We start from the raw sequence: 56,321 nt of genomic DNA, 5'->3' as shown, positions 1-56,321 counted from the left end.
CGGATTCGACGTTGAAACAGAGAATGCCGGCCGAGAGCGCAGAATCCATTTCGCGCGCGGTCTTGCCGACGCCCGAAAACAGGATCTTGCTTGCCGGGATGCCGGCCGCCAAAGCGCGGCGCAATTCGCCCTCCGAGACCACGTCGGCGCCGGCGCCGAGCCTTGCCAGCACCCTCAGCACGGCCTGGTTGGAATTCGCCTTCATGGCATAGCAGACGAGAGCATCGAGCCCGGCAAAGGCCTCGGTGAAGACGCGAAAATGCCTGGTCAGCGTCGCCGTCGAATAACAGTAGAACGGCGTGCCGACGCTGGCGGCGATGTCTGATATCGCCACGTCCTCGGCATGCAGCGCGCCGTCGCGGTAGTCGAAATGGTTCACGAGATTGGTCCGAAATCAGAGCAGCGGGTCGAGGATGAATTTCTTGTCCTCGACAGGTTTTTCCGGCTCCGGCGGCAAGGGTTGCTTGGCCTTCTCGGCGTCCTTGCGGGCCTGCACGGCTGCCGCGTACGGCGTGTCGAGCGCAGCCTTCCTGCCGCAGGCCGCAACGGTGGCCATTGCCGCCAGCAGCGTCAGCGTCACCAAAATCCTGCTTCCGGTCATCGTGCCATCCGTCCGAAACTGTTGCCCGCAGCCGCTTCTAGCCGAGTTTTGCGGCCATTGCACCCCGCGTCTTACGCCTTGGCGAGCCGCTTTTTCCAGTAGCGGATCTGCTTGCGCACCTCGGACGGCGCGGTGCCGCCGAAGCTCGTGCGGCTCTTTACAGAATTCTGCACGGCAAGAACCGAAAACACGTCGGCGCTGATACCGGGGTGAATGGACTGCAGATCCTCCAGCGAAAGCCTGTCGAGCCCGATCTTCCTGTCCTCGGCCAGCCCCACCGCCCTGCCAGTGATGTGGTGCGCCTCGCGGAACGGCAGGCCGAGCGTGCGCACCAGCCAGTCGGCGAGGTCGGTCGCAGTCGAATAGCCGGCGCCGGCCGCCTTTTTCATCGCAGCAGTGTTCACCGTCATATCGCGCACCATGCCGGTCATTGCCGCCAGCATCAGGTCGAGTGTCTCGGCCGCGTCGAAGACGGATTCCTTATCTTCCTGCATGTCCTTGCCATAGGTCAGCGGCATGCCCTTCATTACCGTCAGCAGGCCGACGAGATGGCCGGTGACGCGGCCGGTCTTGCCGCGCACCAGTTCGGCAGCGTCCGGGTTCTTCTTCTGCGGCATGATCGACGAACCCGTCGAGAAACTATCCGACAGCCTGATGAAGCCGAATTGCGGCGTCGACCAGATGATGATCTCTTCGGCCAGCCGCGACAGATGCGTCGCGCAGATCGCCGCAAAGCCCAGGAACTCGAGCGCGAAATCGCGGTCCGAAACACTGTCGAGCGAATTGCGCATCGGCTCGCGGAAGCCAAGCGCCTTCGCCGTCTGGTGCCGGTCGATGGAAAAGCTGGTGCCGGCAAGGGCGGCGGCGCCGAGCGGGCTTTCATCCATCCGCTCGATGGCGTCGCGGACACGCGACAGGTCGCGCGCAAACATCTCGACATAGGCCATGCAGTGGTGGCCGAAGGTCACCGGCTGCGCCGCCTGCATGTGGGTGAAGCCCGGCATCACCGTTGCCGCATGCTCCTCGGCCCGATCCAGGAACGCCGTGATCAGGCCCTTCAGCGCCTCGGCGACACGAAAGCATTCGTCCTTGACCCACAGCCTGAGGTCGACCGCCACCTGGTCGTTGCGCGAGCGGGCGGTATGCAGGCGGCCGGCGGCGGGGCCGATCAAATCGGCCAGACGGGCCTCGACATTCATGTGGATGTCTTCCAGCCTGGTCGAGAACTCGAATGTGCCGGCCTCGATCTCTGCGAGGATCGTGTTCAGCCCGTGAGCGATTTTTTCTTGATCGGCCGCCGAAATAATGCCCGTTTGCGCCAGCATCTGGCTATGGGCGATCGAGCCGCGAATATCCTGCGCATAGAGTTTGCGGTCGAACGAGATCGATGCGTTGATCGCTTCCATGATTGCGGCCGGACCCGAGGCAAAACGTCCGCCCCACATCTGGTTGCTGGCCTTCTTGTCGTTCATCGCTATAACCCGTGCTCCGGAGCAGTTTTTCAAAAATGGCAGACGGCAATAGATTTTTCCCGGCTTTGCGTCTCATCCTCGCCGCTTTGGTTGCGGGCGTGCTGGCCGGCGCGGTCACGGTATATGTCAGGGAAAGCAGTTCTGGCAACAAGGCGCCCGCGCAAGTGGCCGCCGGCGGCGGCAAGGACGACGTCGCCTGCGCCGCCAAGACCGACCGTGCCAAGAAGATCGCCGCCGCTGCCACCGGCCAGGTTGCCGCGCTTTTGCCGGCGGATCCGCCGCAATCGCTGAAAAGCCTTGCCTTCAACGGCCCCGACGGCAAGCCGACGACGATCGCCGATCATGCCGGCAAGACGGTGCTGCTCAATCTGTGGGCGACATGGTGCGCACCTTGCCGCGCCGAAATGCCGGCGCTCGATGCGCTGCAGAAGGAGATGGGCAGCGATGTGTTTCAGGTTGTTGCCGTCAACGTCGATGCCGGCGACGATGCCAAACCGAAGAAGTTCCTGGAGGACACCGGCGTCAAGTCGCTCGGCTACTATCGCGATGCCACGATGGCGCTGTTCAACGACGTCAAGACGCGCGGCCTGGCGCTCGGTCTGCCGGTCACCATGCTGATCGATGGGCAAGGCTGCCTGATCGCCCATATGAATGGCCCGGCCGAATGGTCGGGGCCGGATGCCAAGCGTCTGGTCGAGGCGGCGCTTCAGCCGGGATAGGCTCAGACCGTGCGCAGGCGCGGCTTGAGCACGGCAATGCTTGCGCCGCGTCGGCTGGCGGTGCGGATTGCCGGAGCGGCCACGCCCGTCAGTTCCCCGAATGTCTCGATCGGAGCCGGTTTGCCGAGGTAGTAGCCTTGCCCGATCTCGCAAGCCTCGGCGTCCAGGAACTGCAATTCACCCGGCGTCTCGATGCCTTCTGCCAGAACCGGTAAGCCGAGACCGCGTCCAAGCCCCAGCACGGCGCGAACGATCGCCGCGAACTGGGCGTTCTTGTCGACCGATTTGATGAACGACCCGTCGATCTTGATCTTGTCGAAGGGAAAGGCGCTGAGGTTGGACAGCGAAGAATAGCCGGTGCCAAAATCGTCCATCGCCACATGCACGCCAAGCGCCTTGACCTGCCTCAAGGTTGCCAGCGCGCGCGGCATGTCCTTCACCAGGGCCGTTTCGGTGATCTCCAGTTCGAGCCTGCCGGGGGCCAGGCCGGATCTCGTCAATGCGTCGTGCACCTTGCGGCTGAAGTTCGGATTGTGAAGTTGCACGGCGGAGACGTTGACGGCGACCATCAGCGGGTTTGTCCAGCGAACAGCATCGTTACAAGCCGTCGTCAGCACCCAGTCGCCGATCTGCGCGATAGCGCCACTGTCCTCGGCCACGGGGATGAAAACGGTCGGAGAAATGTCACCCCGCTCAGGGTGCTGCCAACGGACCAGGGCTTCGAAGCCGATCATCCTGCCGCCGCGGATCTCCTTCTGCGGCTGATAGACGAGGTGGAACTCCTTGCGGGCGATCGCCTGGCGCAATTCATGCTCCATCACGCGCTTGTCGCGGGCCGCGGTGCCCATGGCTATCTCGAAAAACCGATAAGTGTCCCTGCCTTCGGTTTTGGCGCGATGGAGTGCCGTGTCGGCATGGCTGATCAGGCCGGCCTGGTCTTCGGCATCCAGCGGAAAGAAGGCGATGCCGATGCTGGCCGAGACGAGGCCGGAGCCGACCGAAACCCTGTTTTCCTCCCGGATCGCCGCCAGCAAGTCCTCGGCTATCCGGCCTGCGGCCAGGGGGTCGGGGAGGTTCGGAGCTATGATGGCAAATTCATCGCCGCCGAGACGCGCGAGCATCTGTCCGTGGCGCGGGATGCCGGAAATGCAGTGCGCCAGCTTCTGCAGCATAGCATCGCCGGCCCCGTGGCCATAGAGGTCGTTGACTTGCTTGAACCGGTCAAGGTCAAGCAGCAGGAGCGCCAGATGTCCATCCTTGCCGCCACGATCCATCGAGGCGAATTCTGCTTCCAGCCGGGAAGAAAAGCTCCGCCGATTGGCAAGCCCGGTAAGCGGATCGAAATGCGCGAGGCGGAGGATCTCTTGTTCTGCCTTCTTGCGCTCACGGATGTCGCGAACGGCAAGCACCGTATGGGGCCTGCCGCAGTAGGTGATTTTCCTGGCGATCAGCTCGACAGGAATTCTCGCCCCGTCGCTGCCCCTTAGCTTCGCTTCCTGCGCCTGTTCGCCGAAGCCGGACATATCGGCTGCGCTCTGTCCGTCGAAAAGCTCGCCGAATTGCATCGTGTTCAGGGTGGCTGTCGCTGTTCCGGTCAGCTTCGCCATACTGTCATTGGCGCTGACAATGCGGGTGCCATCGCAAACGATCAGACCTTCCACCGCCGCATTGGCGAGATCGTGCATGCGATCGGCCTCGAGCTTCTGGCGGCGAAAGCGCAGGTCGATCCACAGCGCGGCACCCGATAGCACAAGGATTATCAGGCTGGCGACCGCTGCGGCAAAGGGCTGGGAAATGGGCTCGATGGAATGTTCGGATATTTCAATCGAGGAATCCGGAATGATCGACACCGCGGCCATCGCGATGAAATGCAAGCTGCAAATCGCCAGCGTCAAAAGCGCGGCGCCGCCGAAAGTCGCGAGCGCTGACGGACGGCGCAAGACGACAAGGAGCGCCAGTGCCGCGAGGGTCACGCCGGCCAGAAGCGATATCGCGACAAGGAGCAGGTTCCATACGACCCGGCCTTCGACCTCGAAAGCTGCCATGCCGATGTAGTGCATCGTCGCGATGGCGCCGCCCAGAATGGCGCCACCGACGAGGAAATGGTCGATGCCGCGGCGCAAGGTGGCGACCCACATCCCAAGCGCGGTCATGATAATGGCGGCGGCAAGCGAAAAGGCGGATAATCCCGGATTGTATGCGTTCGGTATTCCCGGCGTAAACGCGGTCATGGCGATGAAATGCGTCGCCCATATGCCGAACCCGGTCGAGGCCGCGGCGATCATCAGCCAGACAAGCCGGTTTCGCTCGGTCGATCGGCCGACATGCTTAAGGAGATTAACCGCTGAGAAGCAAGAAATTCCACAGATGAGTGCGGCAAGCGCAACCAGTCTCGGATCGTGCTGACTTACAATACAATTATAGACCGTCAGCATCCTGGTTCACTCGGTCTGCCAAAATTAACAGGGGAGGTGTGACTGATTAGCTCTTGGAGATTTTAACGAATGGTTAACCCGTGGGCCATGAGGCGGGTCTTTTCGGGGGAAAACCGACGCCGCTGCGCCGAAAAGACGGTGATGTGATTTCTGGCGCCCGGTTTCAGTAGCGAGTGCACTTTAGGAAGGAATGATGTTCATTGATCCGCAATAAAACCGTTGTCCGATTGTCATCAGCGCCACATATTGGCTTTGCGGAAGTGCCCCTTTCGCCAATGACAAACGGGAGATGAAACATGAAGTTCTTCGGCTTTGCGGCCGGTATCGCCGCCACCGTGACCCTGCTTTCCACCACCTCCGCCTTCGCCGTCACGCAGATCAGCTGGTGGCACGCCATGACCGGCGCCAACGCCGAGGTCGTCGCCAAGATCTCCAAGGATTTCAACGCCAGCCAGAGCGACTATGAGCTCGTTCCGGTGTTCAAGGGCACCTATCCGGAGACGCTGAATGCCGGCATCGCTGCCTTTCGTGCCGGGCAAGCGCCCGATATCCTCCAGGTGTTCGACGTCGGCACCGGCGTGATGATGGCGGCCGAGGGTGCGATAAAGCCGGTGGCCGATGTGATGACCGGCGCCGGGATGACTTTCGACAAGAGCCAGTATCTGCCCGGCATCGTCGGCTATTATTCGAAGCCGGACGGCACCATGCTATCGTTCCCCTACAACTCTTCCTCGCCGATCCTCTATTACAACAAGGACATCTTCCAGAAGGCAGGCCTCGACGTGAACAATCCGCCCAAGACGTGGAACGAGGTGTGGGAAGCTGCCAAGAAGATCAAGACGAGCGGCGCCGCCCCTTGCGGCTATACCTCGACCTGGCTGACCTGGATCCACCTGGAGAATTTCGCGGCGTGGAATGACGTGCCTTGGGCCACCCAGCAGAATGGCCTGGCTGGAGGTGATGTCGAACTCAAGATCAATGCGCCGATTTTCGTCAACCACTTCCAGGCGCTCGCTGGCCTGGCCAAGGACGGCACGTTCAAATATGGCGGACGCACCTCCGAAGCCAAGCAGATATTCCTCGCCGGCGAATGCGGCATCTTCACCGAATCGTCGGGCGGCCTCGGCGATATCGTCAAGTCCGGCATGAACTATGGCATCGGCCAGCTTCCGTATGATACCGACGCCAAGGGCGCACCACAGAACACGACGCCGGGTGGTGCCAGCCTGTGGGTGTTCGGCAACAAGTCGGACGAGGAATACAAGGGTGTCGCCGCCTTCTTTGCCTATCTGTCCAAGACCGATGTGCAGGAATATCTGCACCAGAAGTCGGGATACCTGCCTGTGACGCTCGCCGCGTATGAGGCGACGAAGAAATCAGGCTTCTATGACAAAAACCCCGGCCGCGAGACACCCATCCTGCAGATGACGGGCAAGGCGCCGACCGACAACTCGAAGGGCGTGCGCCTGCCGAATCTGCCGCAGGTGCGCGATATCCAGAACGAGGAGCTGGAGAAGATGCTGGCCGGCCAGCAAACCGCCCAGCAGGCACTCGACAATGCGGTTGCGCGCGGCAACGTCGCGATCAAGGAAGCGCTGGAGAACTGACGGGATTATCTCGGTTAGTCGGTTGGAATATCGCCCACGCGGGCTCGCGTGGGCGACACCTGGATAGCGAGGGAAATCAGCCTGTCTCCACGCGTCGTATTTCCCAACAAGATCCTGCCCTACCTGCTGGTGGCGCCACAGCTCGCCATCACCCTGGTTTTCTTCTACTGGCCGGCCGGTCAGGCGCTTTACCAGTCGATGCTCAGGCAAGACCCGTTCGGGCTGAAGAGCAGGTTCGTCTGGTTTGCCAATTTCCGGAAGGTGCTGGCCGATCCGGCCTACCTCAACTCGATCAAGGTCACCGTAGTGTTCTCTCTTGCGACCGCGATCGTTGCCATGGTTGTGGCCCTGCTGCTCGCGGTCATGGCCGAGAAGGCCGTGCGCGGCAAAGGCCTCTACCGCACACTGTTGATATGGCCTTACGCCGTGGCGCCGGCGATTGCCGGCATGCTTTGGCTTTTCCTGTTCAATCCCTCGATCGGCTCGTTGGCCTATTTGCTGAGAAGCCTCGGCGTCGTATGGTAGCCGCTGCTCAACGGCACCCACGCCATGATCCTGCTGGTGTCGGCTGCTGCCTGGAAGCAGATCAGCTACAACTTCCTGTTCTTCGTCGCCGGCCTGCAGGCGGTGCCGAAAACGCTGATCGAAGCGGCGGCCATGGACGGCGCCGGCGAAACCAAGCGCTTCTGGACCATCGTCTTCCCGCTGCTTGCGCCGACAACCTTTTTCCTGCTGGTCGTCAACACCGTCTATGCCCTGTTCGACACGTTCGGCATCGTTCATGCCGTCACCGGCGGCGGGCCGGGCAAGACGACAGAGACGCTGGTCTACAAGGTCTACAATGACGGCTTCGTCAATCTGATCCTGGGCGACTCGGCGGCGCAGTCGGTCATCCTGATGGCCATCGTCATCGCGCTCACAGCAATCCAGTTCCGCTATGTGGAACGCAAAGTCCACTACGGCTGAGGGCAGCGATGATCGGCCAGTCCCCGCTCCGCACCTTCATCGCCCATGCCGTGCTCATCCTCGGCATATTGATCGTGGCTTTTCCGATCTACTACACCTTCGTTGCCTCGACGCACACGCTGCAAACGATCCTCAGGCCGCCCCTGCCGCTCTTGCCCGGCGGCCAGCTATGGAACAATTACAGCGAGGCGCTGTTCGGCGGCATCGGTCGTATCGGCGGGGTCAGCGTCGGCAGGCTGCTCCTCAACACCACGATCATGGCGCTCGGCGTTGCGGTGGGAAAGATCTTCATCTCGATCCTGTCGGCCTACGCGATCGTGTTCTTTCGCTTTCCGTTGCGCATGACCTTCTTCTGGCTGATCTTCATCACCTTGATGCTTCCAGTCGAGGTGCGCATCCTGCCGACCTACAAGGTGATGGTCGATCTCGGCATGATCGACACCTATGCCGGCCTGATCGTCCCGCTGATCGCCTCGGCCACCGCAACGCTGCTGTTTCGCCAGTTCTTCATGACCATACCGGGCGAATTGGTCGAGGCGGCGCGTGTCGACGGTGCCGGGCCATGGCGCTTCTTTTTCGATATTCTGGTGCCGCTGTCGCGGACAAACATCGCCGCGCTGTTCGTGATCCTCTTCATTTATGGCTGGACGCAGTATCTTTGGCCGCTGCTCGTCACCAACAGCAACGACATGAACACCATCGTCATCGCGCTGAGAAAGATGGTTTCCTTCGCCGATGCCGACACCCAATGGCACCTCGTGATGGTCACGGCAATGCTGGCCATCGTGCCGCCGATCCTGGTGGTCGTGCTGATGCAACGCTGGTTCGTGCGCGGTCTGGTCGAATCCGAAAAGTGAGAAGCCGATGGCGACCGTGGATCTGAAGGATGTCAGGAAAATCTATCCCAGCGGCGTTGAGGCCGTGAAGGGCGTTTCCATCGCCATTCCCGACAAGGAGCTTTGCGTGCTGGTCGGCCCCTCCGGCTGCGGCAAGTCTACGCTGCTGAGGATGATCGCCGGACTGGAGACGATTTCTGCCGGTACAGTCGCCATCGACGGCAAGGTGGTCAACGCCATTGGCCCGACCGAGCGCGACATCGCCATGGTGTTCCAGAACTACGCGCTCTACCCACATATGAAGGTCTATGACAACATGGCCTATGGCCTGCGCAACCGCGGCACGCCGAATGACGAGATCGACAGCAGGGTACGCTCGACTGCCAAGGTGCTGGAGCTTTCGGCGCTGCTCGACCGGCGCCCGCGCGAGCTTTCCGGCGGTCAGCGCCAGCGCGTCGCCATGGGTCGCGCCATCGTGCGCAACCCGAAGGTCTTCCTGTTCGACGAACCGCTGTCCAACCTCGATGCGAAATTGCGCGGGCAGATGCGCATCGAGATCAAGAATCTGCAGCGCTCGCTTGGCGTCACCTCGGTTTATGTCACGCACGACCAGCTTGAGGCGATGACGCTGGCCGACATCCTCGTCGTCATGAACGCCGGCCTGGTCGAGCAGACCGGCGCGCCGCTTGATGTGTACGAGAAACCGGCCTCGACCTTCGTCGCTTCGTTCATAGGCGCACCGCCGATGAATCTGCTGGCGCTCACAGAGGCCTCCCCAAGCTCGGTATTGGCGGACGGTACTGTGATTGGCTTGGCGCCTCGACAGGGCAAGGCAGTGACGCTAGGCTTTCGTCCGGAGGACGCCGACATCACCTTCGCGGCAGAGGCGCCGGCCGGCGCGCTCGCGCTGCCGGCAACAGTGGAAGCGGTCGAACCGGTCGGTGCCGAAAGCTTTCTCCATTGCGTGGCAGCCGGCAGCCGCATCGTCGTGCGCGTCTCAGGCCGCGCCAGCGCCAAGCCAGGCGACCAATTGCGCGTCGTGGCCAGGTCCGAAAAGCTGCATTGGTTCGATCAGGCGGGCAAACGGGTCGATTGAAGTCGGCCTTGCGCAAAACCGTTCAGGCAAACACATGCGCCTTGCCCGACACGGTCAGCCGGACGATCTCGCCGATCGCCGGCGCGTCCATGCCCGGCTTGCGCAGGATCAACGGCGTATTGCCGATAGCGGCGGCGTCGGGCGGATCGGGGCTGTTCAACAGACGCACCGCGATGGTGCACATCGAGCCGGCGAACTCCGATTCTGTCACCTCGCCGAACAGCATGTCCGGCGTGCCGGACATGCCTTCACGCGATGTGCGCTTAAGCAACACCTGCTCCGGCCGCAGCATGATGCGGGCGACGTCGCGCCGCTCCGAGCTGTCGACAGCGATGCGGCCGAGCGGCGAGATGGCGAAGCCATCGGCGATCCTTGCCGGCAGGACGATGGCGTCGCCAAGGAACTCGGCGACCATCCTGTCCTTCGGCTTGAAATAGAGCTCGCGCGGCGTGCCGACCTGCGAGAATTTGCCGTCGCGCATCACCGCGACCTGGCTGGCGAATGACAGCGCCTCGGCCTGGTCGTGGGTGACCAGGATGGTGGTGATGCCGGCGGTTTCAAGGAGCTCGGCCACGGCCTTGCGCATCGAGGCGCGCAGGCCGGTGTCGAGCGCCGAGAACGGCTCGTCGAGCAGCATCAGCCGCGGCTTCATGGCCATGGCGCGGGCGAGCGCGACGCGCTGCTGCTGGCCACCGGAGAGTTCGTGCGGACGGCGCTTCAGGATACCTTTGTCCAGCCCGACGACATAGGCGAGCTCGGCGATGCGCTCACTGCGCTTTTCCTCGTGACGCCCCATGCCGAAGCCGATATTGGCGGCGATGCTCAGATGCGGGAATAGAGCGCCGTCCTGCGCCACCAGCCCGATGCCGCGGCGATGCGCCGGCACGGCCGTGTCGCCATCGGCCAGCACCTCGTCATCAAGCACGATGCGGCCCTGGTCCGGCGCCTCGAAGCCGGCGATCAGCCGCAGCAAGGTGGTCTTGCCGCAACCGGACGGCCCGACGATTGCCGTACGGCTGCCGCTGGCCACGCTGAGGTCGACGCCGGCAAGTGCTGCCACGGGCCCGTAGTGCTTGTGGATGCCGCTCAGCTCGAGAAAGCTCATCGCCCGGCCATCCGCTTCGACTGGACGTAGAGCAACCAGGTCAAAGGCAGCGACATCGCCACCATGATCAGGGCATAAGGCGCCGCCGACGCATAGTCGATCTCGCCGCTATAGGACCAAAACGCCATGGCCAGCGTGCGGGTGCCGTTGGGCGCCAGCATCTGGGTTGCGGTCAATTCGTTCATGATACCCAGCGCGACCAACGCCATGCCGGCTGCGGCGCCCGGCGCCGACAGGCGGATGGTCGTCGACCACAGCGCCTTGAGCGGCGACCGGCCGAGGCTGGAGGCGGCGCGTTCGAGCTCGACCGGCGCCTGTGCGATCGACGCCCTGAGGCTAATCAGAGCGCGCGGCAGGAACATCAGCGCATAGGCGACCAGGATGGTGAACAGGGTCTGGTAGAGCGGCATGGCGATACGCACGGCGATGGTGACCAGCGCCAGGGCGATGACAACGCCGGGCAACGCGCCGACGATATAGTTGCAGCCCTCCAGGACGCGTTGCAGCCGCCCCGGCGCGCGGATCGAAATCCACGCCATCGGCATTGCCGCGACGGTGGCGAGCAGCGCGCCGGCAATTGCTAGGAACAGCGTTTGGCCAAGCGCCAGGCCGATCTCGTCGAGCCGCCAGACATCGGCGCCGCCGGCCATGAGCCAGCGGCCGATAGTGGCGAACGGCACGCCGAGCGCCAGCAGCGTGGTAATGGCAGGCAGCAGCAGGCAAGGAATGGTGGCGCGCCCAAGGCCCGTGCGCTGCTGCTGGCGCGCAGCACCCGAACCGACGCGGGCATAGCGCTCCTCGCCGCGCACCAGCACCTCCAGCCCGAGCAGCACAAGGCAGCAGGTCACCAGCACGCCGGCCAGCATGTTGGCGGCGGGACCGTTGAAGGTCGACTGGAACTGGTCGACGATCGCGGTGGTGAAGGTGTCGAAGCGGATGAAGACATAGAGCCCGTATTCGGCCAGGAGATGCAGGCCGACCAGCAGGGAGCCGCCGCAAATAGCGAGCCGGAGCTGCGGCAGCACGACACGCCTGAACACACGCCACGGGCCGAGACCAAGGGCTGCCGCTGCATCCTCGAGAGCGGGATCGAGCCGGCGCAATGCCGCCGCCACCGGCAGATAAAGGAAGGGGAAATAGGCGATGACCGACACAAGCACGCCGGCCCACAGGCCGTGCAGTCTGGGCACCATGGTGACCCAGGCGTAACTGTGGACGAAGGCCGGAATGGCGAGCGGCGCCACCGACAGCCAGGCCCATAGGCGGGCACCCGGCAGATCGCTGCGCTCGGTCAGCCAGGCCAGCGTGACCGACAGCACGATCGAGATCGGCACCGCCAGCACCACCAGCAGGCTGGTGTTGACCAGAAGCTCGCCGACGCGCGGCCTGAACACCAGCGCCGCCACCGTTTCCCAGCCGGTCTGCACCGCCACCCAGACGATGAAGGCAAGCGGCAGCAGCGCGAAAAGCGAGACAAAGACGGCAGCCAACGCAATCCATGAGACCGACCAACGACGTGCCCGCACGGCCGTGGCGTCGGCCGGCAAGCCTGGGCGTGCGAGATCGATCGCGGATTGCATCAGATCAGACGTTGCGCCAGCTCCGCCCGGAGGCGGAAACGATCGGCGGCGGATAATCTCGCGGGTAGCTTGTGGTCATAGGCAAATGCCATCTTGAAAACAGAGCGCTCCTGTGGAAAGCGAATTCCCACAGGAGCGCAGTCGGTTGCCCTTTTAGGACGAACGCCGGCTAAAGCAAGCCGGCCGCCGTCATCAGGTCGGTCACCTTTTTCGAGTTCAGCGTCGTCGGGTCGACTTTCGGCGCCTGCAGATCGGCCAGCGGCACCAGCTTCGGATTGGACTCGGCGCCCTTGCCGACTGCGTATTCGAACGAATCGCCTGTTTTCAGCACGTCCTGGCCGCCATTGCCGGTGACCCATTTCAGGAAAGCCTGCGCTTCCTTCGGGTGCTTGCTCGAGGCCAGCACACCACCGCCGGAAACCGAGACGAAAGCGCCGGGGTCCTGGTGCTTGAAATAGTGCAACTCGACATTCTTGCTGTTCTCGCCGGTCTTGGCCTGATCGCCGTAGTAGTAATAGTGGTAGATCACGCCGCCTTCGACCTCGCCGGCATTGACCGCCTTCATCACCGTGCTGTTGCCCTTATAGGCGGTAAAATTCTCCTTCATCGCCTTCAGCCATTCGGCCGTCGCTGCCTCGCCCTTGAGCTGCAGAAGCGCGCTGACGATCGCCTGGAAATCGGCGCCGGAGGGCGAAGCGGCCCAGCGGCCCTTCCAGCTCGGATCGGCGAGATCGAGCAGCGATTTGGGCAGCTGGTCGGCGCTCAGCTTGGTCTTGTTGTAGGCAAAGACGGTGCTGCGCGCGGCAACGCCGACCCATTTGCCGCTTGCCGGCTGGTACTCCTGCGGAACCTGGGCCAGCGTCTCGGTGTCGACCGGTGCGAACAGGCCGGCCGCCTCGACCAATGCCATGGCCGGCGAATTCTCCGTCAGGAATACATCGGCGGGCGAAGCGGTGCCTTCGGCAACAATCTGGTTGGAAAAATCGCTGTCGCCGCCATTGCGGACGGTAACCTTGATGCCGGTTTCCTTGGTGAATCCCTCCGCCCAAGCCTTGGTCAGGTTTTCGTGCTGGGCGTTGTAGACGACGATGCCCTCGTCCTCTGCCATTGCCGGGCCGGCGATCAGGCTGATTGCAAGTGCTGTCGCACCGGCAAGGGCGGAAAGAGCATATTTCATGGCGTCGTCCTCGATTTCGATTGGCTTTGGCTTGGCACGCTGCACCTATCAATACATGACTAGCGCAGTCAACATTGCTGGCCCACTCAATCGCTCAAAAGGAGCAAACTTTCGTGATGCTCAGCTAATTTGCCTTGGACATTATTTCGCCGGCCACGTAACAAATCAGCGCCGAGACGCGAATATCGGGGAGTGAACTCTTGTGAGCGGCAAGGACGAAGCCGAGCTTTCACGGCTGCTGCGGGCCGCGATCGCCGGAGACGAAAGAGCCTATGCCGACTTTCTGCACCGGATCGCCGCGCTCGTTCGTGGCTTTGCCCGGCGCAAGATCGTGCAGGGCGGGGTGGATCCCGAGGATGTAGTGCAGGAAACCTTGCTGGCCATTCATGTGAAACGACACACCTGGCGCCATGATGCGCCGGTGCTGCCTTGGGTCTATGCAATAGCCCGCTTCAAGCTGATCGATGCGTTCCGGCGGCGCGGTCGGCGGATCGAGATCGAGATCGACGAAATCGCCGAGACCTTTGCCGAGCCGGAATCGGAGACGGTGAGCGAGCGCGACGTCAACCGGGCGCTCGACAGCCTGTCGCCGGCACAGCGTTCCGTCGTCTCGGCCGTATCGGTCGAAGGCCGGTCAATCGGTGAGACCGCGGCCAAATTCGGCATCAGCGAGACGGCTGTGCGGGTGTCACTGCACCGCGGGCTTGCCGCCATTGCCAAACGGTTCAGGGCGGGGCGGGAATAAGAATAACATGAGGACCGAAGATTTCATCAGGGCGCTTGACGCCGATGCCCGCAGCAAGGCGCTGCCGCTAGGCACCGCCTGGTGGCTTGCCGCCGGCGTGGCCATCGTGATCGCGGCCGCGGTTTTCTGGCTGACGATCGGCCCGCGCCCCGACATTGCGATCGCCATGCACACGATGCGGTTCCTGTCCAAATTCGTCTTCACGATTGCTCTTGCCGTCAGCGCCTTTGTCCTGGTGCGTGGGCTGTCGACGCCCGGTGCATCGACCGGCCGGGCGGTGAGCTGGATGATCGCCGCGCCGCTGCTGGTGATTGTGGCTGTGATTTTCGAACTCTTCGCCGTGCCTGCGTCCGACTGGGGCACGCGCCTGGTCGGCACGAACAGGGTCATCTGCCTGACCTTCATTCCGTTGATCGGGATCGGCCCGCTTGCCGTCTTTCTCGCGGTGCTGCGCCATGGCGCGCCGACAAGGCCGGTGCTTGCCGGTGCGGCCGCGGGCCTGCTTGCCGGCGGGCTGGCGGCGACCTTCTATGCGGCGCATTGCTTCGACGATTCGCCGCTTTTCGTCGGCACCTGGTATACGATCGCGGTCGCCATCCTTGCCGTGCTCGGGGCGCTCGGCGGACGACTTTTTGTGCGCTGGTAGCGAGGCGATCAGCGTGTCGGAACGGGATGCTCGCCGCGATAGTCGTAGAAGCCGCGCCCGGTCTTGCGGCCGAGCCAGCCGGCCTCGACATATTTGACCAGCAGCGGGCAGGGGCGGTATTTCGAATCCGACAGCCCGTCATGCAGCACCTGCATGATCGATAGGCAGGTATCGAGCCCGATGAAGTCGGCAAGCTGCAGCGGCCCCATCGGATGGTTGGCGCCGAGCTTCATGGCGGTATCGATGGCGTCGACCGAGCCGACACCTTCATAGAGCGTGTAGATCGCCTCGTTGATCATCGGCAGCAGGATGCGGTTGACGATGAAGGCCGGGAAATCCTCCGAGACGGTGATCGTCTTGTCGAGCTGCTTCACATAGGTTTTTGCCGCCTCGAAGGTCTGGTCCTCGGTGGCGATGCCGCGCACCAGTTCGACCAGTTTCATCACCGGAACCGGATTCATGAAATGTATGCCGATGAAGCGTTCCGGCCGGTCGGTCTGCGAAGCCAGCCGTGTGATCGAGATCGATGACGTGTTCGTCGCCAGGATGGCCTCGGGGTTGAGCTGCGGGCAGAGCTGGGCGTAGATCTTGCGCTTGACCGTCTCGTCCTCCGTCGCTGCTTCGATCACCAGATCGGCGCCCGCAAGGTCGGCCATGGCCGGTGCCGCCGAAATGCGCGCCATAGCCTCATTGCGCAGCTTTTCCTCGAGTTTGCCTGAGCCGACCTGACGGGCCATGTTGCCGCTGATCGTAGCGATGCCCTTTTCGATGCGGTCGGGCGAAATATCGTAAACCAGCACCTTATAGCCCGCCAGCGCCGACACATGGGCGATGCCGCCACCCATCTGGCCCGCGCCGATGATGCCGATCGTTTCGATCTTGCTCATTACCCGATCCCGTCGAGGCCTTTGCGGCCCGTTTTTTGTGCAGTGCAAACTAAAAGGGCGGGGCGACTTCGTCTACCCCACCCCTCAGAATTTAATACGCTTTGGCAGAAGGCGTCAAAGCGCCTTTTGCAGTTCCGGCAGAATGACGAAGAGATCGCCGACGAGACCGTAGTCGGCGACCTGGAAGATCGGCGCTTCCTCGTCCTTGTTGATGGCAACGATCACCTTCGAATCCTTCATGCCGGCAAGGTGCTGGATGGCACCGGAGATGCCGACGGCAATATAAAGGTCGGGCGCTACCACCTTGCCGGTCTGGCCGACCTGCCAGTCGTTCGGCGCATAGCCGGCATCGACGGCGGCGCGAGATGCGCCAACCGCCGCACCGAGCTTGTCGGCGACCGGCAGGATGACCTCCTGGAACTTCTCGGAGGAGCCCAGCGCACGGCCGCCCGAGATGATGATCTTGGCCGAGGTCAGCTCTGGACGGTCGGTCTCGGAGAGCTTGTTCTCGACAAAGCTCGACAGGCCGGGATTGGCCGCCGCCTGGACCGTCTCGACCGGCGCGGAACCGCCCTCGGGCGCTGCCTGGAAGGAAGCGGTACGCACCGTGATGACCTTCTTGGCGTCACTGGACTGCACCGTCTGGATGGCGTTGCCGGCATAGATCGGCCGCTTGAAGGTGTCGGGCGACACGACTTCGATGATTTCAGATATCTGGGCGACATCGAGCAGCGCCGCCACGCGGGGCGCAACGTTCTTGCCCGACGAGGTCGCCGGCGCGATGATCGTCTCGTATGGCTCTGCAAGCGAAACGACGAGTGCCGCCAGCGGTTCGGCGAGACGCTCGGTCAGTTCGTCGGCGTCGGCGAGCAGTACCTTGGTGACGCCCTTGAGCTTGGCGGCGGCGTCCGCTGCCGGCTTGGCGCCTTTGCCGGCAACCAGCACATGCACGTCCGAACCGATCTGGAGCGCCGCCGAAAGCGCCTTGGCGGTCTGGTCGGAAAGCGCAGCGTTGTCGTGTTCGGCAATCAGAAGAATAGCCATGATGTTTTCCTGACTTTCGTCTTCGAGGCTCCTGAAATCCGGTCAGGCCGAGTCGAAAACGGTTGGTTTCGAGAACCGGAGCGGAGCGTACTTCAGTACGTGAGCACCGGAAGCGGAGAACCGGCCGTTTGCAGGCCGGCCTCATCGGATTTCCTTAGAGCACGCCGGCTTCGTTCTTCAGCTTGTCTACCAGTTCGGCGACGCTCTTGACCTTGACGCCCGCCTTGCGGCCGCCCGGCTCCTCGGTCTTGATCACTTTAAGCCGCGGCTTGACGTCGGCGCCGTAATCGGCAGGGCTCTTCTCGTCGAGCGGCTTCTTCTTGGCCTTCATGATATTGGGCAGAGAAGCGTAGCGTGGCTGGTTCAGCCGCAAATCGGCCGTGACGATCGCCGGCATCTTCAGTTCCAGCGTCTGCAGGCCGCCATCGACCTCGCGCGTCACCGTGGCCTTGTCACCGTCGAGCACGATCTTGGAGGCGAAGGTGCCCTGCGCCCAGCCGAGAAGTGCGGCCAGCATCTGGCCGGTCTGGTTGGAATCGTCGTCGATCGCCTGCTTGCCGAGAATGACAAGGCCGGGCTGTTCTGCCTCGACGACGCCCTTCAGCACCTTGGCGACGCCCAGCGGCTCAGTCTGCTCGTCGGTCTTGACCAGGATGGCGCGGTCAGCGCCCATGGCGAGCGCCGTGCGCAAGGTCTCCTGTGCCTGCTGCGGCCCGATCGACACGACGATGATCTCTTCGGCCTTGCCAGCTTCCTTCAGCCGGATCGCCTCTTCGACCGCGATCTCGTCGAACGGGTTCATCGCCATCTTGACGTTGGCGAGTTCCACCGCCGAACCGTCCGCCTTCACCCGGACCTTGACGTTCGCATCCACAACCCGCTTCACGGGCACAAGGATCTTCATTTGCCTGCCACCTCTTTCACGATAGTCTTTTCACGCTCGTCGGGCGCGCTATAGCAGCGTGCACCTCTTCATAGTTGTCGAAAGCCGACATTCCGGACGGAATTCTGGTCTTCGCCACGCCAGTAGGGTGGCGCTTCCGTAGTTGCGGCGACCCCGCGCGTCAATATCCGAGGCGCACTCGGATCCTCGGCGAAGCACTCAAATCGGTTCAGTCCGGACCGGAAACGCTTCCCCGGCCCCAGCGCGGCGCCGGCTGCGCAGGTTGTGGGTCGCTTGGCGCCGGCTCCCCGGCTACGGGCGCCGGACCGGCGACCACGGCCGGCTCCTCGTCTGCGCCGGCGAGTAGCGGTACGCCGCGGCTGCGCAAGACAAGCACCAGCACGGCTCCAGCGATGATGCCGCCGATATGGCAGGCCCAGGAAACCTGATCCTCGCCCCCCTGGGAGAACATGAAGATCTGGAACAGGATCCACAGGATCAGCGGGATGAAGGCCGGGATGCGCAACGGGATGCGCGCGAAGACCAGCACCCATACCTTCACCCGCGGATAAAGGATCAGATAGGCGGCGACCACACCGGCGATGGCGCCCGACGCGCCAATCAGCGGCACCCGCGAATCCCAGGCAACCAGACCCTGGAAGAAAGCGCCGGCAATGGCGCAAAGCAGATAGAAGACGAGGTAGCGGATGTGGCCGAGTGCATCCTCGACATTGTCGCCGAACACCCACAGGAACAGCATGTTGCCGCCGAGGTGGAAGATATCCGCGTGCAGGAAGGAATAGGTCAGATAGCTCAGGCTCTCCGGAATGACGACAAATTGCGGAGCGAGGTCGACGCTGTCATGCACAACCGACGGGATGAAACCGAGGCCCATCACCGTGGCGTTGGCGAAATCCTCGCCGCCTAATGTGGTGACAAAGTAGATCAGCACGTTGAGCGCGATCAGGCTGATCGTCACATATTGCAGCTTGATGTGCCGCAGCCTGTTGGTGTCGTAAAGCGGGATGAACATCAGGTCCCCAGCTCGGCAGATTTCAGCGGTTCTTGCCGGGAACCCATAGCACGTCGGCATTTCCGTTGTCATTGACCGCGCGTGCGGCGACGAACAGAAAGTCCGAGACACGGTTGATGTATCTTATCGCCTCGCGGTTGACGTGCTCGTCCGGGTCTTGCGACAGCGCCACCATGATGCGCTCGGCGCGGCGGGCCACCGTGCGGGCGAGGTGAAGGGCAGCCGCCGCCGGCGTACCGCCGTTGAGCACGAAGGATTTGAGCGGCTCAAGGTCCTTGTTGAGGAGATCGATATCCTGTTCGATGCGGTCGGTCTGCGAGGCGATGATGCGCAACGGCTCGTAGTCGAGCGGCTTGCCATTATCGGGGACCGCCAGATCGGCGCCGAGATCGAAAAGGTCGTTCTGGATGCGGCCGAGCATCGCATCGATCGCCGGATTTACTGCCGCGGTATGAATGCGGGCCATGCCGATGCAGGCATTGGCCTCGTCGACCGTGCCGTAGGCGTCGATGCGAAGGTCGGATTTCAGCCGCCGCTCGCCGGAGCCGAGACCGGTGGTGCCATCGTCGCCAGTGCGGGTGTAGATCTTGTTGAGCTTGACCACGGGGTACCTCCCGGCTGGTGCTGCGTCACTTACGGGTGAAATACACCGCCAGCATGATCAGCACCAAGGCCACGAACTGCAAGAGCACGCGCGTCTGCATCAGCTTGTTGGAGGTCATGCTGGAGCCGCCGCGCATCATGTTGATGAGGCCGCGGATCAGCACGATCACCACTGCGACCATGACAAGAACGGCGAGGATGTTGAAGACGGTTGCCATGGTGTGTTCCAGTTGAATTGCGTTCAGGCGCGATTGGCGAGCAGACGGTAGAGTGCAGAAGCCGGCAGGATGCGTTTAAGGATCACACCGATCCTGGCCGGCACTGTTACCACATAATGCGGGCGCGGGCGCCGCGACAGAAGCGCATGGTGCAAGGCGGCATAAACCACCTCCGCCCCGGGCTTCAGCCGCGATGTGCTGCCGCCGGCCCGCAGCCGTTTGAGTTGCGCCGCATAGGCGAGGCGATGAACGGAATTCTCGTGATCGATATTCGCCAGGAACCATGCGAGGCTGTTGCTGGCGATCTTCGATTTCACCGGCCCCGGCTCGATCAGCGAAACATGGATGCCGCTGCCGAGGAGTTCTTGATAGAGGGACAGCATCAGCCCTTCGATAGCGTGCTTCGATGCCGAGTAGGCGCCGCGAAAAGGCACCGGCGCGAGGCCGAGGATCGATGAGCAATGAACGAGACGACCATGGCCCTGACGGCGCATCACCGGTACGACGCGGCGAGTGAGATCATGCCAGCCAAAGACATTGGCCTCGAACTGCTGCCGTAAAGCCTCGACCGGCAGGTCCTCGACGGCGCCGGGTTGTCCGTAGGCGCCATTGTTGAAGAGCGCACCGAGCCGGCCGCCGGTCCGTTCCAGCACCGACGCCACCAGCGCCTCGATCGATCCGGGCTCGGTGTAGTCCAGATAAAAGGCCTCGATGCCGTCGGCCTCGAGCGCGGCGATATCTTCGGGCTTTCGGGCCGTTGCGAACACCCGCCAGCCTTCCCTCTTAAGAGCATAGGCGCAATAGGCGCCTATGCCGGAAGAGGCACCTGTGACAATGATGGTGCGCAACTCTTCTCCGGGAGGAATGGTGGTTTGACCTAGGGTTGTCATTTACCGCAAACCCTTCCCATATTCGCGGCGTCGGGACAATCGAAGGGAACGCGGTTCTTGTTGCGGAAGATCGTAGCCCTCAAACGCGTCCTCTACGACGCGCTCGGCCATTTCAACACCGACGACGGCTGGGCAATGGCCAGCCATCTGGCGATCACCGCGCTGATGGCGCTTTTTCCTTTCCTGATCTTCGCTACGACGCTGGCGAGTTTTTTCGGCGCGCAGGCTTTCGCCGACACCGCCGTGCACCTTGTGTTCGACACATGGCCCGAGCAGATCGCCAAACCGATCGCGCGCGAGGTGCTCAACGTGCTTACCGTCCGGCGCAGTGACCTGTTGACCTACGGTATCGTGCTTGCCGGATATTTCGCCTCGAACGGCATCGAGGCGCTGCGCACCTCGCTCAACCGGGCCTATCGTGTCTCGGAAACGCGCGGCATCATCTACCGGCGGGTGCAGAGCATCATCTTCGTGCTGATCGCGACGGCCGGGTTTTTGGCCATCAGCGTGCTGCTGGTCTTCGCGCCGTTGCTGGCACGGCTGGCCGAGTCGCATTTCGAATGGATAAAGCCCTACATGGGCACGATCACGCTGTGGCGTTACGTCATCGCCTCGGTCGTCATCATCGGCGGCCTGTTCGCCGTGCATTTCTGGTTGCCGGCCGGCAAGCGCCGCTTCGTTTCGATCGTGCCTGGCATCATCTTCACGCTGGTCGGCTGGCTCATCGGGTCGACCATCTTCGCCGCCTATCTCGATCATTTCTCGTCCTATGTGACGACCTATGCCGGCCTCGCCTCGATCATGATCGCCGTCGTCTTCCTCTACATCGTATCAGCGATCTTCATCCTCGGTGGCGAGCTCAACGCCGCGATCAGCCGCTATTTAGAGGCGCGTGCCCGCGTCGGCGGCTGAGCCGTCGCCAGCCCGACGCCGAGCGTCGCGATCGCCATGCCGGCGATCTGGAGCGGGCTCAAGTGCTCACCGAACAATGCCCAGGCGATGACCGCGGTGACGGCCGGCACGAGGTAAAACAGCGAGGCGACCTTCGACATTTCGCCGTCGCGGATCATCACCATCAACAGGAAGATGGCGCCGATCGACAGCACAAGCACGAGCCAGGCCATGGCGAAGATCAGTTCGCCATTGACGATGACCGTTCGCGTCTCGAAGGCTAGCGAGGCCAAGGCCATTACAGATGCGCCGCCGACATATTGCCAGAACGTGGCAGCCACCAGATCGCCGCCGGAAGCAAAGCGCTTCTGCCAGATCGTGCCGGCGCTCATGCCGAGCACCGAGACAAGTGAGGCGCCCAGTGTTTCGGCCGTCACCCCGCCGCCGAGCGCGCCGAGCTTCGGCCAGAGCACGATCACCACACCGATCAGCCCGAGGCCGAGACCGGCCCAGTGGCGCGGCAGGATGGCCTCGCCGAGAAGCCTGCCGGCGAGCACTGCCGTGATCAGCGGCTGCAGGCCGACGATCAGGGCTGAAAGCCCAGCGGGCATGCCCCGGTGGATGGCCCAGAACACGCCGCCGAGATAGACGCCATGCATCAGGATGCCGGCGCCGGTCGCGTGCAGCGCCTCGTCGCGGGTGGCGCGGCTCGAACCAAGTGCGGCCATCAAAGCGACAAGCAGGATTGCGGCCAGGACAAAGCGCGCGGCCAGGAAAGTAAAGGGCTCCGCCCACGGCATGGCATAGCGCGCGCCGATGAAGCCGGTCGCCCACAGGACGACGAAAGAGGCGGGGATGAACCGCTTGAGGCTGTGCATTTTTCCGGAGGCCACGCGTCGGTGAGGACTGATTGTCGCGCTTGCTCTAATGCCGTTCCGAGCGGAAGGCAAAACCAAACCGTTGATCCATAGGCTCAATTCCATTCAAGGAATGCCTTTGGCGCCGCTAGAGACCGACCAGCCGCCTCACATCGTCCGGCGATGCGCCCGTCTTACGCTGGGCGGCAAGGCCGGTATCGCCAAGACTCTTCGACAGCTTTCGTCCGTCCGGGCCGAGGATCAGGCGATGGTGAAAATAGGCCGGCTGCGGCAGGCCAAGCAGTTGCTGAAGCAGCCGCTGCACGCTGGTCGCGGAATAGAGATCCTGGCCGCGCACGACATGGCTGACGCCCTGCAGCGCGTCGTCCATGGTGACGGCGAGGTGATAGCTGGTCGGGATTTCGCGGCGCGCCACGACCACGTCGCCCCAATCCTGCGGATGGGCTTCGACACGACGCGTCGCGGAGAGCGTCTCGTCCGTGTATTCGGCCCATGACAGGTCCTTGCCGGCGCGCGCTATTGCCGCATCGACGTCCAGCCGCCAGGCAAATGGCACATTTTCGGCCTGGCGCCGCTTGCGTTCGCTCGCCGTCAACGCCTTGTCGGCGGCAGGATAGAGCGGCACGCCGTCCGGGTCGCGCGGCCAGTCGCGGCCACGCTTCTCGCTGTCGGCGATAAAGGCGCGGATCTCACTTCTGCTCATGAAGGCCGGGTAGACAAGTTCTTCCTCGATCAGCCGCTCGAGCATCGCCCGATATTCGGCAAAATGCTCGGACTGGCGGCGCACCGGTTCCTCCCAGCCAAGCCCCAGCCATTTCAGGTCGCGAAAAATGCCTGCCTCGAATTCCGGCGTGCAGCGTGTCGTGTCGATATCCTCGATGCGCAGCAGCAGGCGTCCGCCCGTCGCCTTTGCCAATTTCTGATTGAGCAGCGCCGAATAGGCATGGCCGAGATGCAGTTCGCCGTTCGGGCTCGGCGCGAAGCGGAATGTCAGCAGTGTCATTGTCCGGCGGCAATCGGGTTGTGTGGCGCTTTCGCCAATTGCTACTTTGCGCCGGTGGCGTCGTGCGTCCAGAGGGACACGTGACGAAGCGTGCGGCACTTTTGATTTTGGAACAAGCAGACATGCAACGCATCGCCAGTCTCGACGACATTGCGCAAGGGCTGGATAGGCTATGCTTACTCGACCCACGCCTGGAAAGAGTGCGCGGCATGGCCGGCGAGGTGCCGCTCAGGCTATCGGAGCCGGGGTTCAGGAGCCTTGCTTCCATCGTCGTTTCGCAACAAGTGTCCCGCGCGAGCGCCGACGCCATCTTCGGCCGGCTGACGAGACTGCTCGATCCGCTGACGCCGCAGGCGATACTTGCCGCCGACGAGGTGATCTTTCGCGAGGCCGGGCTGTCGCGACCCAAGCAGCGCGGCCTGCTTGCCGTCGCCCGGGCGGTGGCCGACGGGCTCGACCTCGATCACCTCTGTCGGCTCGATGCAAGCGAGGCGATCGCGGCCATGACCAGGGTGCCGGGGATCGGCCCGTGGACGGCTGAAGTCTACCTTTTGTTTGCCGCCGGACACCCGGACATCTTTCCGGCGCGCGACGTTGCATTGCAGAGCGCGGTCGGCCATGCACTAGGCATCGACCCGCGTCCGCCGGAGAAAATGCTGATCCGGCTTGCCGAATCATGGAGCCCGTGGCGCGGTGTCGCATCGCGGCTTTTCTGGGCTTATTATCGCGAATTGAAGGGCAGGGATGCCGCGCCTCCGGCCTGAATCCGCAAAAAAGCATTGAAATCATGCGTTTTTGAGACCCGGCATGATCGACAATCCGCTTCACATCCCTGTCATGTCGGGCTTACAGTATCCGCGTCGACCGGTTCTAGGGTGAAGGAGGTCAACGACGTGACGGTTGCCGTATCTCCGGATGGGCTTCCAGCGCTGGTGCTGAATGCGGATTACCGTCCGCTCAGCTATTACCCCCTGTCGCTCTGGTCCTGGCAGGATGCCATCAAGGCGGTGTTCCTCGAGAGGGTGAACATCGTCGCCGAATACGAACACGCCGTCTCTTCACCGACCTTTTCGATGAAGCTGCCGAGCGTCGTCAGCCTGAAGGCTTACGTGAAGCCGTCGAGGCATCCGGCGTTTACCCGTTTCAACGTCTTCCTGCGTGACCGTTTCCAATGCCAATATTGCGGCACGCCGGACGATCTGACGTTCGACCATGTCATTCCTCGCCATCGCGGCGGCGCCACGACCTGGGAGAATGTCGTCGCTGCCTGCTCGCCCTGCAATCTGAGGAAGGGCGGCATGATGCCGGCCCACGCCAAGATGTGGCCGCTGCAGAAGCCCTACCAGCCGACGGTGCATGATTTGCATAATAACGGCCGGCTGTTCCCGCCCAACCATCTACACGAAAGCTGGATGGATTATCTGTACTGGGATGTCGAACTCGAACCATAGAGTTCGGCAGAAATCCGCCATGCCGGTCGCCTGACGCAGCTTTCCGCGCTTCCGGTGCTCACGTACTTTAGTACGCTCCGCTCCGGTTCTCGAAAGCCACGTCATGCACTCCGGCCTGACGAATTTCTGGACGAACTCTGCGTTGTGCCGCTCAGTCGCGGGCGAAGGCGCTGCGGAAGGCTACGACCGTCAGGACAAAGCTGGCGATGGCGTTCCAGCCGGCCAGCGACAGGCCGAGGATGCGGAGCGCCGCCTTGTCGCAGGAGGGCGGGACGAATTTGTCGAGCGCATCGAGCACGCCCTTGCCGCCGGTGTCCACCGGCCCGGCGGCTGCGGTGCAATCGGTCGGGCCTGGCCACCACGCCCATTCGACGCCGGAGTGATAAACGCCGAGATAGACGCCGTAGAGCATCAGCAGGCCGCCAATAGCCAGCAGGCCACGGCTTACCCAGGCTGGCGCGTGAAGAGCCGACGCAAGCACCGCCAGCAGCATCAAGGGCACGCCGACGTAGTAAGGCGTGCGCTGCTCGAGGCAGAGCTTGCAGGGGATGTAGCCGCCGAGATACTGGAAGGCCAGCGCCGAGCCGACCGTGGCGGCCATGGCGACAGCGAGAAACAGGGCGGTGCGCAGCCGCTGGCGTCCGGTATCGGCATTCACGGTCGCTGTCATCGGACTCAGTCCATTCGGTTCGATGCCGTTCAGACGGCGTATTTGACGACAATATAGAGCAAAATCAGGGCAGCGGCGGCGGCGCCTGCAATCTGGCCAAGGCGCTTTTCGATGAAGTGGCGGATCGGCTCGCCATAGCGGCGCAACAGCCACGCGAGAAACAGGAAGCGAGCACCGCGCGCCACGATTGCCAGCACGATGAACAGCAGCAAAGGAACACCGATGACGCCCGACAGGATCGTCACAACCTTGATCGGCGGCAGATGGGCGAGGCCGGAGGTGACCAGCATCAGGATGATGAAGCCGACACCCGATGAGACGCGCATCGCTTCGAACTCGTCATATTTGCCATAAAATTCGAGGATCGGCCGCGCCACCGCATCATAGGCATAATGGCCGATGAACCAGCCGGCGATGCCGCCCAGCACCGAGGCGACGGTGGCGACCAGCGCGTAACGATAGGCGCGATCCGGCCGCGACAGCGCCATCGGCAGATAGAGGACGTCGGCCGGCACCAGGAACACCGAGCTCTCGACGAAGGCGATGAAGGCCAGCCACCATTCGGCGGATTTGCTCGCCGCCAGCGACAAGGTCCAGTCGTAAAGTCCGCGAAGCATCGGCACTCCTAATGCACGCCCAAACCAGAAGCGGTCTTGGGATCACGACATGTACAAACAAGACTTGGAAGCGCCCCGCATCAACCTCGTCGGACAAGGTGCGCTTCAATGACATGCGCCGCCTGTCTAGAAAGATTTTCCGCGCTGCACAATGGCAGCTGCTTCACGAAATCGAAAGGCTGAGGCTTGAGCGAGCCCAGATGTCGGGATTTGGCCAGTTGACGAACAGGCCTCCAACCGTATAGTCCGCGCCCATCCAGGCCGCCCGGCCTGAGCCCCTATGGCGGAATTGGTAGACGCGCTCGACTCAAAATCAGGATGCGTCTACCGTCAGCCCGCAGGGTAATAGGATTGGAGGTCAATGGGTTAGGAGTTAAGAGCCGCTTAATTCTCGAACTGCCACCCTCTGCGTAGGTGCAGCATGAGAGCGTTGAGAGGTAAATGAGTTAGCGCCTTGCGGGTGTGGTGAAACTGGTAGACGCGCTGGATTCAAAATCCAGTTCCGAAAGGAGTGTCGGTTCGAGCCCGACCACCCGCACCAACTATCGGCCAACAAACTTTGAGAACGGCAGTCATTTCACCTGTCGCGCCAGAGTTCGAATCGTGTCGGCCGCCCACCTCCACCAGGATACTCCGCAATGTCCGGTGATGGATGGGACAGATCAATACATAAAATCAATATGTTATGAGAGATCGTGTGCAAAAACTGCACACGAAAGGTCCGCTACTCTTCTGGTTTTCGTTCCTGCGATGGAGTAGCCGACGGGCCTCTTGGGACGCCTGTTGAGTAGCTGCGCTGTCCTATCCTGCGAGGACCGTTGCTGGTGTATCCGCGATCTGCCGTCTTTCAGATGGCGGACGTCACCCATGTCGGTCGACCAAGATCAAGCTTGATCCCGCTGACCACGCGACGCCGCTGATGTGCTCGACACCAATGCCCGACTGCGTCGGCGCATTACGCGTGAGCCGTAAGAAATAAAATGACCAGTGCGCTTGAGCCCGCTGCAATATCAAAAAGATGCCCCGGCTTCAGGGAGGCCACACGCGCCGCCCATTCGTCGGCTGTGAAAGCGCGTCGTTGCAATGCAAGTGAAAAAAACTACCGGCCAATCAAAGCGAACATTTCTGGACTGTTTGCCGACCGAGGCGGAGTTTGATGAGGCTCAACTTCAGCCGGGACCGAAATGGCCTTACCGACCGATCCAGATCACCACGCCCGGGAGACGCTCCGGCTGATCGGCCCCGATCCGCAGAACTGGGTGCCGGACCGGGAAGGCATCGACCACAATGTCTTCATCGTTGGCGGTGGGCAGACGGGGGCGACCTTTGCCTTCGCGTTGAGGCGTGCCGGCATCGGCAAGGTTACTGTCGTCGACGCGGCACCGGATGAAAGCAAGGCCGGCATCTGGTTCACTCATGCACGGATGAACCGGCTGCGAACGCCAAAGGGCTTGCCGGGGCCGGAACTCGGCTTGCCGGGCTTGAGCTTTCAGTCCTGGTACGAAGCCCGCCACGGTGCGGAAGCCTATGCCGGATTCGACCGCATCGCACGGACGGATTGGGCGAACTACCTGAAATGGTATCGCGCGTTCCTCGGTATCGGCATCCGTTACGGCACGCGTCTCATTCGCATCGAGCCGGCCGGCGGGCTTTTTCGCCTCCACCTCGAAGCCGACGGCACGCCATCGGTCGAAACGGCGCGCAAGATCATTCTGGCCAATGGCTTTGGCGGCAGCGGCGGTCCAGTGATACCGGCGGTACTTGCCGCCTTGCCGCGGGGCCTTGTCGCACACAGTTCGGCGGCAATCGATTTTGCCTCGCTCAAGGGCAAGGCAATGGCTGTCGTCGGGTCGGCGGCTTCGGCATTCGATGCGGCCGGAGCTGCCCTTGAGGCCGGCGCGAAATCGGTGCGTCTCTTTGCCCGCCGCAACAGCATTGCCAGTGTGCCGATCAACCGGGTGCGCGGCTATCCCGGCGCCTATGACAATTATCCTCGGCTGCCCGATGCGGTGCGCTGGCGCCAGGCATTGCGCTTCCGCGAGGCCGGTTCAACGCCGCCGCTCGATGCGGTGGAGCGGGCGGTGCGGCACCAGAATTTTCATCTCCATCTCGGTGCCCCCTGGACAAATGCGGATGTCGAAGACGGCAAGGTCGTCACCGATATCGCAGGCGAGACGTTTGCGTTCGACTTCGTCGTCGCCGGCACCGGCTATTTCGCCGACCCGACGCGCAAGCCTGAGTTCGCCGATTTCGCCGCCACCATCCGGCTATGGCGCGACCAGTACGCGCCGCCGGAAGCAGAGCTGGATGAATTTTTCGGCGCCCATCCTTATCTCGGCCTCGGCCATGAATTTCTCGAGAAGGCGCCGGGGGAGGCGCCATTCCTGAGGAATATCCATGTCTTCAATCCCGGCGGCTTTGTCAGTTTCGGCCTGCCGATCGGCGATGTGCCGTCGATCAGGCGCGATGTGCCGGCCGTTGTCGCGCGCATCAGCCGCGATCTCTTCCTCGCCGATCTCGACAGCCATGAGAGCCGCATAACCGGGAGCCATCCGGCCGAGTTCGGCGAAGACGCCTATGCCGCTTCCGTCTCGCGGCCGGCGCAGACCATCGCGGCGGAATAGACGCATTTCCATGGACAAACGCCGATGACCTTCAGCCCTGACCTTTCCGACCCGTTCGTCGCCACGGCGGTCGAACTGCGCGAAATCTTCGATCGGGATGCCGTGGCGCGCGACAAGGCCGGCGGCCGGCCCGTCGAACAGATCCGCCTGCTGAAGGAAAGTGGTTTGCCGTCGGCGCAGATTCCCAAGCGCTATGGCGGCAAGGGCGCACCCTGGCTGTCGGTGCTTCGCGTCGTGCGCGAATTCGCCCGCACCGACGGCTCGCTCGCCCATCTCTACGGATACCATCATCTGCCGCTCAATGGCGTGCTGTTCCGTGGCACGCAGGCGCAGAGGGACCGGCTGCTGACACGCTCGGCAAGGGAGAACTGGGTCTGGGGCAATTCCGGCAACGCCATGTCGAAGACGTCGACGGCCAGGCGCAACGGCACGGGCTGGATCCTGAGCGGCTTTCGGCCGTTCTCCTCCGGTTCCCACATCGCAGACTACATCCAGGTTGCCTGGGAGGACGGCCAGGATAGACTAGCGGCAGCGATCCCGGCTGACCGTGAGGGCATCGTCATCGAGGATGACTGGGATGGTGTCGGCCAGCGGCAGACCGGCAGCGGCAAGGTGACGTTCAAGGACGTGCATGTCGGCGACGACGAACTGATTGGCTCGCCCGCGGTGCCGCTGACGCCGTTCCAGACGCTGACGTCACTGTTCCAGCAGGCGGTCCTGCTCAACCTGTTCGTCGGCAGCGCGCAAGGAGCGCTGAGCGAAGGCCGGGACTATACGGTCTCGCAATCGCGCCCCTGGGTCTATTCCGGCTATGAGAAACATACCGACGATCCGTTCGTGCAACGCAAATATGGCGACCTCTATATCCGCACGCTCGCCGCGGCCGAACTGGCCGATATAGCAGCATGCAGCCTCGATGCCGCCTATGGCCAGGGCGAGGCGTTGACCCTGGAGCAGCGCGGGCAGACGGCGATCGATCTCGCCACCGCCAATGTCTACGCCGGACAAGTCGGCCTCGACGCGTCGAGCGAGGTTTTCGAGGTGATGGGCGCCCGCTCAGCCACCAAGGCCAACGGCTACGACAGGTTCTGGCGCAACGTGCGCACGCACACGCTGCACAATCCGGCCGAATACAAGAAGCGCACGATCGGCACCTGGTTGCTGACCGGGGAATTCCCGGCCGGCGGACTGTACCGCTGAGGAGGCGAAAAAAATGGCCAGGCGCAAGGACAAGCTCAAGCTGGGAGCGTTTCTGCTCTTCACCGGTCACCATGTGGCGGCCTGGCGCCATCCAGCGGCAGGCGAGGGGACCAGCCTCGGCGACTACGTCGAACTTGCCCGGCTGGCGGAAGCGGCCAAATTCGACGCGATCTTCTTTGCCGATGGCGTCGCGGCGCGGCTGAGCAACCTCGAGGCCGCCAGCCGCAAGGCGCATAGCGGCGTCTATCCGTTCGAGCCGATCACGCTGCTGTCGGCACTGTCGGCCGTGACCAGGAACATCGGCCTCATCGCCACGGCGTCGACCAGTTTTTCCGATCCCTACAATCTGGCCCGCCAGTTCGCGTCGCTCGACCATCTGAGCCGCGGGCGCGCAGGCTGGAATCTGGTCACCTCTTCCGATCCGGAGGCAGCGTTCAATTTCGGTCACGAGACGCATATCCAGCATGGCGAGCGCTACGACCGCGCCGAGGAATTCGCCGATGTCGTGCTCGGCCTGTGGGACAGCTGGGAGGATGACGCCTTCCCGCGCGACAGAGCAAGCGGGCGCTATTTCGACAAGGACAAACTGCATGTGCTGAACCACAAGGGCCAGCACTTCAAGGTGCGTGGTCCCCTGAACACGCCGCGAACGCCGCAAGGTCGTCCGGTCGTGGTCCAGGCCGGCGCGTCGGGTCCGGGCAAAGAGCTGGCGGCTCGTACCGCGGAAGCGATTTTCGCCGCGCAGATCACGCTCGACGAAGCCACCGCCTTCTATGCCGACGTCAAGGGCAGGCTCGGCAAATATGGCCGCTCGGAGGATGACCTGAAAGTCCTGCCAGGCATTTTCCCGGTCGTCGGCCGCACTGAAGCCGAGGCGCGGGGGAAGTTCGAACAGCTGCAGGATCTCATCCAGCCGGAAGTCGGCCTCGGTCTGGTCTCGGCGCTGGCCGGCGGCTTCGACCTCAGCGCCTATCCGCTCGACGGGCCGGTGCCGGATTTGCCGGAGACCAATGCCGGCAAGAGCCGGCAAGCGCTGGTGATCGATCTGGCGTGGCGCGAGAACCTGACGATCCGGCAGCTTTATCTGCGCATCGCCGGCGCCCGCGGCCACTGGCAGGTGGTCGGCACGCCGCAACAGATCGCCGACACCATGGAAGAGCGGTTCGAGAATTACGGCGCCGACGGCTTCAACATCATGGCGCCGATCATGCCCGGCGGCCTGAAGGATTTCATCGAGCTGGTGGTGCCGGAACTGCGCCGCCGTGGCCTGTTCCGCGACGAGTATGAGGGCAGCACCTTGCGCGACAATCTCGGCCTGAAGCGACCGGCAAACCGTTTTTCGCGGCATGCCGCGGCAGCTGCGGAATAGGCCGGCAATGGCGCGCGACACGCTCTTTCTCATCCAGCCGGGTTTCGCCGACCCAAATCAGCCGGGCCAGACGTTCGTCTGCCCCTATTGCAACCAGGTTGAGGGATTGCTCGCAGCCTTTCCCGATCTCGCCGCCAGACTCGACGTTGAGCGCGTGCCGTTTTCGAGGCCGAGAGGCAAGGTGATCGACGCGCTCGGCGAACGGCACCAGTCGCTGCCGGTGCTGATCATCGGCAGCAATCCGCCCGCCGACTTGCCGACGGCCAAGGGCAAGGTCTTCGCCGATGACACCAGGCGCATTCTTGCACTGCTTGCCGAGCGCCACGGCTTTCCGCATCTGCATGAGTGACAGCATGACCTTCGATCCTGATACCTCCAATCCATGGATCGCCAAGGCGGCCGAGCTGCGCGAGATCTTTGCCCGCGACGCGGTCGAGCGCGACCAACTTGGCGGCAGGCCCGTCGAGCAGATACGGCTGCTCAAGGAGAGCGGCCTGCTCACCATCGTCATTCCCAAGGAATTCGGCGGCGCCGGCGAACCCTATTCGACGGCGCTGAAGATCGGCCGCGAGTTCGCCAAGGTCGACGGCTCGATCGGCCATATCTATGGCTACCATTTCAGCGCATTGATCGCCGCCAGGCTCAACTCGGACGAGCCGCGTTCAGCCGATCTGCTTCGGCGTTCGGCTGCCGGCGACTGGTTCTGGGGCAACACCGGCAACAGCTTTTCCAAAACGCTGTTCGGCCGCAAGGATGGCGAGTGGACGATCGTCAATGGTTTCAAACCCTTTGCCTCCGGCTCGCATGTTGCCGATTATCTTTCGACCTCGTGGGAGGACGAGAGCAGCGGCGAGAGGAAGTTTGCAGCGATCCCCGCGGACCGTGAAGGCATCACCGTTCTCGATGACTGGGACGGCATCGGCCAGACGCAGACCGGCAGCGGCAAGGTCGCCTACAAGGACGTCAGGATCCACGACAGCGAGTTGGTGCGCGGTTGGGTCGACGCGTCGTTGCCAATCCGCACCATCGGCCCGCTGCAGCAGCAGAGCGTGTTGCTCAATGTCTTTGTCGGCACGGCCCAGGGCGCGCTGCTGGCGGCGCGAGATTATACGCTCAACAGTTCGCGGCCGTGGATGTATTCCGGCGTCGAGCGCCATATCGACGATCCATGGATCAAGCGGCAGTATGGCGAGCTGTGGGTCAAGACGCGGGCGGCGACGGCGCTGGCCGATCGCGCGGCGGCGGCGATCGATCATGCGATCGCGCGCGGCAAGGCGCTGACCGAGCAAGAACGCGGTGAGGCGGCGGTTGCCGTCGCCGCGGCCAATGTGCTGGCAGGCGATGTTGCGCTCGAAGTCACGACCGAGATATTCGAGGTCATGGGTGCCCGCTCGGCGGTGCGCAAATACGGCTTCGACCGCTTCTGGCGCAACGCACGCATTCACACCTTGCACAACCCTGCCGAATACAAGACCCGCACCGTCGGCACCTGGTATCTGACCGGCGCATATCCCGAGCCCGGCGTCTTTCGATGAGCGGCCGGCAGCTCCATCTCAACGTCAACATCCTGCATGCCGGCTTCTCGCCGGCGGCATGGCGGATGGACGGCGTCGACCCCTATGCCGCCTTCACCGTCGGCCACTATGTGCACGTGGCGAAGATCGCCGAGCGCGCCAAGCTCGACGCCATCTTTCTTGCCGATCAGGCAGCAATCTCGGACCGCATTGACTATCGGCCGATCACATCTCTGGAGCCGACGATTGTGCTGGCGACGGTAGCCGCCGCAACCGAGCGCATCGGCCTGATCGCCACCGCTTCAACCAGCTTCAACGAGCCCTACAATATCGCCAGGCGCTTCGCGACGCTCGACCATGTCAGCGACGGACGCATCGGCTGGAACATCGTCACCACGGCCGATCCCGCCTCGGCCCGCAATTTCGGCCTCAACGGTGCCATCGATCATGGCCGGCGCTACGAGCGGGCGGCGGAATTTGCTGACATCGTCAAGGCATTGTGGGACAGCTGGGAGGACGATGCCTTCATCGGCGACGTCGCCGGCGGGCGCTTCGTCGATGCCACCAAGGTTCACGCCATCGACCACAAGGGCGCACATTTCTCGGTGCACGGCCCGCACAATGTGCCGCGTTCGCCGCAAGGGCATCCGGTGGTCGTCCAGGCCGGCGGGTCCGATGACGGCAAGGACCTCGCCGCCCGCCACGCCGAAGCCGTGTTTTCCGCATCGCAATCTTTCGAGGAAGCGCTCGGCTATGCGCGGGAACTTAAGGCGCGTGCCGTCGCCTATGGCCGCACCGGCGGCGTGCCGCTCAACCTCGCCGGCCTAGCCACTATCATCGGCAGCACAGAGGGGGAAGCGGAGCGGCGGCAAGAAGAGCTGTGGGATCGCATTCCGCTCGACTACAGCCTTGGGCGGCTGTCCGGCGTGCTCGGCATCGATCGCGAGCGGCTGAAGCTCGATGAGAAGTTGCCGGAACGGATTCAACTGCCCCCCAACGGCGGCCACACCTTCTTCAAGGCCACGCTCGCGCTCGCCCGCAGCAATGATTTCACGGTTCGCCAGCTGATCCGGGCGCTGAACGGCAGCACTGGCCACCGCACCATCGTCGGCACGCCGGAGCAGATCGCCGACGATATCGAAAGATGGTTTGTCGCCGGCGCCGCCGACGGCTTCAACCTGATGCCGGACGTGCTGCCGACCGGACTGGAGGTCTTTGTCGATACGGTGGTGCCGATCCTGCGCCGGCGAGGGGTGTTCCGAACGGAATATGAAGGGCGCACGCTGCGCGACCATCTCGGCCTTATCAGGCCCGAAAGCCGCTTTGCACCGCAGCCGAGCAAGGCGCCAGGGCTGCTAGGGGCAGCCCTTTGAATGATCATCAAAATACAACGGAGCGGAAGGTCCTGCCATTGACCTCCATGCCCGGCCAAAATACAGGCCCGACAATGAGCGCTGACACCGAGTTTCTTTGGTACATCCCGAACCAGGTCGCTCCCGGTCACCGCGGCGAGCCGGCCGTCGAGAACCACAACAGCCTGGAGACGCTGACCAGCCACGCGAAGGCGCTTGAGGAATACGGCTGGAAGGGCGCGCTGATCGGTACCGGCTGGGGTCGGCCCGACACTTTTACTGTCGCGGCCTCGCTCGCCGCGCGGACCACCTCCTTCGAGCCGCTCATCGCGATCCGCCCGGGGTACTGGCGGCCGGCGCACTTCGCATCCGCCGTAGCCACGCTCGACCAGCTGACCGCCGGTCGCGTGCGTATCAACATAGTGTCAGGCAAGGACAACCTCGCTGCGTATGGCGACAGCGAAGGTGACCAGATACATCGCTATGCCCGTACCAGAGAGTTCATGCGCCTGGTTCGCAGACTTTGGACTGAAGAGAACGTGACCTTTGCGGGCGAGCACTTCCAGGTCACTGGCTCTACCGTGATGCCCCGCATCCATGTCCGTGGCGATCGTCGCCATCCCAAGCTCTACTTCGGCGGCGCGTCGGAGGCGGCGGCGCGGGTGTCGGCCAGCGAGGCGGATGTCCAGCTCTTCTGGGGCGAGCCGCTCGACGGCGTCCGGGAGCGGATCGAGCGACTCAAAGCCTTGAGCAGGGAACTCGACCGAGACCTCCCGCCTCTGGAGTTCGGGTTGCGGGTCACCACGCTGGTCCGCGACACCGCTGGGCAGGCCTGGGCGGACGCAGAAGCGAAGGTCGACGAGATGGCCAAGGGCCAGGGAGCCGGCTGGAACGATCACGGTCGAGCGGTAGCGGTGGGCCAGCAGCGTCTGCTCGATCTGCACGCGCGCGGCGAGGTGCTGGACGACAATCTCTATACTGCGCCGGGCAAATATGGCGGCGGCGCTGGCACCACCTGGCTGGTCGGCTCGGCCGCCGACGTCGCCCGCTCGCTCGGCAGGTACCGGGACCTGGGCATCACACACTTCGTGCTCTCGGACACGCCGTATCTTTCCGAGATCAAGCGGCAAGGCGATCAGTTGCTTCCGCTTTTGCGCAACGGGGCCCAAGCCGCGCTTCTTGAATGACCTGGGGTCGTCAGAACACCGAATAAGCCAGATTGCCAGTAGGGAAGACGATGTCACAGCCGGCCGCCTTCAGCATCCGCCCTTCCGACGCTGACCTGCGTGGTGAAGCGGCGCTGCGGCGGCGTTATCGAGCGCCGCAAAGCGCGCATACCGGAAGCTGGAACGAAGCCCTCGAGGCGATCCTTTCGCATCGCTCGGTCCGCAATTATCTCGCCAAGCCTCTGCCCGAAGGGACGCTGGAACTGATCGTCGCCGCCGCCCAGTCGGCGCCGACTTCTTCCAATCTCCAGGCGTGGAGCGTCATCGCAGTCGAGGATCCGGCGCGCAAGGCGCGGCTTGCCGAACTGGCGGCGATCAATCGCCATATCGAGCAGGCGCCGCTGCTGCTGGTCTGGCTGGCCGACCTGTCGCGGCTGCGTGCCATTGCCGAGGCAAAAGGCCGGGTGGGCGAGGGGCTAGACTATCAGGAGAGTTTTCTGCTGGCCGTGATCGACGCCGCACTTGCCGCACAGAACGCCGTGGTGGCGACCGATGCACTCGGGCTCGGCTCCTGCTACATCGGCGCGATGCGCAATCATCCGCAGGAGGTGGCGCGCGAACTCGGCCTCCCGCCGGAAACCGTGGCGGTGTTCGGCCTGACCGTCGGCTATCCCGATCTCCTGGCTGCGACTGACATCAAGCCCAGACTGCCGCAGGCTGCGGTGCTGCACCGCGAGCGCTATCGATCAGAGCCCGATCCGGACGATCTTGCAGCCTACAACCAGAGGCTTCGTTCATTCCAGCAGGAGCAGGCGATGCCTGTGTTGGACTGGACAGAGTTGGTTTCGAACCGCATCGGCAGCAAAGCAGCGCTGAAAGGCCGTGATCGCCTGGGCGAAGTGCTCAAAGCGCTGGGCTTCAAGCTCAAATAGGCGCGCGCCTGCTCGCGAGACCGCGGCGAGGCTATTCGGCCGCGATGATGGCGATGCGCGCCGGAAGCGCCGCCGGCGGTGGGACGTCGAGAGCGCCGAGCTGGCGCGCCTCGGCCTTCAGCCAGCCATGAAAGCGCTCGACCGTCTCCAGCTTCGCCTTGTGCGGCGTCGTCGCAAAATAATAGGAAAACTCGACCGGCTGCGGTGAGCCGAATGGACTGACCAGACGCCCCGCGGCGAGGTCAGGCTCGGCCAGCCGGAATTTGCCGAGACCGATGCCCTTGCCGGCCACAGCCGCGTCGAGCACCAGTGACGATTGGCTAAGCCGTATACCGCCTTCGACAAAGCGGCCAGACAGGCCGTTGGATCTCAGCCAGCCCTTCCAGTCAGGGCAGCTTGGATCGCGTTCCGGACCGTCCTCATGCAGGATCGGTGCGTCACGCAGCCCCTCCGGCCCGCGATAGAGACCGTGCATGCGAGCAAATTCCGGGCTGCAGACGGGCAGCACCGCTTCCGAAAACAGCCGTTCCGTCAGCAGGCCGCTATAGGCGCCCGACCCGTAGCGGATGACGCAGTCGACGTCTTCGCTGGCAAAATCGGCAAGCCTGGTCGATGCGTCGACCAGCACTTCTAGGCCGGGTACCGCGTCGCGCAGTGCGTCGAGGCGCGGGATCAGCCATTTGCTGGCGAAGGAGGGCGCGACCGACACTTTGATCGGCGCATCCTCCTCGTCGCCGGAAATCCGCGCGACCGACTCGACAACGACGTCGAAAGCCTCGGTGAGGCCGGGCATCAGCGCTTGGCCGGCCGACGTCAGCAGAAGCTCGCCACGGTTGCGATGGAACAGCGGTTGACCGAGGTGATCCTCGAGCAGGCGGATCTGCTGGCCGATGGCGGCAGGCGTCACATGGAGTTCTTCGGCCGCCCGCGTAAAGCTCAGGTGGCGGGCGGTTGCGACAAAAGCGCGAAGCGACGTCAGCGGCGGAAGCCTCGCCAGCGTCGGCCGCAGCTTCCTTGATTTTGCGCGAATGAGATCGACCATGGAGCGCATTCAACACGTTCAGGCCGGGCGCGACGAGGGCGGGCTTTGCGCCAAAGTGCCCGGTGGAAAATTTCGTTTGCCGCAGCGTCGCGGCAGCGGGAACGGAAATCTAAAAAATCGTAATGTCTACAATTCTTGTAGAAATAAGATCGGAGCGCTGATTTGGGCGTCGAGCAGCTTTGCCAGATCCTGGAATGAAACGGTCGTGCGAAGCAGTGCTTTCGGCAGACGATAGAAAATCATTCTTCCGGTTTTGCGGCGTGGCAGGGATCATCGCGTCGAGGCGCCGGAGTGTGTTCGGCCGCCGGATGCCATCGTAGCCGTTTTCCGGAGCTCAAGGCCATGTCTGTCAATCGTCGTCATTTCAACCAGCTGCTGTTGCTTGGCGGTGCGAGCTTCGCATTGCCCGGGGTTTCCTTCGCTGCCGAAGGAACGCCGGTCCAGGGTGGCACGCTCAACTGGGCCTACTATCCCGACCCCACCTCGCTGATTGCCATCAACACCTCGTCGGGCACCGGCCAGGCGATCGGTCCCAAGGTGAATGAAGGTCTGCTTGATTTCGCCTATGACCTCAGCCCGAAACCGCTGCTGGCGACGGAGTGGTCGATCAGCGATGACGGCCTGCGCTACACCTTCAAGCTGCGCGAGAGCGTCAAATGGCATGACGGCAAGGACTTCACGTCGGAAGACGTTGCCTTCACCATCTTCCGGCTGAAGGAGGCGCATCCGCGCGGCCGCATCACCTACCAAAACGTGACCGCGGTCGAGACGCCCGATCCGCACACCGCCATCATCGTGCTTTCAAAGCCGGCGCCCTATCTGATCACGGCACTGAGCAGCTCGGAATCACCGATTGTGCCGAAGCACGTCTACGAAACGTTCAAGCCGGCGGAACAGCCGAAGCTCGAACAGACGATCGGCACCGGTCCCTTCATTCTCAAGGAATGGGTGCCCGGCAGCCATCTGATCTTCGACCGCAATCCGGATTATTGGGACGCGCCTCGGCCCTACCTCGACCGCATCGTCCTGCACGTCATCCTCGACCCGGCCGCGCGTTCGGCGGCTCTTGAAACCGGCGAGATCGATATCGGCGCCAATCCCGTGCCGCTGGCCGACATCGAACGGCTGAAGGCAAACCCCGCTCTGGTCGTCGACACCAACACCTACGCCTATTCCGGCCCACAGCAGCAATTGTTCTTCAATTACGAGAACGAAATCCTGACCAAGCGCGATGTGCGCCTTGCCATCGCCCACGCAATCGACCTGCAGAAGCTGGTCGACATCGCGCTCTACGGCTATGCGCAGGTATCGCCGAGCCCGATCAGCACGGCGCTGCCCAAATGGTATGACCCCAGCATCAAGGCGCGCGAGCCCGATACCAAACTGGCGGAGAAGCTGCTCGACGACGCCGGCTATCCGCGTGGCGCCGATGGGACGCGCTTCAAGCTCCGGCTTGCCTACAACGCGTTCCTGCCGGCGTCCTATGCCGATTTCATCAAGCAGTCGTTGGCGACGGTCGGCATCGATGCCGAGATCCTCAAGCTTGACCTGTCGACGTTCCTGAAGACCGTCTACACCGACCGCGCCTGGGACCTGGTCGTCGAGTCGCTGTCGAACACCTTCGATCCGACGCTCGGTGTCCAGCGCGCCTACTGGTCGAAGAACTTCAAGATCGGCCTCGTCTTCTCCAACGCCAGCCACTATGCAAACCCCGAGGTCGACCAGATCCTCGAAGCGGCGGCGATCGAGCCCGACGAGACCAAGCGGCGCGAGCTCTGGTACAAATTCCAGCACATCATCCATGACGACGTGGTGTCGGTCGATCTGGTCGCCGCCGGCGCCCAGATTGTTGCCAACAAGAAGGTCAGGGATTTCGCGCCAGGCGCTCAGGGGATCAACAACAGCTTCGCGCAGATATGGCTCGCGCCAAACGCCTAAGCGTTCTGCAAGCCCTCTGGTTGGGATCGGCACGTGAAACTCCGGTCCCGACTTTCTCCATGAAGACAAATCGCGCCAATTCGGAGTACCGACCATGACCATCAACCGACGCCTGTTCAATCAGTTCCTGCTGCTGGCCGGCGCGAGTGCTGCACTTCCCGCCGGGGCATTCGCAGAAGACGCAAAGCCGGTGGCCGGCGGCACGCTCAATTTCGTCTACTATCCCGAGCCGAACCAGATCGTTTCCATCAACACCAGCGCTGGCGGACCGGCCACCATCGGTCCGAAGATTTTCGACGGCCTGCTCGCCTACGACTACGATCTCAATCCGCGACCGCAACTGGCCACCGAATGGTCGATCAGCGACGACGGGCTCGAATACGTCTTCAAGCTGCGCCAGGGAGTGAAGTTCAGCGATGGCCATGATTTGACCTCCGAGGACGTGGCCTTTTCTATCTCCCGGCTGCGCGAAGCGCATCCGCGCGGTCGCATCACCTTCCAGAACGTCACCGACATCGACACGTCGGACCCGCATATCGTGAAGATCAAATTGTCGAAGCCGTCCGCCGCCCTGATTTCGGGGCTGGCCGCGACGGAATCGCCTGTCGTGCCCAAACACATTTACGAGAAGCTGAAGCCGGCCGACGATCCGTCCTTCGAGCAGATCATCGGCAGCGGGCCGTTCGTGCTGAAGGAATGGGTAAAGGGCAGCCACATCCTCGTCGAAAAGAATCCGACCTATTGGGATGCGCCTAAACCCTATCTCGACCGGATCATTTTCCGCTTCATCACCGATCCGGGCGCGCGCGCCGCGGCGCTCGAAACGGGCGAGGTCGACATCGGACCGAACCCGGTGGCCTTCGCCGATCTGGAGCGTTTCAAGGCGCTGCCGCAATTCGTCGTCGACAGCACGGTCTTCGCCTATAGCGGCCCGCTGCACCAACTGATCATCAACCTCGAAAACCCGATCCTGAAGGAGAAAAAAGTCCGCCAGGCAATCGCACATGCGATCGATCTCGATGCGGTCAACGCCATCGTGTTCTACGGCTATGGCCAAGTGTCGCCGACACCGATCAGCGTCGTCAACAAGAAGTATTTCGATCCCGACGTGAAGGCCGCGACCGTCGATACGGCGCTGTCGGAAAAACTGTTAGACGAGGCCGGTTTCAAGCGAGGAGCGGACGGCATCCGCTTCAAGCTAAGGCTCACCAACAATCCCTACAATCCGTGGGGCTATGCCGACTTCCTCAAGCAGGCGCTGGCCAAGATCGGTATCGACGCCGAGATCCAGAAGTTCGACTTCGGCACCTATGTCAAAACCATCTACACCGACCGCACTTGGGACCTGTCGACCGAATCTTGCGGCAACATCTTCGACCCGAGCGCCGGGGCGCAGCGGCTCTACTGGTCAAAGAACATCAAGAAAGGGCTGCCGTTCTCCAACGGCGCGCATTATGAGAACCCGGAGGTTGACCGGTTGCTGGAAGCCGCATCGGTCGAGCTAGACGAGGCCAAGCGCAAGCAGCTCTTCTTCAAGTTCCAGGAGATCATCGCCGACGAGTTGCCGATCATCAATCTGATCGCGCCACCGACCATCATCATCGCCCGCAAAACCGTCAAGAACTACGCGCCTGGCGCCGAAGGCCTGTCAGCGAATTTCGCCGACGCCTATCTCGACCCGAACGCCTAAATCTGCCGGGCAATCATGAGAGAAGGGCCGCATAGAGCTGCGGCCGTTTTCGTTTCTTCCATTTCGCAAAGCTGGTAACTTCAGGCCAAAGCACGCAGCCTTGGGCTGGCGCCGACCAGAAGGCCGGCAAGGGCTATGGCCTGCGCCAGTTGTTCGCCGATCGAGCTCGATTCCCAGGCGACGCCGCGCAGCGGATGGCCGATGGCGAACAGATTGCCATGGGTCTCGCCATCACGGGAAATCACCTGGCAGTCATGCGTCGCGTCGATGCCGAAGCCGGTCGCATGCGGCCTGACGATGCCGTTCTCGAGCAGGTTCTGGACGAATGGATCGGCGATCCGCCGCCAATCATGCTCCTGATGGCCGCGGCAGTTGACGACGCCGTCGAAGCGCAGCCGTTCGACCGCGCCGGTATCACGCCAGCGGATTTCAGCGACGATGCCATTTGCCTGCGGATGGAGTGCCAGCACCCGTCCCGCTCGACCCGTCCAACGGCCTTGGCTTCGCGCCAGTGCCACGCGCTCAAAGCTCGGTGGCGCCGCGCGGTGCGCGGTGACATCCCAGAAGGCGCGCAGATGGCGTGCGAACTTCAAGCGCTCCTTGTCGGTGGCGCCTTGCCACAAGGCCAGGATCCACGGCCGGATCGTCAGCGGCAGCCCTTGCCAGTCCAGGCCGGTGGGTTCGATTGCCCGGCGTTCGGCCTTGACCAGTGCGAGAAGCGCCCTGGTGGTTTTCGGCAGCGGCCGCCCGGCGAGGAAATCGCGCCACGCTTCCACGTTGCGCCGAGGTTCGACGATCTGTCCGCGCCGCGACACGACGCGATAACCGCCCTTGAAGCCGCGCGCTTCCATGCTGGCGACGACGTCGACCATGCTGAGGCTGGAGCCGATCAGCAGCAGTTCCTTGCTGCCAGCGAGCCGATCGAGCGCCGCCGAATCCCAGGGATTGGCGACATAACGGGGATCGCCGACGACGGCTGCTTCCGTGGTGGACGGCTGGCTCTGGAACACCCCGGTTGCCAGTACCGCCTCATCCGCCAGCAATTGCTGGCTATCGCTGGTGCCGACGCATACCCCGGACGGACCCGTCAGCATGTCGACGGCGGATGCCTTGATGTGGCGCAGCGAAGAACGCGGATCTGCTTCTCTGATCGCTCTCGTCAGTTCCGACAGGACATAGCTGCCGAACAGCCAGCGCGGCGGGCTTGAGTCCGGGACATCCTCGGGCGGTGTCCAGCCGTGCTCCGGCCCATTCGCCATAAGCCAGCGAACGAGGTGATCGGGATCGTCCGGATGCAGCGAGAAGATGCGCGCCGCGCCGTTGACGAGGTGTTGTGGATCGACGGTGCTATAGGCGACGCCGCGACCAAGCTCGGCCCGGCGCTCGATGATGGTGATTGCCAGCGGCTCAGTTGAACGGTCGAGCAGCTTGATCGCGGTAACCGCGCCGGCAAAGCCGCCGCCAACGATGATGATTGAACGAGGGATCGAGCGTAGCGGGGAGGAAGGGGTATGAAGCATCAAGAACCTTTGCGACGCCGGTGGTCGTGGCTCCAGCCCATCGCCCCGGCAACGATCATCGTGCTTTCCCGTAACCCGATGTCAAAAAACAATAATTGCCAGCTGGCGAAAGGCATTCTTTCACTCAGCGGGTTTGGCAGGCGCTAGATAGGAACGCCCTTTGCGACCAGCCCGAGAACCGCTGATGACTGAAAATCGAAAGATAAGGCTTGGAGCCTTTGTTCGCGGACCGGGCCATCATGTCGCTGCCTGGCGCCATCCCGATGTGCCTGCCAATCCGGGCCTGAGCTTCCAGCACTATGCGGACGCCGCGCGCACTGCCGAGCGTGGCCTGTTCGACATGGTGTTTCTGGCCGACAGCCTCAGCGCGCGCAATGGCGAGCAGCCGATCGAGACCTTCGAGCGCACCGGCCATGTCGTGCATTTCGAGCCGCTGACGCTTTTGTCGGCGCTCTCGACCATCACGCAAGGGATCGGGCTCGTTGCGACCGCCTCGACCACCTATTGGGAGCCGTTCCACTTGGCGCGGCTGTTCGCTTCGATCGATCATCTCAGCGGCGGCAGGACAGGCTGGAATGTCGTCACCTCAGCCGATGCGCCGGCGGCGGCGAATTTCAGCCTCGACCAGCATCCCGTTCATGCCGACCGTTACGCCCGCGCCGAGGAATTCGTCGCTGTCGCGCAGAAGCTTTGGGACAGCTGGGACGACGATGCCTTCGTCGCCGACAAGGCTTCGGGGATCGCCATCGACCGGCGCGGCATCCACGCCCCGGACCATGTCGGCCGGCATTTCCGCGTCAAAGGGCCGCTCAACGTCGCCCGCCCGCCGCAGGGCCATCCCGTCATCGTTCAGGCCGGCTCTTCCGATGCCGGCCAGCAGCTGGCGGCGCAGACGGCGGAGGTGGTTTTCACCGCCCATCCGACCATCGAATCGGCCCGAGGTTTTTACAGCGAGCTGAAAGGCCGGTTGGGCTCCTTTGGTCGCTCTGCCGATTCTTTGAAGATCATGCCCGGTGTCTTCCCGGTCGTCGCGCCGACGCGCACGGACGCCGAGGACAAGTTCGATGCGATCCAGCGCCTGGTCGATCCTGTGGTTGGTGTGGCGCTGGTTTCAGGATTGCTCGGCGGTGTCGATCTTTCCGGCCATTCACTCGACGGACCGTTGCCGGAACTGGGCAGTTCCGATGCCGTGAAGAGCCGCCTGAAAGTCGTTTCCGAATTGGCCGCGAGCCGGAACCTGACCATCCGCCAATTGTATCTCGCCGTTGCCGGCGCGCGCGGCCATTTCCAGATCGTCGGCACGCCAAAGGATGTGGCCGACATGATGGAGGAGTGGTTCGCCGGTGGCGCGGCGGACGGCTTCAACGTCATGCCGCCGATCCTGCCGACGGGCCTCACCGATTTTGTCGACCTCGTCATTCCGGAGCTGCAGCGGCGGCGTCTGTTCCGGACTGCTTACGAAGGCGGGACGTTGCGCGAGAACCTCGGCCTTGCGCGTCCGATCCGTGGCGCCGCTGAACAGCAAGAGAGGAAAGCATCATGAGCGACAGGACGATCGATTCGAAAATGTTTCGCCAATGGCTGGCGGATGGCGAAGAACTGGCGGTACTAGACATTCGCGACAGCGCGACTGTCGGATACGCATCGCCGCTGTTCGCCACCAACCTGCCCGCGGCTCAGGTCGAGGCCGAGATCGACCGCTTCATCCCGCGCAAATCGGTGCGCACCGTGCTGGCGGACGACGGCAGCGGCGTTGCCGAGCAACTTGTCGAACGACTGGTGGGGTATGGCCGTACTCAGCTGTTTTCGCTGAACGGTGGAATTCCGGAATGGACGCAAAGCGGCGTTGAAGACCTGCCGACCTTCGATACGCCGGGCGTCGATTTTTCGCTGGCGATCCGCGACGAGAAGGGAACCCCGGTCGTCAGCGTTGAAGAGCTCGCGGTGCTCAGAGGCCGAGGCGCCGACGTGGTGGTGCTCGACAGCCGCACGGTGGCGGAGTTCGAAAAGGACCATGTGCCGGGCGCCATCAGCGTGCCGGGCGCCGAGCTGGTGCTACGCTTCGCCGACCTGGTGCGTTCACCGGAGACGAAGGTTGTCGTCTCCTGCGCCGGCCTGCCGCGCGCCATCATCGGGGCGCAGACACTGATCGATGCCGGCGTGCCCAACCGGGTCGCCTATCTGCACGACGGCACCAGGGCATGGCGCGAGGCCGGTCTTGCACTCGAAACCGGCAAGACCGCAATCTATGGTCCGGCAAGCGAGGATGCCAAGCGTTTCGCCGGGGAGCACATCGCAAAGCTTGCCGAAGGCGACAGCTTTCCCCGCATCAATGCGGCCACGGCCGCAAACTGGGCGAAGGACGAAACGCGGACGACCTACCTGCTTGACGTGCGCACGCCCGACGAGTTCGCCGAAGCGCATATTCCGGGGTCGATCGCGTCTGAGGGCGGGCAGTTGCTCGGTGTCGCCTATCGCACCATCGCCGTGCGCGGCGCCCGCGTCGTGCTGATCGACGATCTGCTCGGTGTCCGCGCGGCGACGACGGCGCATTGGCTGCAGCGGCGCGGCTTCGAGATCGCGATCCTCTTGTACGACTTCCAGTCGACCAGCCTGGTGGAAGCGGCGTAGGGCAGGAGCACTGTCAGGCGATTTTTTCGGGGGCCACTATTCGGCGGCTTCCGATTGGCGGCGACGGCCCGCCAGCACGTTCTTCTGCATCGCCGTCAGCGAAGACCGCACGGCTTTGGCGCCGTGCTCCAGCATCTTGGCCTCATACTCCGACAGCGCCTGGAGAAGCGGCTTGTCGCCGCGTTTGGCGGCCACCAGCTCTGGCACCAGCAGCCCGGCGTCGTAGATCGCGGTGTTGCCGCCAAGCGCGCGAAAATAGGTCATGGCGTGGATGGCATCGCCAAGCAGCGTCACCGGTTTCGTCGGCCAGGGATCGACAGGTTCGGAGCTGTGGACATGAAGCAGCGCCACCGTCGATGGGTCGGTGTAGCGGATGAGGTTGAGGATTTCCGGGTGCCAGTGGGCGATCTTCGAGATCAGCAGGTCAATCAGTTCTGAACCGGAGAGCTTTGCCAGCGCGTCGTCTGTGGCAAGTTCGTCCTTTTCATAGGCGGTGTTCCACCAGACATAGCTGGTGGTGTTGTTGAAATGGAAGCCGGAAAAATCCTTGTGGGTGGCGTCGTCCAGCCCGATCAGTCCATGCTTTCGGAATGCGTCGACATTGACCCTGTGGCTGGTGACCATAAGCCCATGACCTTCGGTTGGCCTGACGCCGGCATTGTAGTCGAGTAGCAGCGGCGAGATCTGGTGAAGGGCTGCGGCATGCAGCGTCATCTTGCCGGCCAGACGCCTGACGCCGGTGTCGAAGCTTCGCGCATGCGGCACCAGTTGCTGGCGCACCCGCGAGCGGGCGCCGTCGGCACCGACCAGCACGTCGGCATGGATTGCCGAGCCGTCCTCGAAATGCGCGACGACCGAACCATCCGGCTGCTCGTCGTAGCGAGAGAAGACCTTGCCATAGCGCATGATGCCGTCGAGGCCGGACAACAGCACCTGGCGCAGCGTGATACGGCTTACCGATTTTTCGATATGCGTGTCGTCGGCCTCGCCCGGCGCGTTGCCGCCGCCCCAGGCATCCTCGCCCAGAATGTTGAAATTCTCGTCGAGCAGGATGTTGCGATCCGGCGCCTGGCCGAGCGTGGCGACAAAAGCGTCGTAGAGTTCCGGCGGCAAATTGGCGATCAGGGAATCGATGCCGCGCTGGCGGATGCGCAGACGAAAACCCTGGACATAGTCGGTGCGGGCGCGGTCCTTCTCGAAGACCGCGACACTGATGCCGTTCTTCTTCAGGCCTTGCGCCAGTGTCAGGCCGCCGGGGCCTCCGCCGATGATGGCGACTTCGACATGTTCTGTTGTCATGGCGCTCAACCGACCGCCGCGAGCTTGGGCTTGCCCGCGGCAATAGCCGGCGTCTCGGCCAACTGCCGGGCGATATGGCGGCTGAGCGTCGCCTTGGCGGCGATCGTGCGGATAATGTGGTTCTGCGGTGCGTGGGAACGGGCGGTCAGCGCATCACGGTGGTGGCGCTCAAGCTGGAAATCTCTGTTAAGGCCTGGATTGCCGGCAAGCTCCAGCGCCAGCGAGGTGACGGCAACGGCATTGTCGATGACGACATGCCTGACCGTCATGCCGTCGGTGCCCACAGGCCGGCCGGCGTCGACATCTTCGGCGAGTGAACGCAGCAGCCGCGCGCTGCTCGCAAGCCGAACCTCTATGTCGCCCAGCCCTGACTGGATGTGCGGCACGGTCGACAGCGGCGCACCAAGACTTGCCGGCGCGTGCGTGCTGACAAAGGAGACCAGCCGGTCACGGGCAGCACGGGCGGCACCGTGGTAGACAGCGCCGATCAGCGAAAAGAAGAACGCCGTCGCGCTTTCCTCGCGCCTCAGCGGCTCGGATGCCGGCTGCGCCTCGGTGATGTCTTCGGCAGGAACCGCAACATTATCCAGAATGATGTCGTCGCTGGCCGTCGCCCGCATGCCGGCGGCGTTCCATGTCTTTTCGACGCGAAATCCAGGCGCGTCGGTCGGCACCAGGAATGAAGCCAGACGCGGCTGCGGCTCGTCGGTCAGCGCCAGCAAGTTCACCCATTTCAGAATAGGAATGCCGGTGACGTAGTTCTTGTGGCCGGATATCCGCCAGACGTTGCCGTCCCGCCGGGCAATGGTTTCGGGCGGCTTGCCATGAGCTGGCGAGCCGATCCGGGGCTCGGCCTGGGCGGCGTTGATCAGGGCAGGGCCAAGGCGCCCGGCCTCGACAATCCGCTGAACCAGATGGCGCGGCCATTTTCCGGATTTCCGCATCGCATACTGGCTGTTGTAGTGCATGGCCAGCACCAGCGCTGTCGACGGCTCGCCACGACCGATCTCGGCGATCACCGCCTGTGCTTCCGTCAGCCCGCCACCGAAGCCGCCATGTTCGCGCGCCGTGACCAGGCCAAGCAGCCCCGCCTGGTGAAGCCGGTCGAAATTGGCGAATGGGAATTCCCCGGTCGCGTCGTGATGCGCGGCGGTCAGCGCGAAGTCGTCGGCGAGGCCGGCCACTTTCTCGAGGAGTTGCGGAAACTCGGCAATTGTCGACATCATGACGTTGGCTTTCTCTCAGGCGGCGGCCCGAATGTTCACCAGATCGAGCGGCCGGCGATCGACCCAGTGCTCGACGTCGAAATCGCCGGCGAGGAAGCCCCAGTCGCGCAGGAAATCCTTGTAGTGGGAAACCGCTGCGACGAGCTCAGGCTGCAGTCCGAGGCCGAGATGCTTATGGACATCCGGGCCATTGGCGGCCAGCACCTGTTCCTCGGTGGCCCCGGCTTCGCGGGCAACAAAGCGCTGCGTCTCTTCCGGATGCGCCTCGGCCCAGGCACTGGCGCGCAGGATGGTCTCGATCAGTCGCGCGACCAGATCGGGGCGTTGTTCCGCCAGCAGTTCATCGACGGTCAGCACGCGCGGCGAACCGGAATTGATGCGGATGTTCGGGTCGGGGTGGAAGCCGAATTCCACGACCTGGATGGCGCCGATCAGATTGGCGACATTGATGCCGGCCGTGCCCTTGACATAGATGGCGTCGACCTCGCCGCGGATCAGGGCTGCGGCTTCCTCGCCATAGGGCTGCTTGCGCTTGAGGCCGAACAGCGACGGTCCTTCCTGGCCGTCGAGCACGCTGTCGGCCAGCGCTATGTCGACGATCTCGACGTCGCCATAGCCAAGGCCCTCGAGCGAGAGCGCCGAGACCAGTCCCTTCAACGCCGTCGCTCGCATGAAGTCGACGATTCCCTCGGGGCGCCGGGCGATGCCGAAGCGACGGCCTTTCAGGTCCTGGATTGTCCTGATGCCGGAACCGGGCAGGGCGATGATTGCCTGGAATTCGTCGGTCCAGGTGATGCCGACGAGACGCGTCTTGCGCCCTTCGGACCGCGCGCGGATCGGCGGCACGTTGCCGCCGTGGCGGAACGACCAGTCGAGCGTATGGTTGAAATGGCTCTGGCGGATGTCGCGATTGGGCGAATCGATGATCGACTTCAATTCGATCCCCTCCTTGCGAAAGGTCTCGTCGAGAAGCCCGAGCTGTGCGGCGAGCCCGACAGGCGTCGGCACCGGGCAGCGTGTGTACCAGATTTCGGAGATCGCAGTCGCGGTCATGATGGCTCCTTAGGTGTTGCGCAGGCCGGCCTGCTTCATCAGCGGCAGGATGTTCTCGCCGAAGAATTCGAGGTCAGGCTTGAAATCGAAGAAGGACAGCTGCAGGCCGTCAATGCCGGCGTCCTTCAACTTGACGAACTGGTCGACGATCTGTTCGGGCGTGCCGATGAGATAGATGTTGCCGCCGACCTTGGCGTAGGGATCGTCGCGGCCCTCGCGTCCTTTCCAGGCCTGGGCATCGCTGTTGAAGGTCTGGAAGCCTTTCGGCGTGCGGCTGTCGGCATGAGCGACGATCTCATCGGCGACCGCCCAGGCCTCCTTCTCGGTCGGCCTGCTGATGACCAGCGGGTTGAGCAGCGTGCGCACGGTGCGGCCGACGCCGAGGGCTGCGTCCTTCACCTTCTTCGTATGCGCCGGCAGCGCTTCCAGCGCGCTGGCGATGTCGGAGCCGGCCGGGCTGGTGACGAAGACGATGTCGGAATAGCGGCCGGCAAAGGAAATACCGGCGTCGGAGCCGGTGGCATTGACCAGGATCGGCCGGCCGTAATTCGGCTTGGGCGTGACGAAGCCGCCATTGAGCTTCCAGCTCGATTCTCCGGAGAATGAGAAATTCTCGTCGTCCTGCCACAGTCGCTGCAGCACTTCGACGAACTCGGCGGCGAGTTCATAGCGGCGGTCGTGCTCGATGCGGTTCCAGCCGAACATTTCATGTTCGACGGCGCGATGGCCGGTGACGACGTTGATGCCCCAGCGGCCGCCGGAGATGTGGTCGAGCGTGGCGCCGAATTTCGCCAGATGCAGCGGATGCCAGGGACCGTAGAGAACATGCATGGTCGAGATCAGCATGATCTTCTTGGTGATCGCGGCCATGGCCGCGACGGAGACGAAACTGTCCAGCGCCTGGCCGTTGAAGACACCGCCATAACCGCCCTTGGGCAGCCACTGGCTGAGCGCGAAGACGAGGTCGAAGCCAAGCTCCTCGGCCTTCAACGTCAGGTCGCGATTGTAGTCGAAGCGCCAGTCGGTCGAGCGCGGCAAGGTCGAGTTGGTCCAGCCACCGGCCTGGATCGGCAAGAATAGCCCGAGCAGCACCGGCTGCTGAAGCGCTTTCGACAGCGGGCTGTCCGGATAGTCGGTCGGCGCCTTGAAGAAGGGCGTGCCGACGATGGAACCAGGCTTGTGGGCGAGCGTCATGGCGAACTTTCTCGGGTGGAGGAAGGGAACCCGTGCGAAGGACCGCGCACGGGTCAGGCTCAGGCGACGATATGGGCGGTTGCGAGGGAGCCGGCATTGCCCTCGGCGCCCACCGTGTGACCGGCTATGCGCCTGTTGTAGAGGGTGATTTCCGGTTGGCTGACGATGCCGATATCGGGCAGGTCCTCGACAAGGATCTGCTGGATCGCGGCCCATTGCTCGAAGCGCTTTTCGTGGTCGACCTCGACGGCGGCCGCTTCAAGAAGTTCGTCGACCTTGGCATTGCTGTATTTCGAACCGTTGGAGAACGGCACGCCGGGTTTGAAATTTTTCGACCAGTAGAGGCGCTGTACGCCTACCGTCGGGTCGAACAGATTGCTCATGCCGTTGAAGGTGAAGTCGAAGTCGCGGTCGGTGTAGATGCGCTTGGTGTAGGTGGCGAAATCCTGGCTGCGCACGGTGACCTCGATCCCGACCGCGGCCAATGCCTGCTTGATGTAATCGGCGCCGCGCTTGTAGGTTTCGCCGCTCGGGACATAGTCGTGGACAAGCTTGAGCCGGGTACCGTTGGCGTCGCGCGGCAAGCCTGCTTCATCGAGCAGTTTATCGGCGGCGGCCGTGTCGACCGGATAGGTCTTCAGGTCGGCGACGAACCACTTCTTCAGATTGGGGTTGATCGGGCCTGGAATGGTTTCGCCATAGCCATAGTTGATCGTCTCGCGGATGACGTTGCGGTCGATGACATGGGCGAAGGCACGGCGGACGCGAACATCCTGGAAATAGGCTTTCTCCAGGTTGAATTCGACCCGGCTGATGCCATTGGAATATTGGTAGCCCTGCTTCTCGAAGCCGATATGCGGCAGCGTCTCAAAACGCTGCAAATCGCTGTACGGAATCGGCGTTGCCGGCGCCAGATCGATCTCGCCGGTCTCCAGCGCCAGCGCGCGCGCCGAAGCGTCCGGGATGAAGCGCACGATCAACCGGTCGAGATAGGGGCGCGGTGCGTCCCAGTAGTCAGGATTGCGTTCGTAAACGATGTGGCTGCCGCGCACCCATTCTTTGAAGACGAACGGGCCGGTGCCGACCGGAGCGACGTTGACCGGATTTTCGGCTGCCTTTGTGCCGTCATAGAGGTGCTTCGGCACGATTGGCGTTTCGGCCGCAGCCAGGGCCGTGATCAAGTAAGGCGCCGGCCTCGACAGAACCAGCGCTACGGTCAGCGGATCCGGCGTCTGGATGTCTACAAGGTTGAGGAAGGTGTTGCGGCCGCGCGGATGAACCTCTCTGATCGTGGTGATCGAATAGGCGACGTCGGCGGCGGTGAACGGCTGGCCATCATGCCACTTCACGCCTTCGCGCAGCTTGAAGGTGTATTGCAGCCCATCGCCACTGACTGACCATTGTCTGGCCAGGGATGGGCGCGGCGTGAGATCGAAATCATAGGTCAGCAGGCCCTCGGTGGTCTTTGCCGAGACGTAGACCGAATTGAATGCCGTGTGGGCGATGGTCGTCAGCACAGGCGGCTCAGCCGAGAGCACCAGCGTCGCCGTTCCACCCTGTTTCGGCTCGGCGGCGTAGGCGCTGCGCGATGCAGGCAACAGGGTCGCTCCGAGCGCGGCCGCCGAGATGCCGAGGAACCTGCGGCGGTTCGGACTGAGGAAATGAGACATAGCGTCCTGGTCCTTTTTTGCTGCCGGACCCGATCGGCCGATCGTCGGCCGCCAGGCTAAAAATCCGTCGTTCCAAGAGCGGGCCCGTTTGCGAAAAGATTTGGCCGACCTGCTCCCGCGCTTAAGATTTCATACTTCAAACAGCTAAGTTTGTAGTATGAAATAAAATTCTATTCTGCAATGAAGCCATTTGCAGGATAAAATTTCTTAAATCAGGTTTGACAATGTCTATAAATCTTGTCAACTAAAAAGCGCGGAACTTTCCGGGAAACAGCAAACCCGCATCGTCAGCCACAGCCGGGATAGCGAAAACGATGTCGACCCTGACGCGCATTGGCAGAACCTTCCGGCGCACCGCCATCCAGGCGGTGCCGACCGTTCTGGGCATCGTCATCCTGAACTTCTTCCTGCTGCAGCTCGCGCCCGGCGATGCCGCCGATGTCATGGCCGGCGAGGCTGGCTCGGCCACTGTCGAAACGATGGCGGCGCTTCGCCAGCGCTTCGGGCTCGACAATCCGCTTCTCGTCCAGCTGTTCAACTATCTCTACAATCTGGCGCATTTCAGCCTCGGCTTTTCGCCGCGCTACGGCATGCCGGTCGCCGACCTGATCGGCCAGCGGCTGCCCGGCACGCTAGTGCTGATGGCGGTGGCTCTGGCCGTCGCCATTGTGCTCGGCCTCGCCCTTGGATCGGTGATGGCGGTGTTTGCCGGGCGCCTGCCGGATCGTGTGCTCTCCGTTATTTCGCTGCTGTTCTATTCAATCCCGGGTTTCTGGATCGGCTTGATGCTGATCGTGCTGTTTTCGGTCAAGCTCGGCTGGCTGCCGAGCGGCGGCTCGGGAACCATCGGCAGCAACCTGACCGGCCTTGCCGGGCTCTGGGACAGGGCGCGCTACATGATCCTGCCGGCACTGTCGCTGGCGCTGTTCTACGTGGCGATCTATGCGCGGCTGACACGAGCGGCGATGCTGGAGGTCCAGTCGCAGGACTACGTGCGCACCGCCGCAGCCAAGGGCCTGCCGCCGGCCATCATCACCATTCGCCATGTCCTGCGCAACGCGCTGATCCCCATTACCACCATGGCCGGCATGCATGTCGGCGGCATGCTCGGCGGCGCCGTGGTTGTCGAGACTGTCTATTCCTGGCCCGGCCTCGGGCGTCTCGCCTTCGAAGCGGTCATGGGCCGCGATTTCACCGTGCTGCTCGGCATCCTTCTGTTGTCGTCGCTGCTGGTGATCATCGCCAACGCGACCGTCGATCTTCTGCACGCCTGGCTCGATCCCCGCATCGGAGTACGCTGATGGCTTCCACCGATTTCGCCGCGGGCGATGCCCGTTCCCGCCGTCTCCATGCCGATGCCCGCGGGCCCGCGGCACCGCCTGAACCCGAGGCAAAGAGTTGGAGCAATCTCCACGCGCCCGACGCACGCTCCGCTTCGGCAGCGTCGGTGCCGATAGCCGCTGGCGGGCGTGCGCTGAAGGTTTTCCTGCGCAATCCCAACGCCATGTTCGGCGTTGTGTTCCTGTCACTGGTCGTGCTGGCCGCACTGCTGGCACCAGTCCTCTATCCGGCCGATCCGCTATCGATGGTGGCGCGGCCCTTCCTGTGGCCGGGCCAGAACCCAGCCTTCCCACTGGGCACGGACTCCATGGGCCGCGATGTGCTTTCGGGCATTCTGCATGGCGCACGGATTTCGCTGTTCGTCGGCCTGGTGGCGACCGCGCTCGGCCTCAGCTTCGGCATCCTGGTCGGCGCCGCCGCCGGCTACTTCGGCGGCTGGATCGACGACCTGCTGGTGCGCCTGATCGAGATCTTTCAGACCATACCGAGCTTCGTGCTGCTGGTCGTCATGGTGGCGATCGCGCAGCCGACCGCGCCTGTCGTGACAGTGGCGATCGCCGTCATCACCTGGCCGACGGTGGCGCGGTTGACCCGCGCCGAGTTCCGGGCCATCCGCGAGAAGGATTTCGTCATGGCCGCCCGCAGCCTCGGCTACGGCCATGTCCGCATTATCTTCCGCGAGATCCTGCCCAATGCGCTGCCGCCGTTGATCGTGACCTCGTCGGTGATGGTGGCGACCGCGATCCTGATGGAATCGGCGCTGTCCTTCATGGGCCTCGGCGATCCCAACGTCGTCAGCTGGGGCTCGATGATCGGAGCGGGCAGGGAATTGATCCGCACCGCTTGGTATCTGACAGCGCTTCCGGGACTGGCGATCGTCTTTACCGTGCTGGCGCTGAACCTGATCGGTGACGGCCTCAACGACGCGCTCAACCCGCGCTTCTCACAGGAGCGATAGAGATGGCGGCTCCTTTGCTCAGGATCGACAATCTGACGGTTCGCTTCCCGACCGCCGAGCCGGTCAGCCGGCTGAGCTTCGAGGTCGGTGAGGGCGAGACGCTGGCGATCGTTGGTGAATCAGGCTCCGGCAAGTCGCTGACCGCGCTCGCCCTGATGCAGCTTCTGCCGCGCTCGGCGAAAATACCCAATGGCAGGATCGAATTCGCCGGCAAGGATCTGCTTGGTCTCGACCAGAAGGCTATGCGGAGCCTGCGCGGACGCGAGATCGCCATGATCTTCCAGGAGCCGATGACGTCGCTCAATCCGGTGCTGACCATCGGCCGGCAGATCACCGAGGTGCTGACGCTGCACGAAGGCATACGCGGCAAGGCAGCGCGGAACCGTGCCATCGAGCTTCTCAATCTGGTTCGCATTCCCGATCCGCAGCGGCGCATCGATGACTATCCGCACCAGCTTTCCGGCGGCATGCGCCAGCGCATCATGATTGCCATCGCCGTCGCCTGCCGGCCGCGCCTGCTGATTGCCGACGAACCGACGACGGCGCTCGACGTGACCATCCAGGCGCAGGTGCTCGACCTGCTCGATACGCTGCGCCGCGAACTGTCGATGGCTGTCATGCTCATCACCCACGATCTTGGTGTCGTGGCACAATGGGCCGACAAGGTCGTCGTCATGTATGCCGGCCGCAAGGTTGAACAGGCGCTGCCGGACGCACTGTTCAGAACACCCCTTCACCCCTATACGCGCGGCCTGCTGGCGGCGTCGCCGCGGCTGAAGACCAATCTCCACTACCGCGACGCCAGGCTGACGGAGATTCCCGGCAGTATCGTCTCGGCCGCCGGCGAAAAGGGCTGCCCGTTCCGCCCGCGCTGCGCGGTGGCGCGCGACAGCTGCGCCCATTTCGTACCCGACCTCGTCGAGGTGAGCGAGGATCGTCTAGTCGCCTGCCCCTACAGCTTCATTCCGGAGGTTGCGCATGGCGCTGCTCTCGGTCTCTGACCTTTCCACCCATTTCCACGCCCAGGGCGGCACGCTGCGCGCCGTCGATGGCGTATCCCTCGAAGTCGGACGCGGCGAGACGGTTGGTCTCGTCGGCGAAAGCGGTTGCGGAAAATCGACGCTAGGCAAGACCATCATGCGGCTGGTCGACCCGACTAGCGGCAGGATCGAGTTCAACGGCACCGACATCACCGTTCTCGACACGCGCCGGCTGAAGGCGGCGCGCCGTAATATCCAGATGATCTTCCAGGATCCGTTCGCATCGCTCAATCCGCGCCACACGATCGGCGACATCCTGACAGCACCACTGAAGGTCCATGGCATCGGCAACACGGCCGAGCGGCGCACCATCGTCGAGGACATCATCGAGCGTGTCGGTCTGCCGAGGGATTCGCTTGGCCGCTACCCGCATGAATTTTCCGGCGGGCAACGCCAGCGCATCGGCATCGCCCGGGCGCTGATCCTCAATCCGGAACTGGTTGTGTGCGACGAGCCGGTGTCGGCGCTCGACCTTTCGATCCAGGCGCAGATTCTGAACCTGCTGGTCGACATGAAACGTCAGCTCGGCCTGTCCTATCTCTTCATTTCGCACGATCTATCAGTCGTTCGCTATTTCGCCGACCGGGTGCTGGTGATGTATCTCGGACGCATTGTCGAAAGCGCCGACAATGCGGCGCTGTGGACCTCGCCAAAGCATCCCTACACGCGCGCGCTGATGGATGCCGTGCCGGACCCGGCGCGCCGACGTCAGGCCGCGCCGATCCATGGCGATCTGCCAAGCCCGCAGAACATCCCCAGCGGCTGCCGTTTCCATACCCGCTGCCCGCTGGCGACCGATCTGTGCCGTTCGCAGGAACCGGCGTTCCGAGCGATCGCGCCGGGACACCATGTCGCCTGCCACTACGCCGAACCAACCATCAACTGAAATTCAACGGAGCAGAAAAATGTCCGACTACCGCTATCTTGGCCGCAGCGCCCTGAAGGTTTCGCCGCTCAGCCTGGGCACGATGATGTTCGGCGGGCCGACCGAGGAGACGGTCGCGCATCGCATCATCGACAAGGCGCGCGAGCAAGGCATCAACTTCATCGACACCGCCGACGTCTACCACAACGGCAAGTCCGAGGAAGTCGTCGGTCGCGGTATCAAGGTGACGCGCGATCATTGGGTCGTGGCGACCAAGTTCGTCAACTCGCATGACAAGGGGCCTAATCTCGGCGGCCATTCGCGCAAATGGGTGATCCAGACGGTCGAGAACAGCCTGCGGCGCCTGGGAACAGACTATATCGACCTGTTCTACTTCCACCGCGCCGTCTTCGATGCGCCGCTGGAAGAGCCGGTGCGGGCGATCGCCGACCTGATCCGCCAGGGCAAGCTGCGCTATTTCGGCGTCTCCAACTTTCGTGGCTGGCGCATCGCCGAAGTCGCGCATCTGGCCGATGAACTCGGCATCGACCGGCCGGTAGCCAGCCAGCCGCTCTATAACATCGTCAACCGCACCGCCGAGGCCGAACAGCTGCCGGCGGCCGCCTACTACGGTCTTGGCGTCG

Annotated in this window: 51 protein-coding genes, 1 tRNA gene and 1 pseudogene (1 of these 53 running past the window's edge); 28 read left to right on the top strand and 25 right to left on the bottom strand. The window is 63.2% G+C overall.

Features of this window, described 5'->3' with window-relative positions:
• From lysA to argH, 3 genes are all read right to left on the bottom strand, one after another.
• On the bottom strand, positions 1-379 hold the 5' portion of the coding sequence (gene lysA, locus NKH33_RS05090; protein ID WP_352489425.1) for a diaminopimelate decarboxylase. Its footprint begins 890 nt before the window's first position; the window shows 379 of its 1,269 coding nt (coding positions 1-379); its start codon is at positions 377-379; its stop codon lies off the left edge, out of view.
• A gap of 15 nt (positions 380-394) precedes the next feature.
• Complete coding sequence (locus NKH33_RS05085) at positions 395-601, bottom strand: hypothetical protein (protein ID WP_023677931.1); 207 nt, start codon at positions 599-601, stop codon at positions 395-397.
• A gap of 71 nt (positions 602-672) precedes the next feature.
• Positions 673-2,073, bottom strand: a complete 1,401-nt coding sequence (argH, locus tag NKH33_RS05080; protein ID WP_352769965.1) for an argininosuccinate lyase — start codon at positions 2,071-2,073, stop codon at positions 673-675.
• Between the two features lie 35 nt (positions 2,074-2,108).
• On the opposite strand from argH, the gene tlpA reads away from it, so the two are divergent.
• Positions 2,109-2,792 carry a thiol:disulfide interchange protein TlpA gene (gene tlpA / locus NKH33_RS05075; protein WP_352918388.1) on the top strand — a complete coding sequence of 228 codons (684 nt, stop codon included), beginning with the start codon at positions 2,109-2,111 and terminating at the stop codon, positions 2,790-2,792.
• Between the two features lie 2 nt (positions 2,793-2,794).
• On the opposite strand, the gene NKH33_RS05070 is transcribed toward tlpA, so the two are convergent.
• Positions 2,795-5,227 carry a bifunctional diguanylate cyclase/phosphodiesterase gene (locus NKH33_RS05070; RefSeq protein ID WP_352918387.1) on the bottom strand — a complete coding sequence of 811 codons (2,433 nt, stop codon included), beginning with the start codon at positions 5,225-5,227 and terminating at the stop codon, positions 2,795-2,797.
• 296 nt (positions 5,228-5,523) lie between these two features.
• Between NKH33_RS05070 and ugpB the strand changes: the two genes are divergently transcribed.
• The 4 genes and pseudogenes from ugpB (at position 5,524) to ugpC (ending at position 9,732) form a co-directional block, all read left to right on the top strand.
• Positions 5,524-6,834, top strand: coding sequence for a sn-glycerol-3-phosphate ABC transporter substrate-binding protein UgpB (gene ugpB / locus NKH33_RS05065; RefSeq protein ID WP_352489428.1), 1,311 nt, complete (start codon positions 5,524-5,526; stop codon positions 6,832-6,834).
• Between the two features lie 81 nt (positions 6,835-6,915).
• Positions 6,916-7,800: pseudogene (gene ugpA / locus NKH33_RS05060) on the top strand (sn-glycerol-3-phosphate ABC transporter permease UgpA).
• Between the two features lie 8 nt (positions 7,801-7,808).
• Positions 7,809-8,657 carry a sn-glycerol-3-phosphate ABC transporter permease UgpE gene (gene ugpE / locus NKH33_RS05055; RefSeq protein WP_352570555.1) on the top strand — a complete coding sequence of 283 codons (849 nt, stop codon included), beginning with the start codon at positions 7,809-7,811 and terminating at the stop codon, positions 8,655-8,657.
• Between the two features lie 7 nt (positions 8,658-8,664).
• Positions 8,665-9,732, top strand: coding sequence for a sn-glycerol-3-phosphate ABC transporter ATP-binding protein UgpC (gene ugpC / locus NKH33_RS05050; protein WP_352489430.1), 1,068 nt, complete (start codon positions 8,665-8,667; stop codon positions 9,730-9,732).
• Positions 9,733-9,754: 22 nt separating this feature from the next.
• Here the strand turns inward: ugpC and NKH33_RS05045 are convergent, their stop codons facing one another.
• The 3 genes from NKH33_RS05045 to NKH33_RS05035 form a co-directional block, all read right to left on the bottom strand.
• Positions 9,755-10,837, bottom strand: coding sequence for an ABC transporter ATP-binding protein (locus NKH33_RS05045; RefSeq protein ID WP_352615997.1), 1,083 nt, complete (start codon positions 10,835-10,837; stop codon positions 9,755-9,757).
• Positions 10,834-12,417 carry an ABC transporter permease gene (locus tag NKH33_RS05040; RefSeq protein ID WP_352820117.1) on the bottom strand — a complete coding sequence of 528 codons (1,584 nt, stop codon included), beginning with the start codon at positions 12,415-12,417 and terminating at the stop codon, positions 10,834-10,836. Before NKH33_RS05040 ends, NKH33_RS05045 begins: the two co-directional genes overlap by 4 nt.
• Positions 12,418-12,586: 169 nt before the next feature.
• The gene (locus NKH33_RS05035) at positions 12,587-13,594 is read right to left on the bottom strand and encodes an iron ABC transporter substrate-binding protein (RefSeq protein WP_352820118.1); all 1,008 of its coding nucleotides are present in this window, start codon (positions 13,592-13,594) and stop codon (positions 12,587-12,589) included.
• 202 nt (positions 13,595-13,796) lie between these two features.
• Here NKH33_RS05035 and NKH33_RS05030 point away from each other — a divergent pair, with 202 nt between their 5' ends.
• Positions 13,797-14,339, top strand: coding sequence for a sigma-70 family RNA polymerase sigma factor (locus tag NKH33_RS05030; RefSeq protein WP_352489432.1), 543 nt, complete (start codon positions 13,797-13,799; stop codon positions 14,337-14,339).
• Between the two features lie 7 nt (positions 14,340-14,346).
• Positions 14,347-14,985 (top strand): NrsF family protein, encoded by a 639-nt coding sequence (locus NKH33_RS05025; protein ID WP_352918386.1) that lies wholly within the window; start codon positions 14,347-14,349, stop codon positions 14,983-14,985.
• A gap of 8 nt (positions 14,986-14,993) precedes the next feature.
• On the opposite strand, the gene NKH33_RS05020 is transcribed toward NKH33_RS05025, so the two are convergent.
• From NKH33_RS05020 to NKH33_RS04990, 7 genes are all read right to left on the bottom strand, one after another.
• On the bottom strand, positions 14,994-15,872 hold the full coding sequence (locus NKH33_RS05020) for a 3-hydroxybutyryl-CoA dehydrogenase (RefSeq protein ID WP_023677945.1): 879 nt from the start codon (positions 15,870-15,872) through the stop codon (positions 14,994-14,996).
• Between the two features lie 114 nt (positions 15,873-15,986).
• On the bottom strand, positions 15,987-16,916 hold the full coding sequence (locus tag NKH33_RS05015; protein ID WP_023677946.1) for an electron transfer flavoprotein subunit alpha/FixB family protein: 930 nt from the start codon (positions 16,914-16,916) through the stop codon (positions 15,987-15,989).
• 154 nt (positions 16,917-17,070) lie between these two features.
• On the bottom strand, positions 17,071-17,820 hold the full coding sequence (locus NKH33_RS05010) for an electron transfer flavoprotein subunit beta/FixA family protein (RefSeq protein ID WP_023677947.1): 750 nt from the start codon (positions 17,818-17,820) through the stop codon (positions 17,071-17,073).
• 208 nt (positions 17,821-18,028) lie between these two features.
• Positions 18,029-18,832 carry a rhomboid family intramembrane serine protease gene (locus NKH33_RS05005; protein WP_352820119.1) on the bottom strand — a complete coding sequence of 268 codons (804 nt, stop codon included), beginning with the start codon at positions 18,830-18,832 and terminating at the stop codon, positions 18,029-18,031.
• A gap of 22 nt (positions 18,833-18,854) precedes the next feature.
• Positions 18,855-19,436 carry a cob(I)yrinic acid a,c-diamide adenosyltransferase gene (locus tag NKH33_RS05000; protein WP_023677949.1) on the bottom strand — a complete coding sequence of 194 codons (582 nt, stop codon included), beginning with the start codon at positions 19,434-19,436 and terminating at the stop codon, positions 18,855-18,857.
• Between the two features lie 25 nt (positions 19,437-19,461).
• The gene (locus NKH33_RS04995; RefSeq protein WP_023677950.1) at positions 19,462-19,653 is read right to left on the bottom strand and encodes a twin transmembrane helix small protein; all 192 of its coding nucleotides are present in this window, start codon (positions 19,651-19,653) and stop codon (positions 19,462-19,464) included.
• Positions 19,654-19,676: 23 nt separating this feature from the next.
• Positions 19,677-20,543 (bottom strand): SDR family oxidoreductase, encoded by an 867-nt coding sequence (locus NKH33_RS04990; RefSeq protein WP_352820120.1) that lies wholly within the window; start codon positions 20,541-20,543, stop codon positions 19,677-19,679.
• A 57-nt stretch (positions 20,544-20,600) separates the two neighbouring features.
• Here NKH33_RS04990 and NKH33_RS04985 point away from each other — a divergent pair, with 57 nt between their 5' ends.
• Positions 20,601-21,455 carry a YihY/virulence factor BrkB family protein gene (locus tag NKH33_RS04985; RefSeq protein ID WP_292656768.1) on the top strand — a complete coding sequence of 285 codons (855 nt, stop codon included), beginning with the start codon at positions 20,601-20,603 and terminating at the stop codon, positions 21,453-21,455.
• Here NKH33_RS04985 and NKH33_RS04980 read toward each other — a convergent pair.
• Both NKH33_RS04980 and gluQRS read right to left on the bottom strand, forming a co-directional pair.
• A complete protein-coding gene (locus NKH33_RS04980; RefSeq protein WP_352471389.1) occupies positions 21,422-22,312 on the bottom strand; it encodes a DMT family transporter in 891 nt (296 codons plus the stop codon). The genes NKH33_RS04985 and NKH33_RS04980 overlap by 34 nt on opposite strands.
• A 127-nt stretch (positions 22,313-22,439) precedes the next feature.
• Positions 22,440-23,315, bottom strand: coding sequence for a tRNA glutamyl-Q(34) synthetase GluQRS (gene gluQRS / locus NKH33_RS04975; protein ID WP_352820121.1), 876 nt, complete (start codon positions 23,313-23,315; stop codon positions 22,440-22,442).
• A gap of 122 nt (positions 23,316-23,437) precedes the next feature.
• On the opposite strand from gluQRS, the gene NKH33_RS04970 reads away from it, so the two are divergent.
• Both NKH33_RS04970 and NKH33_RS04965 read left to right on the top strand, forming a co-directional pair.
• Positions 23,438-24,079 carry a DNA-3-methyladenine glycosylase family protein gene (locus tag NKH33_RS04970; RefSeq protein ID WP_352471385.1) on the top strand — a complete coding sequence of 214 codons (642 nt, stop codon included), beginning with the start codon at positions 23,438-23,440 and terminating at the stop codon, positions 24,077-24,079.
• A gap of 129 nt (positions 24,080-24,208) precedes the next feature.
• On the top strand, positions 24,209-24,766 hold the full coding sequence (locus NKH33_RS04965) for an HNH endonuclease (RefSeq protein ID WP_023677956.1): 558 nt from the start codon (positions 24,209-24,211) through the stop codon (positions 24,764-24,766).
• 151 nt (positions 24,767-24,917) lie between these two features.
• On the opposite strand, the gene NKH33_RS04960 is transcribed toward NKH33_RS04965, so the two are convergent.
• Complete coding sequence (locus NKH33_RS04960; RefSeq protein ID WP_352452439.1) at positions 24,918-25,436, bottom strand: disulfide bond formation protein B; 519 nt, start codon at positions 25,434-25,436, stop codon at positions 24,918-24,920.
• 29 nt (positions 25,437-25,465) lie between these two features.
• A complete protein-coding gene (locus NKH33_RS04955; RefSeq protein ID WP_023677958.1) occupies positions 25,466-26,053 on the bottom strand; it encodes a YqaA family protein in 588 nt (195 codons plus the stop codon).
• A gap of 456 nt (positions 26,054-26,509) precedes the next feature.
• Between NKH33_RS04955 and NKH33_RS04950 the strand changes: the two genes are divergently transcribed.
• From NKH33_RS04950 to NKH33_RS04910, 9 genes are all read left to right on the top strand, one after another.
• A tRNA-Leu gene (locus tag NKH33_RS04950) sits at positions 26,510-26,594 on the top strand.
• 643 nt (positions 26,595-27,237) lie between these two features.
• Complete coding sequence (locus tag NKH33_RS04945) at positions 27,238-28,677, top strand: NAD(P)-binding domain-containing protein (protein WP_352820122.1); 1,440 nt, start codon at positions 27,238-27,240, stop codon at positions 28,675-28,677.
• Positions 28,678-28,701: 24 nt separating this feature from the next.
• The gene (locus NKH33_RS04940) at positions 28,702-29,877 is read left to right on the top strand and encodes an acyl-CoA dehydrogenase family protein (RefSeq protein ID WP_352540175.1); all 1,176 of its coding nucleotides are present in this window, start codon (positions 28,702-28,704) and stop codon (positions 29,875-29,877) included.
• 13 nt (positions 29,878-29,890) lie between these two features.
• On the top strand, positions 29,891-31,246 hold the full coding sequence (locus NKH33_RS04935) for an LLM class flavin-dependent oxidoreductase (RefSeq protein ID WP_352918384.1): 1,356 nt from the start codon (positions 29,891-29,893) through the stop codon (positions 31,244-31,246).
• 7 nt (positions 31,247-31,253) lie between these two features.
• Positions 31,254-31,595, top strand: coding sequence for a DUF3088 domain-containing protein (locus tag NKH33_RS04930; protein WP_352683052.1), 342 nt, complete (start codon positions 31,254-31,256; stop codon positions 31,593-31,595).
• A gap of 4 nt (positions 31,596-31,599) precedes the next feature.
• Complete coding sequence (locus tag NKH33_RS04925) at positions 31,600-32,781, top strand: acyl-CoA dehydrogenase family protein (RefSeq protein WP_352471374.1); 1,182 nt, start codon at positions 31,600-31,602, stop codon at positions 32,779-32,781.
• Positions 32,778-34,133: an LLM class flavin-dependent oxidoreductase gene (locus tag NKH33_RS04920; protein WP_352918382.1), complete on the top strand. Its 1,356-nt coding sequence runs from the start codon at positions 32,778-32,780 to the stop codon at positions 34,131-34,133. The genes NKH33_RS04925 and NKH33_RS04920 overlap by 4 nt, the downstream gene beginning before the upstream one ends.
• A gap of 74 nt (positions 34,134-34,207) precedes the next feature.
• The gene (locus tag NKH33_RS04915; protein WP_352918380.1) at positions 34,208-35,299 is read left to right on the top strand and encodes an LLM class flavin-dependent oxidoreductase; all 1,092 of its coding nucleotides are present in this window, start codon (positions 34,208-34,210) and stop codon (positions 35,297-35,299) included.
• Between the two features lie 50 nt (positions 35,300-35,349).
• Entirely contained in the window at positions 35,350-36,210 is an 861-nt protein-coding gene (locus tag NKH33_RS04910; protein ID WP_352918379.1) for an NADPH-dependent oxidoreductase, read from the top strand.
• 31 nt (positions 36,211-36,241) lie between these two features.
• Here the strand turns inward: NKH33_RS04910 and gcvA are convergent, their stop codons facing one another.
• Complete coding sequence (gene gcvA, locus NKH33_RS04905; RefSeq protein ID WP_352820127.1) at positions 36,242-37,252, bottom strand: transcriptional regulator GcvA; 1,011 nt, start codon at positions 37,250-37,252, stop codon at positions 36,242-36,244.
• Between the two features lie 342 nt (positions 37,253-37,594).
• Here gcvA and NKH33_RS04900 point away from each other — a divergent pair, with 342 nt between their 5' ends.
• Both NKH33_RS04900 and NKH33_RS04895 read left to right on the top strand, forming a co-directional pair.
• The gene (locus NKH33_RS04900; protein ID WP_352831688.1) at positions 37,595-39,190 is read left to right on the top strand and encodes an ABC transporter substrate-binding protein; all 1,596 of its coding nucleotides are present in this window, start codon (positions 37,595-37,597) and stop codon (positions 39,188-39,190) included.
• Positions 39,191-39,284: 94 nt separating this feature from the next.
• Positions 39,285-40,880 (top strand): ABC transporter substrate-binding protein, encoded by a 1,596-nt coding sequence (locus NKH33_RS04895; protein ID WP_352820129.1) that lies wholly within the window; start codon positions 39,285-39,287, stop codon positions 40,878-40,880.
• 80 nt (positions 40,881-40,960) lie between these two features.
• On the opposite strand, the gene NKH33_RS04890 is transcribed toward NKH33_RS04895, so the two are convergent.
• On the bottom strand, positions 40,961-42,400 hold the full coding sequence (locus tag NKH33_RS04890) for an FAD/NAD(P)-binding protein (protein WP_352820130.1): 1,440 nt from the start codon (positions 42,398-42,400) through the stop codon (positions 40,961-40,963).
• A 181-nt stretch (positions 42,401-42,581) separates the two neighbouring features.
• On the opposite strand from NKH33_RS04890, the gene NKH33_RS04885 reads away from it, so the two are divergent.
• Both NKH33_RS04885 and NKH33_RS04880 read left to right on the top strand, forming a co-directional pair.
• Positions 42,582-43,943 carry an LLM class flavin-dependent oxidoreductase gene (locus tag NKH33_RS04885; RefSeq protein ID WP_352820146.1) on the top strand — a complete coding sequence of 454 codons (1,362 nt, stop codon included), beginning with the start codon at positions 42,582-42,584 and terminating at the stop codon, positions 43,941-43,943.
• Entirely contained in the window at positions 43,940-45,031 is a 1,092-nt protein-coding gene (locus NKH33_RS04880) for a rhodanese-like domain-containing protein (protein WP_352616960.1), read from the top strand. Before NKH33_RS04885 ends, NKH33_RS04880 begins: the two co-directional genes overlap by 4 nt.
• A 36-nt stretch (positions 45,032-45,067) precedes the next feature.
• Here NKH33_RS04880 and NKH33_RS04875 read toward each other — a convergent pair whose 3' ends face one another.
• From NKH33_RS04875 to NKH33_RS04855, 5 genes are read right to left on the bottom strand one after another with little or no spacing between them, the layout of a single operon-like run.
• On the bottom strand, positions 45,068-46,330 hold the full coding sequence (locus tag NKH33_RS04875; RefSeq protein WP_352616956.1) for an FAD-dependent oxidoreductase: 1,263 nt from the start codon (positions 46,328-46,330) through the stop codon (positions 45,068-45,070).
• Between the two features lie 5 nt (positions 46,331-46,335).
• Complete coding sequence (locus NKH33_RS04870) at positions 46,336-47,553, bottom strand: acyl-CoA dehydrogenase family protein (RefSeq protein WP_352918606.1); 1,218 nt, start codon at positions 47,551-47,553, stop codon at positions 46,336-46,338.
• An 18-nt stretch (positions 47,554-47,571) separates the two neighbouring features.
• Complete coding sequence (locus NKH33_RS04865) at positions 47,572-48,609, bottom strand: ABC transporter substrate-binding protein (RefSeq protein WP_352820131.1); 1,038 nt, start codon at positions 48,607-48,609, stop codon at positions 47,572-47,574.
• A gap of 9 nt (positions 48,610-48,618) precedes the next feature.
• Positions 48,619-49,803 (bottom strand): LLM class flavin-dependent oxidoreductase, encoded by a 1,185-nt coding sequence (locus NKH33_RS04860; protein WP_352471360.1) that lies wholly within the window; start codon positions 49,801-49,803, stop codon positions 48,619-48,621.
• Positions 49,804-49,862: 59 nt separating this feature from the next.
• Positions 49,863-51,473, bottom strand: coding sequence for an ABC transporter substrate-binding protein (locus NKH33_RS04855; protein ID WP_352540160.1), 1,611 nt, complete (start codon positions 51,471-51,473; stop codon positions 49,863-49,865).
• A gap of 314 nt (positions 51,474-51,787) precedes the next feature.
• Here NKH33_RS04855 and NKH33_RS04850 point away from each other — a divergent pair, with 314 nt between their 5' ends.
• The 5 genes from NKH33_RS04850 to NKH33_RS04830 form a co-directional block, all read left to right on the top strand.
• Complete coding sequence (locus NKH33_RS04850) at positions 51,788-52,774, top strand: ABC transporter permease (RefSeq protein WP_352449708.1); 987 nt, start codon at positions 51,788-51,790, stop codon at positions 52,772-52,774.
• Complete coding sequence (locus NKH33_RS04845) at positions 52,774-53,772, top strand: ABC transporter permease (protein WP_352471358.1); 999 nt, start codon at positions 52,774-52,776, stop codon at positions 53,770-53,772. The genes NKH33_RS04850 and NKH33_RS04845 overlap by 1 nt, the downstream gene beginning before the upstream one ends.
• Positions 53,773-53,774: 2 nt before the next feature.
• Positions 53,775-54,773 (top strand): ABC transporter ATP-binding protein, encoded by a 999-nt coding sequence (locus NKH33_RS04840; protein WP_352471356.1) that lies wholly within the window; start codon positions 53,775-53,777, stop codon positions 54,771-54,773.
• Entirely contained in the window at positions 54,751-55,698 is a 948-nt protein-coding gene (locus NKH33_RS04835) for an ABC transporter ATP-binding protein (RefSeq protein WP_352471355.1), read from the top strand. The genes NKH33_RS04840 and NKH33_RS04835 overlap by 23 nt, the downstream gene beginning before the upstream one ends.
• A gap of 19 nt (positions 55,699-55,717) precedes the next feature.
• The coding region (locus tag NKH33_RS04830; protein WP_352918378.1) for an aldo/keto reductase at positions 55,718-56,321 on the top strand (604 nt) is incomplete at its 3' end.

The sequence above is a fragment of the Mesorhizobium sp. M1182 genome (assembly GCF_040318335.1).
Taxonomy (GTDB): domain Bacteria; phylum Pseudomonadota; class Alphaproteobacteria; order Rhizobiales; family Rhizobiaceae; genus Mesorhizobium.
Note: the sequence above shows the minus strand (reverse complement) of the source record. Positions and strands in the feature narration are given on the sequence as shown.

What these genes read in the sequence shown, in the direction of transcription:
- NKH33_RS05085 (WP_023677931.1), bottom strand. Translation starts at nt 601, where the DNA reads ATGACCGGAAGCAGGATTTTGGTGACGCTGACGCTGCTGGCGGCAATG.
- argH (WP_352769965.1), bottom strand. Translation starts at nt 2,073, where the DNA reads ATGAACGACAAGAAGGCCAGCAACCAGATGTGGGGCGGACGTTTTGCC.
- tlpA (WP_352918388.1), top strand. Translation starts at nt 2,109, where the DNA reads ATGGCAGACGGCAATAGATTTTTCCCGGCTTTGCGTCTCATCCTCGCC.
- NKH33_RS05070 (WP_352918387.1), bottom strand. Translation starts at nt 5,227, where the DNA reads ATGCTGACGGTCTATAATTGTATTGTAAGTCAGCACGATCCGAGACTG.
- ugpB (WP_352489428.1), top strand. Translation starts at nt 5,524, where the DNA reads ATGAAGTTCTTCGGCTTTGCGGCCGGTATCGCCGCCACCGTGACCCTG.
- ugpE (WP_352570555.1), top strand. Translation starts at nt 7,809, where the DNA reads ATGATCGGCCAGTCCCCGCTCCGCACCTTCATCGCCCATGCCGTGCTC.
- ugpC (WP_352489430.1), top strand. Translation starts at nt 8,665, where the DNA reads ATGGCGACCGTGGATCTGAAGGATGTCAGGAAAATCTATCCCAGCGGC.
- NKH33_RS05045 (WP_352615997.1), bottom strand. Translation starts at nt 10,837, where the DNA reads ATGAGCTTTCTCGAGCTGAGCGGCATCCACAAGCACTACGGGCCCGTG.
- NKH33_RS05040 (WP_352820117.1), bottom strand. Translation starts at nt 12,417, where the DNA reads ATGCAATCCGCGATCGATCTCGCACGCCCAGGCTTGCCGGCCGACGCC.
- NKH33_RS05035 (WP_352820118.1), bottom strand. Translation starts at nt 13,594, where the DNA reads ATGAAATATGCTCTTTCCGCCCTTGCCGGTGCGACAGCACTTGCAATC.
- NKH33_RS05025 (WP_352918386.1), top strand. Translation starts at nt 14,347, where the DNA reads ATGAGGACCGAAGATTTCATCAGGGCGCTTGACGCCGATGCCCGCAGC.
- NKH33_RS05020 (WP_023677945.1), bottom strand. Translation starts at nt 15,872, where the DNA reads ATGAGCAAGATCGAAACGATCGGCATCATCGGCGCGGGCCAGATGGGT.
- NKH33_RS05015 (WP_023677946.1), bottom strand. Translation starts at nt 16,916, where the DNA reads ATGGCTATTCTTCTGATTGCCGAACACGACAACGCTGCGCTTTCCGAC.
- NKH33_RS05010 (WP_023677947.1), bottom strand. Translation starts at nt 17,820, where the DNA reads ATGAAGATCCTTGTGCCCGTGAAGCGGGTTGTGGATGCGAACGTCAAG.
- NKH33_RS05005 (WP_352820119.1), bottom strand. Translation starts at nt 18,832, where the DNA reads ATGTTCATCCCGCTTTACGACACCAACAGGCTGCGGCACATCAAGCTG.
- NKH33_RS04995 (WP_023677950.1), bottom strand. Translation starts at nt 19,653, where the DNA reads ATGGCAACCGTCTTCAACATCCTCGCCGTTCTTGTCATGGTCGCAGTG.
- NKH33_RS04990 (WP_352820120.1), bottom strand. Translation starts at nt 20,543, where the DNA reads ATGACAACCCTAGGTCAAACCACCATTCCTCCCGGAGAAGAGTTGCGC.
- NKH33_RS04980 (WP_352471389.1), bottom strand. Translation starts at nt 22,312, where the DNA reads ATGCACAGCCTCAAGCGGTTCATCCCCGCCTCTTTCGTCGTCCTGTGG.
- gluQRS (WP_352820121.1), bottom strand. Translation starts at nt 23,315, where the DNA reads ATGACACTGCTGACATTCCGCTTCGCGCCGAGCCCGAACGGCGAACTG.
- NKH33_RS04970 (WP_352471385.1), top strand. Translation starts at nt 23,438, where the DNA reads ATGCAACGCATCGCCAGTCTCGACGACATTGCGCAAGGGCTGGATAGG.
- NKH33_RS04960 (WP_352452439.1), bottom strand. Translation starts at nt 25,436, where the DNA reads ATGACAGCGACCGTGAATGCCGATACCGGACGCCAGCGGCTGCGCACC.
- NKH33_RS04955 (WP_023677958.1), bottom strand. Translation starts at nt 26,053, where the DNA reads ATGCTTCGCGGACTTTACGACTGGACCTTGTCGCTGGCGGCGAGCAAA.
- NKH33_RS04945 (WP_352820122.1), top strand. Translation starts at nt 27,238, where the DNA reads ATGGCCTTACCGACCGATCCAGATCACCACGCCCGGGAGACGCTCCGG.
- NKH33_RS04940 (WP_352540175.1), top strand. Translation starts at nt 28,702, where the DNA reads ATGACCTTCAGCCCTGACCTTTCCGACCCGTTCGTCGCCACGGCGGTC.
- NKH33_RS04935 (WP_352918384.1), top strand. Translation starts at nt 29,891, where the DNA reads ATGGCCAGGCGCAAGGACAAGCTCAAGCTGGGAGCGTTTCTGCTCTTC.
- NKH33_RS04930 (WP_352683052.1), top strand. Translation starts at nt 31,254, where the DNA reads ATGGCGCGCGACACGCTCTTTCTCATCCAGCCGGGTTTCGCCGACCCA.
- NKH33_RS04925 (WP_352471374.1), top strand. Translation starts at nt 31,600, where the DNA reads ATGACCTTCGATCCTGATACCTCCAATCCATGGATCGCCAAGGCGGCC.
- NKH33_RS04920 (WP_352918382.1), top strand. Translation starts at nt 32,778, where the DNA reads ATGAGCGGCCGGCAGCTCCATCTCAACGTCAACATCCTGCATGCCGGC.
- NKH33_RS04915 (WP_352918380.1), top strand. Translation starts at nt 34,208, where the DNA reads ATGAGCGCTGACACCGAGTTTCTTTGGTACATCCCGAACCAGGTCGCT.
- NKH33_RS04910 (WP_352918379.1), top strand. Translation starts at nt 35,350, where the DNA reads ATGTCACAGCCGGCCGCCTTCAGCATCCGCCCTTCCGACGCTGACCTG.
- gcvA (WP_352820127.1), bottom strand. Translation starts at nt 37,252, where the DNA reads ATGGTCGATCTCATTCGCGCAAAATCAAGGAAGCTGCGGCCGACGCTG.
- NKH33_RS04900 (WP_352831688.1), top strand. Translation starts at nt 37,595, where the DNA reads ATGTCTGTCAATCGTCGTCATTTCAACCAGCTGCTGTTGCTTGGCGGT.
- NKH33_RS04895 (WP_352820129.1), top strand. Translation starts at nt 39,285, where the DNA reads ATGACCATCAACCGACGCCTGTTCAATCAGTTCCTGCTGCTGGCCGGC.
- NKH33_RS04890 (WP_352820130.1), bottom strand. Translation starts at nt 42,400, where the DNA reads ATGCTTCATACCCCTTCCTCCCCGCTACGCTCGATCCCTCGTTCAATC.
- NKH33_RS04880 (WP_352616960.1), top strand. Translation starts at nt 43,940, where the DNA reads ATGAGCGACAGGACGATCGATTCGAAAATGTTTCGCCAATGGCTGGCG.
- NKH33_RS04875 (WP_352616956.1), bottom strand. Translation starts at nt 46,330, where the DNA reads ATGACAACAGAACATGTCGAAGTCGCCATCATCGGCGGAGGCCCCGGC.
- NKH33_RS04870 (WP_352918606.1), bottom strand. Translation starts at nt 47,553, where the DNA reads ATGTCGACAATTGCCGAGTTTCCGCAACTCCTCGAGAAAGTGGCCGGC.
- NKH33_RS04865 (WP_352820131.1), bottom strand. Translation starts at nt 48,609, where the DNA reads ATGACCGCGACTGCGATCTCCGAAATCTGGTACACACGCTGCCCGGTG.
- NKH33_RS04860 (WP_352471360.1), bottom strand. Translation starts at nt 49,803, where the DNA reads ATGACGCTCGCCCACAAGCCTGGTTCCATCGTCGGCACGCCCTTCTTC.
- NKH33_RS04855 (WP_352540160.1), bottom strand. Translation starts at nt 51,473, where the DNA reads ATGTCTCATTTCCTCAGTCCGAACCGCCGCAGGTTCCTCGGCATCTCG.
- NKH33_RS04850 (WP_352449708.1), top strand. Translation starts at nt 51,788, where the DNA reads ATGTCGACCCTGACGCGCATTGGCAGAACCTTCCGGCGCACCGCCATC.
- NKH33_RS04845 (WP_352471358.1), top strand. Translation starts at nt 52,774, where the DNA reads ATGGCTTCCACCGATTTCGCCGCGGGCGATGCCCGTTCCCGCCGTCTC.
- NKH33_RS04840 (WP_352471356.1), top strand. Translation starts at nt 53,775, where the DNA reads ATGGCGGCTCCTTTGCTCAGGATCGACAATCTGACGGTTCGCTTCCCG.
- NKH33_RS04835 (WP_352471355.1), top strand. Translation starts at nt 54,751, where the DNA reads ATGGCGCTGCTCTCGGTCTCTGACCTTTCCACCCATTTCCACGCCCAG.